Origin of the sequence: Rhodococcus sp. IEGM 1241, from assembly GCF_033142365.1 — a bacterium.
Lineage (GTDB): Bacteria > Actinomycetota > Actinomycetes > Mycobacteriales > Mycobacteriaceae > Rhodococcus_F > Rhodococcus_F erythropolis.
In genome coordinates, this window is record NZ_JAWLSE010000006.1 from 395,916 (window position 1) to 453,097 (window position 57,182).

The 57,182-nt window shown below is 62.9% G+C and carries 57 protein-coding genes (1 of these 57 only partly in view); 31 read left to right on the forward strand and 26 right to left on the reverse strand.

Features of this window, described 5'->3' with window-relative positions:
* Together R4P70_RS25965 and R4P70_RS25970 are read left to right on the forward strand one after the other, a co-directional pair.
* Window positions 1–85: the end of a TetR/AcrR family transcriptional regulator gene (locus R4P70_RS25965; RefSeq protein ID WP_020905717.1), read on the forward strand. 599 nt of this gene lie to the left of the window's left edge; only the last 85 of its 684 coding nucleotides appear in the window; its start codon lies off the left edge, out of view; its stop codon occupies window positions 83–85.
* Window positions 82–633: a GNAT family N-acetyltransferase gene (locus tag R4P70_RS25970; RefSeq protein WP_317832484.1), complete on the forward strand. Its 552-nt coding sequence runs from the start codon at window positions 82–84 to the stop codon at window positions 631–633. The genes R4P70_RS25965 and R4P70_RS25970 overlap by 4 nt, the downstream gene beginning before the upstream one ends.
* Here the strand turns inward: R4P70_RS25970 and R4P70_RS25975 are convergent.
* From R4P70_RS25975 to R4P70_RS25985, 3 genes are read right to left on the reverse strand one after another with little or no spacing between them, the layout of a single operon-like run.
* Window positions 611–2,068, reverse strand: a complete 1,458-nt coding sequence (locus R4P70_RS25975) for an HNH endonuclease signature motif containing protein (RefSeq protein WP_317832486.1) — start codon at window positions 2,066–2,068, stop codon at window positions 611–613. The two genes, R4P70_RS25970 and R4P70_RS25975, sit on opposite strands and share 23 nt — an antisense overlap.
* Before the next feature lie 35 nt (window positions 2,069–2,103).
* Window positions 2,104–2,754, reverse strand: a complete 651-nt coding sequence (locus tag R4P70_RS25980; RefSeq protein WP_084325541.1) for a DUF6308 family protein — start codon at window positions 2,752–2,754, stop codon at window positions 2,104–2,106.
* Complete coding sequence (locus R4P70_RS25985; RefSeq protein ID WP_029254163.1) at window positions 2,747–3,337, reverse strand: hypothetical protein; 591 nt, start codon at window positions 3,335–3,337, stop codon at window positions 2,747–2,749. The genes R4P70_RS25980 and R4P70_RS25985 overlap by 8 nt, the downstream gene beginning before the upstream one ends.
* 158 nt (window positions 3,338–3,495) lie before the next feature.
* Here R4P70_RS25985 and R4P70_RS25990 point away from each other — a divergent pair, with 158 nt between their 5' ends.
* Window positions 3,496–4,263 carry an SDR family NAD(P)-dependent oxidoreductase gene (locus tag R4P70_RS25990; RefSeq protein ID WP_003944195.1) on the forward strand — a complete coding sequence of 256 codons (768 nt, stop codon included), beginning with the start codon at window positions 3,496–3,498 and terminating at the stop codon, window positions 4,261–4,263.
* Window positions 4,264–4,318: 55 nt separating this feature from the next.
* Here the strand turns inward: R4P70_RS25990 and R4P70_RS25995 are convergent, their stop codons facing one another.
* The gene (locus R4P70_RS25995; RefSeq protein ID WP_317832488.1) at window positions 4,319–6,646 is read right to left on the reverse strand and encodes a bifunctional diguanylate cyclase/phosphodiesterase; all 2,328 of its coding nucleotides are present in this window, start codon (window positions 6,644–6,646) and stop codon (window positions 4,319–4,321) included.
* 138 nt (window positions 6,647–6,784) lie between these two features.
* Complete coding sequence (locus R4P70_RS26000; RefSeq protein ID WP_317832652.1) at window positions 6,785–8,341, reverse strand: TM0106 family RecB-like putative nuclease; 1,557 nt, start codon at window positions 8,339–8,341, stop codon at window positions 6,785–6,787.
* Window positions 8,342–8,465: 124 nt separating this feature from the next.
* On the opposite strand from R4P70_RS26000, the gene R4P70_RS26005 reads away from it, so the two are divergent.
* The 8 genes from R4P70_RS26005 to cysC all read left to right on the forward strand — a co-directional run bounded on the left by R4P70_RS26005 (window position 8,466) and on the right by cysC (window position 15,557).
* The gene (locus R4P70_RS26005; RefSeq protein ID WP_003944178.1) at window positions 8,466–9,119 is read left to right on the forward strand and encodes a DUF6474 family protein; all 654 of its coding nucleotides are present in this window, start codon (window positions 8,466–8,468) and stop codon (window positions 9,117–9,119) included.
* 14 nt (window positions 9,120–9,133) lie between these two features.
* Window positions 9,134–9,649 (forward strand): hypothetical protein, encoded by a 516-nt coding sequence (locus R4P70_RS26010; protein WP_019746333.1) that lies wholly within the window; start codon window positions 9,134–9,136, stop codon window positions 9,647–9,649.
* A 52-nt stretch (window positions 9,650–9,701) separates the two neighbouring features.
* Window positions 9,702–10,370 (forward strand): YcnI family protein, encoded by a 669-nt coding sequence (locus R4P70_RS26015; RefSeq protein WP_153213353.1) that lies wholly within the window; start codon window positions 9,702–9,704, stop codon window positions 10,368–10,370.
* A complete protein-coding gene (locus tag R4P70_RS26020) occupies window positions 10,370–10,888 on the forward strand; it encodes a copper resistance protein CopC (RefSeq protein WP_020905707.1) in 519 nt (172 codons plus the stop codon). The genes R4P70_RS26015 and R4P70_RS26020 overlap by 1 nt, the downstream gene beginning before the upstream one ends.
* A 4-nt stretch (window positions 10,889–10,892) precedes the next feature.
* Entirely contained in the window at window positions 10,893–11,834 is a 942-nt protein-coding gene (locus R4P70_RS26025; RefSeq protein WP_019746330.1) for a copper resistance D family protein, read from the forward strand.
* Window positions 11,835–11,956: 122 nt separating this feature from the next.
* Entirely contained in the window at window positions 11,957–12,766 is an 810-nt protein-coding gene (gene stf0, locus R4P70_RS26030) for a trehalose 2-sulfotransferase (RefSeq protein WP_317832491.1), read from the forward strand.
* Window positions 12,763–13,677 carry a sulfate adenylyltransferase subunit CysD gene (gene cysD, locus R4P70_RS26035; protein ID WP_019746328.1) on the forward strand — a complete coding sequence of 305 codons (915 nt, stop codon included), beginning with the start codon at window positions 12,763–12,765 and terminating at the stop codon, window positions 13,675–13,677. The genes stf0 and cysD overlap by 4 nt, the downstream gene beginning before the upstream one ends.
* A complete protein-coding gene (cysC, locus tag R4P70_RS26040; protein WP_020968064.1) occupies window positions 13,677–15,557 on the forward strand; it encodes an adenylyl-sulfate kinase in 1,881 nt (626 codons plus the stop codon). The genes cysD and cysC overlap by 1 nt, the downstream gene beginning before the upstream one ends.
* On the opposite strand, the gene R4P70_RS26045 is transcribed toward cysC, so the two are convergent.
* The 4 genes from R4P70_RS26045 to R4P70_RS26060 are packed head-to-tail and all read right to left on the reverse strand — an operon-like array spanning window position 15,554 to window position 22,533.
* Complete coding sequence (locus R4P70_RS26045; RefSeq protein ID WP_020905704.1) at window positions 15,554–16,924, reverse strand: sulfatase; 1,371 nt, start codon at window positions 16,922–16,924, stop codon at window positions 15,554–15,556. The two genes, cysC and R4P70_RS26045, sit on opposite strands and share 4 nt — an antisense overlap.
* 56 nt (window positions 16,925–16,980) lie before the next feature.
* Window positions 16,981–20,178: a carboxyl transferase domain-containing protein gene (locus R4P70_RS26050; RefSeq protein ID WP_317832494.1), complete on the reverse strand. Its 3,198-nt coding sequence runs from the start codon at window positions 20,176–20,178 to the stop codon at window positions 16,981–16,983.
* Window positions 20,175–21,872 (reverse strand): AMP-binding protein, encoded by a 1,698-nt coding sequence (locus R4P70_RS26055; protein ID WP_317832496.1) that lies wholly within the window; start codon window positions 21,870–21,872, stop codon window positions 20,175–20,177. The genes R4P70_RS26050 and R4P70_RS26055 overlap by 4 nt, the downstream gene beginning before the upstream one ends.
* Before the next feature lie 25 nt (window positions 21,873–21,897).
* Window positions 21,898–22,533: a TetR/AcrR family transcriptional regulator gene (locus R4P70_RS26060; RefSeq protein ID WP_019746323.1), complete on the reverse strand. Its 636-nt coding sequence runs from the start codon at window positions 22,531–22,533 to the stop codon at window positions 21,898–21,900.
* A gap of 1 nt (window position 22,534) precedes the next feature.
* Here R4P70_RS26060 and R4P70_RS26065 point away from each other — a divergent pair, with 1 nt between their 5' ends.
* Window positions 22,535–22,714 (forward strand): hypothetical protein, encoded by a 180-nt coding sequence (locus R4P70_RS26065; protein ID WP_024488058.1) that lies wholly within the window; start codon window positions 22,535–22,537, stop codon window positions 22,712–22,714.
* A gap of 1 nt (window position 22,715) precedes the next feature.
* On the opposite strand, the gene R4P70_RS26070 is transcribed toward R4P70_RS26065, so the two are convergent.
* Window positions 22,716–23,303 carry a DinB family protein gene (locus tag R4P70_RS26070; protein WP_019746321.1) on the reverse strand — a complete coding sequence of 196 codons (588 nt, stop codon included), beginning with the start codon at window positions 23,301–23,303 and terminating at the stop codon, window positions 22,716–22,718.
* A gap of 18 nt (window positions 23,304–23,321) precedes the next feature.
* On the opposite strand from R4P70_RS26070, the gene R4P70_RS26075 reads away from it, so the two are divergent.
* The 4 genes from R4P70_RS26075 to R4P70_RS26090 all read left to right on the forward strand — a co-directional run bounded on the left by R4P70_RS26075 (window position 23,322) and on the right by R4P70_RS26090 (window position 27,030).
* Window positions 23,322–24,569 (forward strand): hypothetical protein, encoded by a 1,248-nt coding sequence (locus R4P70_RS26075; RefSeq protein WP_020968060.1) that lies wholly within the window; start codon window positions 23,322–23,324, stop codon window positions 24,567–24,569.
* Between the two features lie 65 nt (window positions 24,570–24,634).
* Entirely contained in the window at window positions 24,635–26,284 is a 1,650-nt protein-coding gene (locus R4P70_RS26080) for an MFS transporter (RefSeq protein ID WP_021332682.1), read from the forward strand.
* Between the two features lie 3 nt (window positions 26,285–26,287).
* Window positions 26,288–26,740, forward strand: coding sequence for a DUF6325 family protein (locus tag R4P70_RS26085; RefSeq protein WP_021342374.1), 453 nt, complete (start codon window positions 26,288–26,290; stop codon window positions 26,738–26,740).
* Window positions 26,737–27,030 carry an SHOCT domain-containing protein gene (locus tag R4P70_RS26090; RefSeq protein ID WP_019746316.1) on the forward strand — a complete coding sequence of 98 codons (294 nt, stop codon included), beginning with the start codon at window positions 26,737–26,739 and terminating at the stop codon, window positions 27,028–27,030. The genes R4P70_RS26085 and R4P70_RS26090 overlap by 4 nt, the downstream gene beginning before the upstream one ends.
* A gap of 1 nt (window position 27,031) precedes the next feature.
* Here R4P70_RS26090 and R4P70_RS26095 read toward each other — a convergent pair whose 3' ends face one another.
* The 5 genes from R4P70_RS26095 to R4P70_RS26115 all read right to left on the reverse strand — a co-directional run bounded on the left by R4P70_RS26095 (window position 27,032) and on the right by R4P70_RS26115 (window position 31,902).
* The gene (locus tag R4P70_RS26095; RefSeq protein ID WP_256065335.1) at window positions 27,032–27,718 is read right to left on the reverse strand and encodes a SagB family peptide dehydrogenase; all 687 of its coding nucleotides are present in this window, start codon (window positions 27,716–27,718) and stop codon (window positions 27,032–27,034) included.
* A 4-nt stretch (window positions 27,719–27,722) separates the two neighbouring features.
* Window positions 27,723–28,703 (reverse strand): ABC transporter substrate-binding protein, encoded by a 981-nt coding sequence (locus R4P70_RS26100; RefSeq protein WP_317832504.1) that lies wholly within the window; start codon window positions 28,701–28,703, stop codon window positions 27,723–27,725.
* Entirely contained in the window at window positions 28,700–29,494 is a 795-nt protein-coding gene (locus R4P70_RS26105; RefSeq protein WP_020905693.1) for an ABC transporter ATP-binding protein, read from the reverse strand. Before R4P70_RS26105 ends, R4P70_RS26100 begins: the two co-directional genes overlap by 4 nt.
* Window positions 29,491–30,558 (reverse strand): FecCD family ABC transporter permease, encoded by a 1,068-nt coding sequence (locus R4P70_RS26110; protein ID WP_047889378.1) that lies wholly within the window; start codon window positions 30,556–30,558, stop codon window positions 29,491–29,493. The genes R4P70_RS26105 and R4P70_RS26110 overlap by 4 nt, the downstream gene beginning before the upstream one ends.
* Before the next feature lie 84 nt (window positions 30,559–30,642).
* On the reverse strand, window positions 30,643–31,902 hold the full coding sequence (locus R4P70_RS26115) for an MFS transporter (RefSeq protein ID WP_317832507.1): 1,260 nt from the start codon (window positions 31,900–31,902) through the stop codon (window positions 30,643–30,645).
* A gap of 92 nt (window positions 31,903–31,994) precedes the next feature.
* On the opposite strand from R4P70_RS26115, the gene R4P70_RS26120 reads away from it, so the two are divergent.
* The 5 genes from R4P70_RS26120 (at window position 31,995) to R4P70_RS26140 (ending at window position 37,136) form a co-directional block, all read left to right on the forward strand.
* Window positions 31,995–32,183, forward strand: coding sequence for a streptamidine-related RiPP repeat protein (locus R4P70_RS26120; RefSeq protein ID WP_003943543.1), 189 nt, complete (start codon window positions 31,995–31,997; stop codon window positions 32,181–32,183).
* 94 nt (window positions 32,184–32,277) lie between these two features.
* Entirely contained in the window at window positions 32,278–33,090 is an 813-nt protein-coding gene (locus R4P70_RS26125) for a hypothetical protein (RefSeq protein WP_317832509.1), read from the forward strand.
* Window positions 33,091–33,101: 11 nt separating this feature from the next.
* Window positions 33,102–34,514 carry a CocE/NonD family hydrolase gene (locus R4P70_RS26130; protein ID WP_317832654.1) on the forward strand — a complete coding sequence of 471 codons (1,413 nt, stop codon included), beginning with the start codon at window positions 33,102–33,104 and terminating at the stop codon, window positions 34,512–34,514.
* Complete coding sequence (locus R4P70_RS26135; RefSeq protein ID WP_113683416.1) at window positions 34,507–35,847, forward strand: YcaO-like family protein; 1,341 nt, start codon at window positions 34,507–34,509, stop codon at window positions 35,845–35,847. Before R4P70_RS26130 ends, R4P70_RS26135 begins: the two co-directional genes overlap by 8 nt.
* Window positions 35,844–37,136, forward strand: coding sequence for a YcaO-like family protein (locus R4P70_RS26140; RefSeq protein WP_317832513.1), 1,293 nt, complete (start codon window positions 35,844–35,846; stop codon window positions 37,134–37,136). The genes R4P70_RS26135 and R4P70_RS26140 overlap by 4 nt, the downstream gene beginning before the upstream one ends.
* Here R4P70_RS26140 and R4P70_RS26145 read toward each other — a convergent pair.
* The gene (locus R4P70_RS26145) at window positions 37,083–38,054 is read right to left on the reverse strand and encodes a hypothetical protein (protein WP_317832515.1); all 972 of its coding nucleotides are present in this window, start codon (window positions 38,052–38,054) and stop codon (window positions 37,083–37,085) included. The two genes, R4P70_RS26140 and R4P70_RS26145, sit on opposite strands and share 54 nt — an antisense overlap.
* A gap of 51 nt (window positions 38,055–38,105) precedes the next feature.
* Here R4P70_RS26145 and R4P70_RS26150 point away from each other — a divergent pair, with 51 nt between their 5' ends.
* Window positions 38,106–38,732, forward strand: a complete 627-nt coding sequence (locus R4P70_RS26150) for a TetR/AcrR family transcriptional regulator (protein WP_019746303.1) — start codon at window positions 38,106–38,108, stop codon at window positions 38,730–38,732.
* A 6-nt stretch (window positions 38,733–38,738) separates the two neighbouring features.
* Here R4P70_RS26150 and R4P70_RS26155 read toward each other — a convergent pair whose 3' ends face one another.
* The 3 genes from R4P70_RS26155 to R4P70_RS26165 all read right to left on the reverse strand — a co-directional run bounded on the left by R4P70_RS26155 (window position 38,739) and on the right by R4P70_RS26165 (window position 41,074).
* Window positions 38,739–39,179 (reverse strand): PAS domain S-box protein, encoded by a 441-nt coding sequence (locus tag R4P70_RS26155; RefSeq protein ID WP_003943598.1) that lies wholly within the window; start codon window positions 39,177–39,179, stop codon window positions 38,739–38,741.
* A 111-nt stretch (window positions 39,180–39,290) separates the two neighbouring features.
* Window positions 39,291–40,031, reverse strand: coding sequence for an ABC transporter ATP-binding protein (locus R4P70_RS26160; RefSeq protein WP_020968047.1), 741 nt, complete (start codon window positions 40,029–40,031; stop codon window positions 39,291–39,293).
* On the reverse strand, window positions 40,028–41,074 hold the full coding sequence (locus tag R4P70_RS26165) for an ABC transporter permease (RefSeq protein ID WP_060938783.1): 1,047 nt from the start codon (window positions 41,072–41,074) through the stop codon (window positions 40,028–40,030). The genes R4P70_RS26160 and R4P70_RS26165 overlap by 4 nt, the downstream gene beginning before the upstream one ends.
* A gap of 114 nt (window positions 41,075–41,188) precedes the next feature.
* Here R4P70_RS26165 and R4P70_RS26170 point away from each other — a divergent pair, with 114 nt between their 5' ends.
* The 4 genes from R4P70_RS26170 (at window position 41,189) to R4P70_RS26185 (ending at window position 45,296) form a co-directional block, all read left to right on the forward strand.
* On the forward strand, window positions 41,189–42,391 hold the full coding sequence (locus R4P70_RS26170) for a sensor histidine kinase (RefSeq protein ID WP_019746300.1): 1,203 nt from the start codon (window positions 41,189–41,191) through the stop codon (window positions 42,389–42,391).
* Window positions 42,388–43,005 (forward strand): response regulator, encoded by a 618-nt coding sequence (locus R4P70_RS26175; RefSeq protein ID WP_019746299.1) that lies wholly within the window; start codon window positions 42,388–42,390, stop codon window positions 43,003–43,005. The genes R4P70_RS26170 and R4P70_RS26175 overlap by 4 nt, the downstream gene beginning before the upstream one ends.
* Window positions 43,006–43,097: 92 nt before the next feature.
* Window positions 43,098–44,336, forward strand: a complete 1,239-nt coding sequence (locus R4P70_RS26180; protein ID WP_317832518.1) for an HNH endonuclease signature motif containing protein — start codon at window positions 43,098–43,100, stop codon at window positions 44,334–44,336.
* A gap of 144 nt (window positions 44,337–44,480) precedes the next feature.
* A complete protein-coding gene (locus R4P70_RS26185; protein ID WP_020905680.1) occupies window positions 44,481–45,296 on the forward strand; it encodes a siderophore-interacting protein in 816 nt (271 codons plus the stop codon).
* A 9-nt stretch (window positions 45,297–45,305) separates the two neighbouring features.
* On the opposite strand, the gene R4P70_RS26190 is transcribed toward R4P70_RS26185, so the two are convergent.
* Both R4P70_RS26190 and R4P70_RS26195 read right to left on the reverse strand, forming a co-directional pair.
* On the reverse strand, window positions 45,306–45,485 hold the full coding sequence (locus R4P70_RS26190) for a hypothetical protein (RefSeq protein ID WP_019746296.1): 180 nt from the start codon (window positions 45,483–45,485) through the stop codon (window positions 45,306–45,308).
* Window positions 45,452–45,664, reverse strand: coding sequence for a hypothetical protein (locus tag R4P70_RS26195; RefSeq protein ID WP_046377684.1), 213 nt, complete (start codon window positions 45,662–45,664; stop codon window positions 45,452–45,454). Before R4P70_RS26195 ends, R4P70_RS26190 begins: the two co-directional genes overlap by 34 nt.
* A gap of 161 nt (window positions 45,665–45,825) precedes the next feature.
* On the opposite strand from R4P70_RS26195, the gene R4P70_RS26200 reads away from it, so the two are divergent.
* The gene (locus R4P70_RS26200; RefSeq protein ID WP_021342361.1) at window positions 45,826–46,782 is read left to right on the forward strand and encodes a proline dehydrogenase family protein; all 957 of its coding nucleotides are present in this window, start codon (window positions 45,826–45,828) and stop codon (window positions 46,780–46,782) included.
* Window positions 46,783–46,842: 60 nt separating this feature from the next.
* On the opposite strand, the gene R4P70_RS26205 is transcribed toward R4P70_RS26200, so the two are convergent.
* The 3 genes from R4P70_RS26205 to R4P70_RS26215 all read right to left on the reverse strand — a co-directional run bounded on the left by R4P70_RS26205 (window position 46,843) and on the right by R4P70_RS26215 (window position 50,238).
* On the reverse strand, window positions 46,843–47,286 hold the full coding sequence (locus tag R4P70_RS26205) for an SRPBCC family protein (RefSeq protein WP_019746286.1): 444 nt from the start codon (window positions 47,284–47,286) through the stop codon (window positions 46,843–46,845).
* 3 nt (window positions 47,287–47,289) lie between these two features.
* Window positions 47,290–48,843 (reverse strand): succinic semialdehyde dehydrogenase, encoded by a 1,554-nt coding sequence (locus tag R4P70_RS26210; RefSeq protein WP_003943578.1) that lies wholly within the window; start codon window positions 48,841–48,843, stop codon window positions 47,290–47,292.
* A gap of 78 nt (window positions 48,844–48,921) precedes the next feature.
* Window positions 48,922–50,238, reverse strand: a complete 1,317-nt coding sequence (locus R4P70_RS26215; RefSeq protein WP_021332663.1) for an MFS transporter — start codon at window positions 50,236–50,238, stop codon at window positions 48,922–48,924.
* A gap of 71 nt (window positions 50,239–50,309) precedes the next feature.
* On the opposite strand from R4P70_RS26215, the gene R4P70_RS26220 reads away from it, so the two are divergent.
* Together R4P70_RS26220 and R4P70_RS26225 are read left to right on the forward strand one after the other, a co-directional pair.
* Complete coding sequence (locus tag R4P70_RS26220; protein WP_020905675.1) at window positions 50,310–51,281, forward strand: GlxA family transcriptional regulator; 972 nt, start codon at window positions 50,310–50,312, stop codon at window positions 51,279–51,281.
* Window positions 51,282–51,311: 30 nt separating this feature from the next.
* Window positions 51,312–51,689, forward strand: a complete 378-nt coding sequence (locus R4P70_RS26225) for a DUF5313 family protein (protein ID WP_317832525.1) — start codon at window positions 51,312–51,314, stop codon at window positions 51,687–51,689.
* A gap of 7 nt (window positions 51,690–51,696) precedes the next feature.
* On the opposite strand, the gene R4P70_RS26230 is transcribed toward R4P70_RS26225, so the two are convergent.
* Window positions 51,697–53,448 (reverse strand): oleate hydratase, encoded by a 1,752-nt coding sequence (locus tag R4P70_RS26230; protein ID WP_317832656.1) that lies wholly within the window; start codon window positions 53,446–53,448, stop codon window positions 51,697–51,699.
* Between the two features lie 22 nt (window positions 53,449–53,470).
* Entirely contained in the window at window positions 53,471–54,397 is a 927-nt protein-coding gene (locus R4P70_RS26235; RefSeq protein WP_081329047.1) for a TetR family transcriptional regulator, read from the reverse strand.
* A gap of 115 nt (window positions 54,398–54,512) precedes the next feature.
* Here R4P70_RS26235 and R4P70_RS26240 point away from each other — a divergent pair, with 115 nt between their 5' ends.
* Both R4P70_RS26240 and R4P70_RS26245 read left to right on the forward strand, forming a co-directional pair.
* Complete coding sequence (locus tag R4P70_RS26240) at window positions 54,513–55,466, forward strand: cyclase family protein (RefSeq protein ID WP_003943547.1); 954 nt, start codon at window positions 54,513–54,515, stop codon at window positions 55,464–55,466.
* A complete protein-coding gene (locus tag R4P70_RS26245; protein ID WP_317832529.1) occupies window positions 55,463–57,112 on the forward strand; it encodes a long-chain fatty acid--CoA ligase in 1,650 nt (549 codons plus the stop codon). Before R4P70_RS26240 ends, R4P70_RS26245 begins: the two co-directional genes overlap by 4 nt.
* Window positions 57,113–57,182: the final 70 nt, after the last annotated feature.

Below are 57,182 nucleotides of genomic sequence, written 5' to 3' on the forward strand. Positions count from 1 at the left end.
GCGCTCCATCTGGCAGGTTCTGGACGGCAATCTTCGGAGCATCGGCGTCGACATAACTCTGTCGACTCCGATCGCCGACCTGTGACAGTTACCGAACTACCCTGGGCACTCGACGGACGTGGACTTCAACTGATCCGGGTTCCATCACTCGCCCTACATGCACTGGGTGAAGACAACGCTACTCTCGCAATGGAACTCGAACCCAACCTCCTGACCCCGTATCTCCTCGGCGAAGAATGCCAGGGCTTGTGGCGCTACCGGAGCACGCAGATAACCGGGAACCCACTCGACAGCGCGTGGATCACCCGCATCGCCGTCGATGCCCGCACCTCGACGCCGGTGGGGTTGGCCGGATTCCACGGTCGCCCCGATGCGCGCGGGATGGTGGAGATCGGATATCGCATCGACCCGGCATTCCGGCGACTGGGCTACGCACGAACTGCCCTCGAGATACTTCTCGACGTCGCGAGTCGCCAATCCGAAGTGCATATCGTTCGAGCGACCATCAGCCCGGACAACATCGCATCGCGAAATCTGATCAGCCAGTACGGTTTCAACGAAGTCGGTGAGCAGTGGGACGAAGAAGACGGTCTGGAGACCATCTTCGAAGTCAGCGCCTCTCCGGAACCGTGACAGCCGTCAACCCGCTGGTTTTATCGGTCCAGTGAATGGCACGATCCTCCAGCATTACCGGCGTCCACAACCTGTAGGTCTTCACCTGATGGTGATGACGACACAGGCATTGGAGGTTGCTCGCAATGGTCCACCCACCGCGTCTCGGATCGGAAGGATCGAACTCGGTGATGTGGTCGAGTTGGCACCTGCTCGCGGGCACCGAACAGCCAGGAAATCGGCAGTGACCGTCGACGGCCCGCACCAATGCGGCCAGAGCCGCTCCCGGAGCATAGGTCAGCGCGCCGGGAGGTGGATCGGGCTGGGCGCCATGCCCATCCGATCTTCGAACTATGTCCGGGGCTCGCGCGACCAACCGTTGCATCGCCCGAATCCGATCTCCGCAGCCTTTCGGTTCGCGACTCAGGCGATCACGTCGGGTGACAAGCGGCAGGACAGTCGGAGCATGTTGCCGACGCGGTCGATTCCCGGCGGCCTGAGAGCGAAAGTCGACAAACAGTGCCTGCCAAGTGGAATCGGCGGCAAGCTCGCGAGCAAAGTCGGGATCGATTGGCCCGTACCCGTCGATACTCGCGGGATCTGACGTCAACCCGAGGAGCGTCGCCAGATCGCACACGATGTGCAGCAACGGCTTCCGACGTGAGGGCGCAGTTGATCGACCTGATGGGGATGCTGCCTCGCACGTTTCGCTGCCACACTGGCAAGTCAGCCCGTTCTCACCGTGCAGGAGAGCAACCAGCGCGTCGGCCCGGCGCGTCGAGGCATTTCGTGGATCGTGGTTGCAGACGCTTCCGGCGGCCTCGTTGATCAGGCCAAGCGCTTCGACAGCCTCGTTCGCGCTGAGTGTTGCCTGCAACTGGGCGAGTCCGTGACGGTCTGCACGCGTGCGAACATCGCGGTGTTCCAGCATTTTCCGGCGACGTTCGGCGGCAGCGTCCGGATCGTAGGCAAAGAGCTGACGTTCAATGTCGCGCTCCAGTTGCCCGGGCGGAAGACGGTGCGCCGAGGCAAGTACCCGGCGCTCGAGTGCTGCGATCGCCTCGGGGTCGACCCCGGTGAGTCCGTCGACAATCTTGCGCACGCGCGCATAGTCCAGCTCGCCGGCAGCAAATGCGGCCTTGGTGAGCGGAAGGAACTCGCGCAAGGCGTCACCGATCTCGATGTGAACTTCGGCTGTGCGCCGCGAACACGTGAGCATGACCGCGATCTCGTTGCACGCGATCCGCCACGCCTTGTCGACATCACCGGACACGTCGAGTTCCGCATTGAATCTCGACTCCGACAACATGGATGCACCGAGCACCTTCTGTGCGGCCAGCATGTTCTCGCTCTGCGCCGTTGCAAAGAGCATGTCCGGCAGCACGAGTGGATCGACGACAGGACGGCCGTCATCTACGACTGCCCCCACACCGCCCGTCGATCCATTATCGAACATACATTCGACACTAGACCTGCCCACCGACAAGAAAGCTAGAGTGCCGGTTTGTATCCCTTACCCTGCATCCAGGCGAGCACATCCAGCACCCGGATCGCCGGAATGGCATCGTCCAGTCCGGCCCGAACTCGCAAGTCGAGCAATCGCACGTGTAATTCTCCGTCGTGCAAGGCCTCTCGTACCGGTTCCACATGGGCAGCCTTCGTTCCCAACTCCCGCCCGATGACGTCGTCGTAGATCGGGTAGAGCCGCGGACGCTTGCGTGCGATCAGTTTGGACGCCATGGTTCGCCCGACGCCGTGAATCTCTCGAAGCGCCGTCTCCAACCGCCACACCGGAGATTCCGGAGTGAAGGGATCGGGTTCGTTCGACAGATCGCGATCGGGGCCCACGTCGGCCAGGAGTCGGTTCAGTTCGGCATTGTTCTCCCCGAGTAGGAAGAAGGCCCCTTGCGCCGGAACCTGAACCGACAGAAGCGTCACCGCAACAAGATCTTCCGCGGTAAAGATGTTCGCATCACGATCGCGGTTGCCACTGGGATCCCAGGAATCCCACAGCGCACCGGTACGGAGATAGCCCGTCTTTCGGAGCGGCCTCGTGAAGTATTCCTGCAGCACGTCGACCGCGCCGGCATCGTCCCCGTCTCGCAGCACACGCGGGAGGCGGATGGGCAACTGATCAACCATGGTCGAGCGACCTTTCCAGTACATATTTGGCGAACCCGGAGTTGTGATATTGCCGAAATGGACCCTTGCCCTTGGCAACAAGATGCTCCGCGAGTGGACGAACCGTCGTCATGTCGACGGGCAGTTGAGCAAACTGCTCCAACGCATCCGAGTCCTCGAGGCTGCAGTCGATCACGGTCCCGTCGCCGTCGGCCGACGCCAACTCCGTGCGTCTGATGGCGACCAGATCGTGCTTGGCATCGAGTTCTTCGATGCTGCAGCCGGTTCGCGACTCCAATGCCGAACTGGATACGTACACGGACATGACGTGCTCGATCGGCTTACCGCCGACCAGATGGCACTCGACGCTCAGAATCTCCATCGGACCGATGTTGAGAGTGAACAAGCGATGGCGTTCCGCCGATCGATTTGTCGAAGGCAGGCAACTGATCGTCCACTGTTCGATCTCGACGGCGGCGGGCGCGTCGAACGCGTAGGAGAGAACCTCGGCAATCAGCTCGGCAAGATCTTCGAAGAGCGGGTCGCGCTGCAACCGCTCGAAATTCTCGACAGAAGCGGCGGGACGCACAGGCGCCTTGCTCACGCAGGTCCCCTCTCGTCCGGTGCTTTGCTCTCAGACCTCGCGTCCAAGGTACCCAGCCCGGCGCGGGTCTTGCGCGTTCGCCCTCACATACACCCTCGCGTTATGGTTCTCGACACGCACTACCGCCTTACCGATCGCTAACTCGAGGAGCACACGAATTGGAAATCAAGGGAACCGCAGCACTGGTCACCGGAGCGGCATCAGGCCTGGGCGCCGCAACAGCCAAGCGCCTCGCCGACGCCGGCGCTACCGTCTTCGGCCTGGATCTGCCCGCGTCGATCGAGCGCGCAGGTGACAACGTCCCCGCCGGCGTCACCCTCATCCCCACCGACGTGACCAGCGGCGAAGAGGTCGAAGCAGCGATCAACCAGATCGTCGAATCGGGCTCCCCGCTGCGCATCGTCGTCAACTGTGCCGGTGTCGGCTGGGCCGGACGCATCCTGTCCAAGAAGGGCCCGCACGACCTCGAGCTGTTCCGCACGGTCATCACCGTCAACCTGCTCGGTACCTTCAACGTCATGCGCCTGGCCGCCGACGCCATCGCCAAGACCGAGGCCGTCGACGAGTCGGGCCAGCGCGGCGTTGTCATCAACACCGCTTCCGTTGCCGCCTTCGAAGGACAGATCGGCCAGATCGCGTACTCCGCTTCCAAGGGTGGCGTGCACGGCATGACTGTTCCGGCTGCCCGCGACCTCGCGCAGTTCGGCATCCGCGTCAACACCATCGCTCCCGGCATCATCGACACCCCGATGCTCGCAGGTGTCACCGACGAGTACCGCAAGGGCCTCGAAGCCGGCGTCCCGTTCCCGTCGCGTCTGGGCCAGCCGTCCGAGTACGCACAGCTCGCGCAGATGATCGTCGAACACGACTACCTCAACGGCGAGACCATCCGCATGGACGGCGCCCTGCGCATGGCGCCGCGCTAACCTCCCTGCTGTGCGCTTTTATTAACCGCCCGCGGTTAATAAAGGCGCACGGTTGTCAGAACGAATGAAAATACCCACCGCTGGATTGGGCAGTTGCGCTGAGGTACTCGGCCACTTCCGTCGCCGGCATCGGTCGGCTGATGTAGTAACCCTGAACCAATTCGCAACCCGCGGTGAGCAAGAGCCTCAGCTGGTCGGCCGTCTCCACGCCTTCCGCCAATGACTGCATACCGAGCGCCTTCGCCACCTCGACCACCGAAGTGACAACTGCCGAATCACCCTCGCTCAGTTCGGTGATGAACGACCGGTCGATCTTCAGAATGTCCAACGGCAGTTTCTTCAAACTCTCGAAAGACGAATAGCCGGTTCCGAAGTCGTCCAGGGCAATCGCAATTCCGGTGGCACGCAGACGATCCAGCTCGGTGACGGCAAGCTCCTCTACCGCTCCCGTCTCTGTGATTTCCAGCTGAAGCCGTTTGCTGGACAGACCGGATGCCTCCAGCGCAGCGTTGACTGCTGATCCGAAGCCGGACGACATCAGTTGCACCGGAGAGACGTTCACTGTCACGTAGGTGTCATCGGGCCACGTCATCGCCTCGGCGCACGCCATGTGCAGAACCTGCAGCCCCAGCGGGACTATCAACCCTGTCTCCTCCGCGACATCGATGAAAATGCGCGGCGCAAGCACTCCCCGCACCGGATGGTTCCAGCGAAGCAGTGCCTCGAAACCCTCGACGCGGCCGGTGTCCGCACAAACCTGCGGTTGGTAGTACAGCTCGAACTGCCGAGACTCGATCGCGAGCCCAAGCTCTTGCAGGGCCGATGCTCGTTCCCTGGCCCGCGCCCGCAGCGCCGGTGAGTATTTTCCGACCCGGTTCTTGCCGGCGGATTTTGCGGCATACAGCGCCAGGTCCGCGGACATGACAAGCGTGTCCGCGTCTTCGGAATCTGCCGGCGAGCTGGCATAACCGATCGATGCACGAACCTCGATGCGATTCCCCCGCACGAAAAACGGCTCACGCAGTGCGCCCAGATAGCGAGCAAACACCTCGCCGCCGTCCCCTGTTCCCCGCAAGACGACGCCGAATTCGTCGCCACCGATTCGGGCGCACATTGCACCGTCGACCACCCGATTGAGCCGTGCAGCAACGGAAATCAGCAATTTGTCGCCGACGGGGTGTCCTAACGTGTCGTTCACCGACTTGAAATTGTCCAGGTCGAGGATGCCGACAAGAACCTGCTCGCCAGTCCGGACAGCGCCGAGCGCGTCGGACAGCTCCGTGCCGAACGTCCGGCGATTCGGGAGCCCGGTCAGTCCGTCGGTTGCAGCAAGCCAAAGAATTCGCCGCTCGTAGTTGTACTTCTCGGTGACGTCCGAGCCCACGCCTCGCCAACCAACGAACTCCATGGCCTCGGAAAGCCTGGGATGACCCGACAGAGACCACCATCGGTCGACGCCGCCGACACGAACGGGAATGACGACCTCTCGAAACGGCATGAGGCGGTCGAGGTGATCTCCGATGACGTGGACCGCGGCTCGTCCACTCTTCGTCGAACCGACGTCGAGCCGATCCAACAATCCGCGCAGCGACAGGGTTCGCAGGTCGGAGACAGAGACTCCCGAGATCTGCGACAGCCGAGCGGAGGTGTGCGACAACGTCCCGGTGGTGTCGACTTCCCACAGCCAATCGCGTGACCCGCCCTCGAAATCGTCGAGAAGCAAACTGACCGTCTGGCGCTCGGCAGCAGCCTCGAACTCGGCAAGACAACGACTTCGGAACGACGCCCAGAGGTACACGACGCCGACGCACAGAATACTGATGTAGACAACGAGTTGAAACGAAAGGACGAAGTACTCGGCCGTCGCCCCGGCAAGCATGACGAATAACAATCCCAGGCCGTGCACCAGAATCCAGGCCAAACCCAGCGACCGAACAGTCGACAGCGCAACTGCACCGGCACCCACCACACCGGCGATGGTCGCGATCAGAACCAGCTTTCGTGAACCGTCTATCACCGGAAGCATCTCGGCCGCGAGGATCGTGTACAAAACACCCAGCAGTACCACTTCGAGCATGAGTGCCCAGTAGTCGTACCGGGTCGTGTGCTTGGGCGAATACCTCTCTCCCTGAATGGCCCTCGGCAGCCACACACGCACCGAATTGAGGATGACTGCGAGCGCTGCCGCTCCCCAGATCAGGCGGAACTCTTCGTGTGCCGGCGGCACGACATAGGCCAACAAAGCGCACGCACTGAAGAAATTCGCGACGTTGGCCAGCGGAGCTACCGTTGTCACTTGACGGACCTGGCGAGAGAAGAGGTCGCGCCGCTCGACGTCAGACAGATCGGCGTCGCTCGCACTCGAAGTCAGCCTGCTCAGCATGCAACACCCTCCATCGTGGAGCCGACCAGATGAAGGTAGCGCGGATGCGGGCTCGGGACACACGATGACGAGAAACTACGAATTGAAACACACTGTTAAATAGGATGTTTCAGACAATAGCGACAGAACGGATCGGCGCTACAACTCGGAAGCCAGCGGAATTTCCTTCTCCGCGCGGTCCGTCATCCACTCACGTAGAACCTTGGTGGCAATGACGTCGTCCTCGTTGTATTGCAGGATGCGTGTCCGCTGCGTCTCGTCCGGCTCACCGTCGTAGCCGACCGCCTCGCGGTACCACGCCATCGACGCTTCACCACCGGCTTCGGCGTCACGCCAGTTGAACCCGGCGACGGGGGCAATCTTCTTGAGTCCCTTGCCGTTCGGGCAGATGAACTGATCACTCACCGCTTGATAGATGTCGACCCACTGCGGACTGTCGATGAACTCACGAATCTCGTCCTTGCTCGGAATCCCGGGCTCACCGGCAAACCTGCGCGCCGAGTCCAACAACCACTTGTCCTCGGCCGAACGCGAATAGCAGTATGCAGCAAAGGTTTTACCCGAAGCAGCGGCTGCGGCACGTTCCGCCATCAGCCAGCCCCAGAACTCCGCGAAAGACCGCGCCTCGTCACGCGTCGGCAGCGGATCCCACGTCGCAAATCCTCGATACATCGAGAAGCCACCGACATTGAGCAGCGTTCCCCACAGGTAGGCGCCGTGCTCCTGATAGCTCTCCATGTCGACGTCGATCTCGATGTCCGCCCGAGTCACCGAGATCTTCTCGAACCGCCGCACCAACGGAGCATCTGCCAACCACGCCTTGGCGATCACTACTGCGTCGTCGAAATTTCCGTGCGGCCAATCCTCGAGCGGCTCACCGTCCCAGGCGGCCAGCTGATCGATCGTGTTGCAGCCGACGTCGCGCAGAAGCTCCGCTCGCGATCCGACAGCCACCAGGCTGACATCGCGGTTGCGAACCAACTCCTGCTTGCATTCGGTCCACCACGGGCACGACTTGCACTCGCTCACCTGTGACGGAGACGTCAGCACCTCACCGCGGGCAACAGCGATGCGGTCGGCGAAACGCTCGTCGTAGTCGTCGAGAATCGCGCTGAGATCGTGGACGAGGACGCAGTCTCCGTTGTATCCGATCGCGCCTGCCGTGAGCGACGGGCTCGCCAGCCCACGACGCTCGAGCATCCGATAGACCTGCGCGACGCGCATCTGATCGCGGACCTGACTGCGGACCTTGCGCTTGGGATCGACCGCGGGCTCCCATTCGAAGAGCCCCGAGGTGATCGCGCCCTGGCCGGGATCGGTCACCTTGTGATTGACGACAATGACGGGGATGTACCCGCCGCCCTCGTCGTCACGGATGAGCATTTCGCAGCGGCCCTTGCGTCCGGTGTCGCGCTCGACGGGCAAGACCGCGCCCCAGATCCGGTCCGCGCCGGCCTCACAGGCAGCAAGCGTGTCACGAGCCTGAGCCGACGCCGATTGATCGGGGTTGATCTTCACCCAACGCTCGGGAGCATCGCCGATCACGAGTTCGGCGATCTCCGCGCGCTTCGCGATCGCGGCATCCTGGCGCTGCTTGACGCCGGTGTCGACGGGTTCCGAAGCCGATTTCCCGGGAAACAACCCGTCCAGACGCACCCGATGACGGCATCGGGTCAACGCCCCCGAATCGATGATCGGGGGCTGGGGCGCGGGGTTGTTAACGGAACACACGATGACGAAGATTATGTGCTCCCCTAGGCTGAAGCCGAAGCGCAGGTACCTGGCAACACACAAACACCTGGAAACGGGGTCCTTTTCGATGGGGTTGTTCAAGAAGCGAAAGTCTCGTGCCACCCGCAAGGCGGAGGCAAAGGCTCTCAAGCACAAGGCTGAGGTCGAGGCGAAGCTCAACGCCAAGAGCCAGCGTAAGCGCGACAAGGTCGAGACCAAGTCGCTCAAGAAGCTGGAGAAAGCCGAGATCGAGTCACAGCACAAGATCGAAAAGGCGCAGATCGCGACCCTGAAGGCGCAGGAGAAAGCCGCTGCGAATCAGGGCCTGACTGTCGCCAAGGTGCGTAAGTACCTGGGTGTGGCACGTCTGCTTGCCCCCGTTCTCCTGCCGATCGCCTACCGCGCTGCCACGGCTGTGCGCGCCCAGCTCGACACCACGCGCGCGCAGAAGATGGGCATCGCCGTCGACCAGCTCGGTGACTACACCGGTCACGGCGCGAAGTTGAGCGCTCGTATCGCCGGCGCCGAGAGCTCGGTCACCGAGATCCTCAGCCGCAAGCCCGACGATGCGGAGACGCAGCGTTTTGCCGCCGCCATCCGTGAGCGCCTCGGCGATCTCAGCACGGCAGTTCGCGCGGCCGAGCAGATGCCGCAGGCTCGCCGTAAGGCAGCTCACCAGGCAATTTCTTCCGAACTCGACGGCGTCGAAGCAGATCTGCTCGCACGTCTCGGCGTGCGCTAGACCTGAGAACGCCAGTGAGAGCAGCCGAGCAGACCGCGACCCTCCGGGGGATATCTGTCGGTTCCGCTTCGGCTGCTCTCGCTGTCGCTGCGCACGGGATCGGCGGAGGCGAGCTGCCACAGTCGTCGTCGCTGACCCTGCTGCTCGCCGTCTGCGCAACCGTCGGCGCCGTGACGGCCACCCTTCCCGCCCTCTCCCGGGGGCCCGCTGCCCTGATCGTGGCGCTTGGCCTGGGTCAGCTTGCCGCCCACACCACCATGACGCTCTCCGAGCACGCTCATTCGCCCGCTCCGGGATTGGTGATGCTCGGTGCTCACGCCGGTGCCACCGTCGCCTGTGCGGTGGCGGTCCTGGCCGCCGAGCGCCTCTACCGCGTTGTCACCCACGCTCTTCACGTCGTCCTGGCGTCCCTGGCTCCCGCCGCCGTCACTTCCCGCGGCCACACCGTCTCGACCGGAATCCATCACGGACCCGTCGACGCCCTTCTTCGCGCCAGCATCTCGCGGCGCGGTCCTCCTGCCCTGGTCTGAAGATTCGTAGAACTCCCCACCCCTTCACCAGACCAAGAGGACACTTCCCGACATGAAGAACACCCTGATTTCGCGTGCGGTTGTCACGACCGTCGCTACCGGCAGCGCTGTGCTGCTGGCCGCCGGAATTGCTTCAGCACACGTCAGCGTCGTCGCACCAGGAGCTACGCAGGGCGGATACTCCGTTCTCACGTTCCGCGTGCCCACCGAATCCGACACCGCTTCGACCACCAAGCTGACGGTGGCCCTCCCCGACCTCAAGTCGGCACGCACCGAACCGATGCCCGGTTGGACCGCCGTCGTCGAGAAGGACCCCACCTCGCTGGTCGCGAAGTCCGTGACCTGGACGGCCGACCCCGGCGTCGGAATCGCCCCCGGCCAGTTCCAGCAGTTCGTCCTTTCCGCCGGCCCGCTGCCGGAGCAGGAAGAGGTCGAGTTCAAGGCCGTCCAGACGTACAGCGACGGCAACGTCGTCAACTGGGATCAGGAAGAACTTGCCGACGGCAGCGAGCCGGACAAGCCCGCGCCGACGCTGACTCTCGCCGCATCCACCGGCGATGCTCACGGAGCGCCTGCTGCCGATAACACTGCCGAGACGTCCGATGCTTCCGAATCTTCTTCGTCAGACAACACCGCGCGCTGGCTCGGCGGCGTCGGCCTGGTGCTCGGCGCCTTGGGCGCTGCACTCGGCCTCGGCGCACTGGTCAGGAGCAAGCGCTGATGAGTACCCGGATCAAGGTCATCGCCGTCGGCATGCTCGCGATGCTGGCCACGATGCTCGGAATGGGCACGGCCAGTGCGCACTCCGCGGTTGTCGGCTCCAACCCGGAAAACGGCGCTTCCATTCAGGTTGCGCCTGACAAGGTTTCGGTCACGTTCAACGAGGCTCTGCAGGCGCAGTTCGCGGCGCTGACGGTCACCGGCCCGGACGGCAACCTCTGGACCAAGAGCGATCCGTCCGTCGAAGGACCCACTGTCAGTGCAGACCTCGGCGATCTCGGGCCGACCGGCGTCTACACCATCGCGTACCGAGTCACTTCCGCCGACGGTCACCCCGTCAACGGAACTCTGACCTTCACCCTCACCGAGGCGGGGTCGGGCACTCCCGGCGCTGCCGCTGCGTCGAGTACGGGTGAGTCGGAGTCCGGCAGCATGCCGGTGTGGATCTTCATCGTCGCCGGCGTCGTCGTGTTCGGCGGTGCGCTGTTCTTCGTGCTGCGTAAGCCGAAGTCGAGCTGATCGCGTGACGGGTACGGCAAACAGGTGGTGGTTGCTGTTTGCCGTACCCACAGCTCTGCTGGGAGTCCTCATCGCCTGGGGCCTCGCGAGTCCGTCGGGACCCGAATCGTCGAGCACTGTCCGCGTTCTCGCGATCGGATGCGGCTCGTTGACGCTCGGCATCGCGACGCTTGCCTGGATGGGCCGCAGTGAACGCCGTCCGGCAACTACCCCTGCGATCATGTGGACTCAGCTCACCGCGGCGGCAGCGGTTTGGCTCGTCGCCGAGATCACGCTCCTCGTGCTCAATGCCGCAGCGGCAGACGGTGCCCCGGTCACCTCACTGACCATCGGGCACTTCGGCGCATTCGTCTCCGAGGTCAACGTCGGCCGCGTCGGTGTCGCGATCATCGCGTGCGCTTTTGCCGTGGTCTGTTACGGCATCTACGGGTTCACCAATCCCGAGACGGTGCCCGTCGCACCGGCATTGGTCGTCTCCGCGTTGGCGCTCGCTGCCCGCCCGATCACCGGGCATATGGCGCAGCAGAGCTTCGGATCGATCCTCGACGCCGTTCACGTCCTCGCTGCGGCCTTGTGGTTCGGCGTGCTCGCCGCACTCGCGCTTGCCGTACCGTCGCGCGGTGCCTGGGCGATCTGGTTGCCCAGGTACTCCGCCCTCGCCTGGCGATGTGTCCTCGCGTTGGTCGTCACCGGTATCGTCAACGCCGTCGTGCGACTCGACTCGCTCTCCGCCTTCTACGACACCGCTTACGGCCGGGTGATCCTCGCCAAGATCGTGGCGATCGCAATGCTCGTCGCACTGGGATGGTGGTGGCGCCGGACATGGGTGGTCGCAAGTGCTGCACACCGCATGAGTTCGGACGGATCCCTGCGCCGCGCCATCGGTGAAGTTGTCTTCATGGCCATCGCATTCGGGCTCGCCGCGGCCCTTGCGACAACTGCGTAAGACGTGCCTCAGCACAAGATTTCGTGACCCGCACATTTAACGTTTCACGTCGAGATTTAACCTCTACGTGAGTTTATTTTCCCAGCTTGCGGCGGTTTCCGGCCACCCTTAGCGTTGCTCGCATGACGGAGGCCCAACGCTCGTTTCTCGTCTGCGCTTCGCAGCGCAGTGGCAGTACTTTGCTGGTCGAATCCCTGCGAGCAACAGGGGTCGCGGGTGAGCCGGAAGAGTTCTTCCAGTACCTCCCCGAGACCTCGCGTTCGCCGCAACCGAGGCAGTGGTTCGAAGACGTCACGGACGAGTCCGTCTTGGGTCTGCTCGCCCCGTTCCACCCGGGTACGCCGGACACCCGCACCTCCGAGCAGTGGCGCACACAACTTCTCGAACTCGGCCGAACACCCAACGGAGTCTGGGGCGGCAAGCTGATGTGGAATCAGACACCGCTCCTGCTCGATCGCGCAGCCGGATTGCCGTGGCGCAGTGGGACAGATCTACGTTCCGCACTCCACGACACTCTCGATCACGACCTGCAGTTCATCCACGTCTATCGAGAAGATGTTGTCGCTCAGGCTGTATCGATGTGGCGAGCCGTGCAGACGCAGGTCTGGCGCGACGACGCGACCCCACCGAATCTCTCGGACGGTGCGCAGTACAACGCGCTCGGAATCGCACACCTGGTGACGATTCTCGATGAGCAGGAACGACAGTGGAAGCGCTGGTTCGAGGAAGAGGACATCTCCCCCATCGAGATCGGGTTCCGCGATCTCACCGAAGACCCGCAGTCCGTGGTCGCAAAAACCCTCATTTCCCTCGGCCTCGACGGACAACTGGCCCCACCACCGCCGCTGCGTCGTCAGAGCGACGGACGCTCCCGCGAATGGGTGCAGCGTTATCGCATCGACGCCGAACAGAACGGATACCCCGTCACATGAGCACCGTCACCGATGTTGTCGACGAACTCCGAGTTCTCGAATCCGAAGCGGTTCACATCATTCGAGAGGTGGTGGCAGAACTCGAAAGACCGGTACTGCTCTTCTCAGCCGGCAAGGACTCGATAGTCCTGCTTCGACTCGCCGAGAAGGCGTTTCGACCCTCCCCACTCCCTTTCCCCGTCCTACACGTCGACACCGGTCACAATTTCGAGGAAGTCATCGAATTTCGCGACCGCCGAATCAAGGAGGGCGGGCACACACTTCTGGTTGCTTCCGTTCAGGATTCGATCGACCAGGGTCGAGTACAGGAGTCGACCGAGACCAGCGGATCGCGAAACCGCCTGCAGACCAGAACTCTGCTCGACGCTCTCGAAGGCGGGCGATTCGACGCCGCATTCGGCGGCGCCCGCCGGGACGAGGAACGTGCGCGAGCCAAGGAGCGAGTCCTGAGCTTCCGTGACGAGTTCGGCCAGTGGGACCCTCGGGCGCAACGGGCCGAACCGTGGTCGCTCTACAACGGTCGGATCAGACGCGGAGAGTCCGTTCGTGTCTTCCCGCTGAGCAACTGGACAGAACTCGACATCTGGCGCTACATAGCCCAGGAGGAACTGGAGTTGCCGCCCATCTATTTCGCGCACGAACGGCGGGTATTCGAGCGCGACGGAATGCTCCTCGCTGCTTCGGAATTCAGCACCGACGCCGAGAACGCCGCGGCAACGACCGAGTGGGTGCGATATCGAACCGTCGGCGATCTGACCATCACCGGCGCCGTTCGATCGCACGCCACCACCATCGACGACGTCGTCACCGAGATCTCGGCCGCGACGGTTTCCGAACGAGGCGAGACTCGCGCAGACGACCGAACCTCGGTCGCCGCGATGGAAGACCGAAAGCGTGAGGGCTACTTCTGATGACCACCACCATCACTCGCCAACTCCTTCGGCTGGCCACGGCGGGTAGCGTCGACGACGGCAAGAGCACGCTGATCGGCCGACTGTTGCACGACACCGACAGTCTGCCTACCGATCACCTCGATTCCGTGACCGACGAGCACGGAGTCGCCGACCTGGCTGCACTCTCCGACGGATTGCGCGCCGAGCGTGAACAGGGCATCACGATCGACGTCGCGTACCGATTCTTCTCCACTCCGACCAGAAGTTACGTACTCGCCGACACCCCGGGACACGAGCGCTACACGCGCAACATGTTCACCGGAGCATCCAACGCCCACGTAGCGGTCCTGCTGGTCGACGCGAGGACCGGCGTGCTGCGTCAGACGCGTCGACACGCCAGAATCGCAGCGCTACTGGGTGTTCCGAACCTTGTGGCCGTGGTGAACAAGATCGATCTGGTGGGCTTCGACGAAGCGAGATTCGCGCAGGTACAGGAAGAATTGCGGGTATTGGCACGCCAGCTCGGGCGAGGCGACGTACTTGCCATACCCGTCTCCGCGAAAGCCGGCGACAATGTCGTGACCCGCTCGGAGAACACCGAGTGGTACAACGGGCCGACACTTCTCGAATACCTCGAAGGCGTCGAACTCCATGCGCCCGCAACGCACATCGAGGAACTTCGGCTTCCCGTGCAGTGGGTTTCGCGCCCCGATCCGCAGAATCGGCGCCGGTACACCGGCCGAATTTCGGCGGGCACACTGAGCGTCGGAGACGAGGTAGTGGTACTGCCGTCCGGATCGAAGAGCACCGTGATCAGCCTGGACACCCTCGACGACAACCGCAGTACTGCCGTTGCACCACTGTCAGTTTCGGTGGAACTGGCCGACGACATCGACGTCGGACGTGGCGACGTTCTGGTCAGCGGCGGTGCGCAGGCCCATTTGCCGGTTCTGGCCCGAGAACTCGAAGCCACGATCTGCTGGTTGTCGAACACTCCACTGCGAGCCGGCGATCGGATAGCGCTCAAACATACTTCCCGGACCGTGCGCGCGACCGTTCAAGAACTGCACACCCGACTCGACCCCGAGACGCTCGACGAGCAGGACAGCCCAGTCGAACTGGGGCTCAACGACATCGGAACGGTCACGCTCCGAACCAGTTCCGTGGTGGTCGCCGATACCTACGACCACAATCGGGACTCCGGCGCTTTCATTCTGATCGACGAGCAGAGCAACGACACCGTCGGCGCCGGCACCATTCTCGAACCACGCGTCGTCGTTCCCGGTGAGCAGACCCGCAACGACATCAAGTGGCATCCGTCTTCACTCGAACGTCAGCGGCGGTGGGCGTCGACGACCCAGAAGGGCGCGACGATCTGGTTGACCGGCCTGCCTGCCTCCGGAAAATCCACCGTCGCTGTGGCTGTCGAACGTGCGCTGGTCGACGCGGGACGCACCGCGTATCTCCTGGACGGTGACAACGTCCGCCACGGTATCTCCGACGATCTCGGGTTCTCGCCGGGAGACCGGGCCGAGAACATCCGGCGCGTCGGGCATCTCACTCGGCTGTTCGCCGATGCCGGCGTCGTGGCCATCGCGTCGATGGTCTCACCGCTGCGTTCGGATCGAGCAATTGCGCGTGCTCTCAACGAAGCTGCCGGGCTCACCTTCCTCGAAGTTGCCGTCACCACTCCCGTCGAAGAATGCGAACGCCGAGATCCCAAGGGCCTGTACGCGCGTGCGCGGGCCGGTGAACTGAAGGGGCTCACCGGAATCGACGCACCGTACGAGACTCCGGAGGACCCGGACCTGGCTTTCGACACGACAGGCGCTGACATCAACGAACTGGTCGGGCGGGTCATCGCATTGTTGGAGGAGCGCGAAACCGCTAGGCCCTAGGGGTTTTCGGTGTCCGACTCGAGGTAACCGCGGTCCGCACTGTAGGCGGACCGCACGTTGGGTCGGACACCGATCTTCTCGAGGTACGCCGCCATGCGATGCACCGCCATCGCGCTTCCCAATGCCTCGTCCGGGAGACGATCATCCGTTTCGGCGCGCCACGTGTGAAGCTGCGAGGACAATTCCGCCTGTATTGCCGAGACTTCCGGTCGATCGATCAGATTGATCTTCTCGTCGGGGTCGGCACGAAGGTCGTACAGCTCCCGGGGTGCGCGTACCGCCAGATGCTCGGTGCCGAGCGCCTTTCCGGAAAGACTGTCCTCGATGTCGAGCGGAAGATCCAGAGCGGGGCGGACAGCGTAGTTCTCGATGTAGCTGTAGTCCTTGGTGCGCACCGCGCGAATGGGATCGAAACTGTCGTGAAAGGTCTTCTCCGTGAACAAGGAGGTTCGGACAGGTTCGGACGGCTCGGTTCCACGATCGACGAGGGCATCGGCGTGCGAGCGCCCTTCCACCTCGGTGGGGACATCGATACCGAGGAGATCGAGAATGGTCGGAACAAGATCCACACCGCTGAACAGTGTCTCGTATTCCTTTCCGCCACTGCGATACCGAGCCGGAGGCCGAGCGATCAACGCAATGCCGGTGCCGGGGGCGTAGAGCGTCGACTTGGCACGTGGGAACGCGGCGCCGTGATCGGTGAGGAAGAAGACCCACGTGTTCTCGTCGAGTCCCTCTTCCTCGAGCGTCCCGAGCAGATCACCCACCGCGGCGTCCGCTACCTCTACGCTGCCGTGGAATTCGGCCAGGTCCTCGCGTACCTGCGGCACGTCGGGAAGGTATCCGGGAACCTCCAGCGCTGCGGTGTCCGCCGGGGTATAGCGATCGGCCGGGTACGGCCGATGCGTTTCGAAGAAACCCGTGGTGAGAAGGAAAGGCTCGGGCGGGAAGCGTCGTAGCCAGTTCTGGGCACGCGGAACCACGTAGTCGCAGAACGAGTTCGTGACGTCGTACTCGTGATAGCCAAGTCGCTTCGGGTACGCAGTCTCGTGCTGCATGCCGAAGAGCGAGGTGTACCAACCGTTGTCGGAGAGGATCTGCGGAAGCGTCTGCACCTCAGCGTGGTACTCCCAGCCGTGGTGCGCCAACCCGATCAGACCGTTGTTGTGCGGATACCTGCCCGAGAAGAGAGAACCGCGCGAAGGTGAGCACAGCGGCGCCGTCGCGTGTGCGTCGGTGAACCGGATGCCCTCTGCCGCCAGCCGGTCCAGGTTGGGGCTGTTGACCCCGGCGACACCGTAACTCGCGAGGTGTCGGCCCAGGTCGTGCCAATGAATGATCAGGACGTTATCTCGCGCAGCCGACACGTGGGCAAGGCTAGTTGCCCTGCCCACGTGCGGCAACAGCTCGAATCAGCAGGATCTCAACTGTTTCTGCCGAGCTGCCTGATCCAGGCGCGGGTGTCGGCGGGATCGATGACATCGTCCAGTTCGAACGTGGTCGCCGCCATCAGCGCCTTGCCCTGTGCGTAGGCCAGTTCCACGAACTGACCGAACAGAGTTTCCCGAGCCTCCGGGTCTTCGACGGATTCGAGTTCCTTACGGAAACCGAGGCGCACGGCACCTTCCAGACCCATCGGCCCGATCTCGCCGGTCGGCCACGCCACCGTGAACTCGGGTGCGTGGAAGGAACCACCGGCCATCGCCATGGCGCCCAACCCGTACCCCTTGCGCAGGATGATCGTTCCGAACGGCACCGTGAGGCGAGCACCGGCAACGAAGAATCTGCCGAACCTTCGGACCGTCGCCTCCTCTTCCGAGTCCGGGCCCACCATGAATCCCGGTGTGTCGCAAAGGGTCACCAGAGGAATGCGGTGCGCTTCCAGCAGTTCCAGGAAATCCGAAGCCTTGTCGGAGGCTTCCGCGTCGATCGCTCCGCCGAGATGCTCGCTGCTGTTCGCCAGCACACCGTACGGAACTCCTTCGACACGAACGAGTGCCGTCACTACACCGCGACCGTAATCTCGACGCAGTTCCAGGACGCTGTCGACGTCCGCGATCGCCTCGATCGCTCCACGAACGTCGTACGAGCGCAGGCGATTCTCCGGCACCACATGCCGCGAAAGCCGCGGATCCGGAGCCGTCCACTCTCCGCTCGCCCCCTGGAAGTAGCCGAGGTACTGCTTGGCCAGCGCCACCGCATGAGCGTCGTCGTCAGCCACCAGGTGTACGACGCCGTTACGGCGCTGCACGTCGATGGGGCCGATGTCCTCGGGGCGGAAGTTTCCGAGCCCGCCGCCCTCGACCATGGCAGGGCCTCCCATGCCGATGTTGGCGTCGGGCGTCGCGATCAGTACATCGCAGGCACCGGCCAGGGCCGCGTTGCCCGCGAAGCAGCGGCCGGACACGACAGCGACCATGGGTACGCGGCCGCTCAGCGCCGCCATGGCACGGAAGGTTCCCAGTTCCAGGCCCGCTCCCGCCCCTGCATCGGTGTCACCGGGGCGACCACCGCCGCCTTCCGCGAACAGCACTACCGGAACTCGCTTGCGATCGGCGATCTCGAGCAGGCGGTCGGTCTTGGCGTGATTGCGCATGCCCTGGGTACCGGCCAGCACCGAGTAGTCGTACGAGATCACGACGCTCTCGCCGCCGCTGATGGTCGCCACTCCGCCGATCAGTCCGTCAGCAGGAGTGTTGGCGATCAAGTCTTCCTCGCTTCGCCGACTGCGCTGCGCAGCCAGTGCGAGAGCGCCGTACTCGACCAGGCTGTCGTCGTCGACCAGGTCGTAGACGTTCTCGCGAGCAGTCCGCCGCCCCAGCTTGTGGCGCTTCGCCACTGCCGCGGGCCGCGCCGCGTCCAGGGTCACCTCGTGGCGAGCAATGATTTCGGCGAGGTCCGGACGTACGTCGTCGAGGTCCACCTCGTCGACCTCGGCGAGCTTCGATCCCGCGCTCGCGCTACGGACGACGAGCAACGGTTCGCCCGCACTCACCGATCTCCCCGGCGACGACAGGACCCGGACAACTTCGAGGTCACCGGGCGCCGAGAGAACATGCTGCATTTTCATCGCTTCGAGGACGGCAACCTGGCCACCCGCATGGACGCCGTCACCGACTGCGGCAAGTTCGACGACGATTCCCGCCATCTGTGCACGGACCACGTCCTCGTCCGGCGCGATGTCCACACTCGCGGAGGGTGTTTGTGGGCCCGCTTCGGGAACGAGGTCCGCCAATCGAGAACCCAACCAGTCGACGTCGACCAGGCCGTCGCGGAAGTCCTTGTCCGACAGTATTGCCTGCAGGAATTCGAGGTTGGTCGCCACGCCGTCGATGGTGAACTCACTCAGAGCAGCAATCGACTTGCGCACAGCGGCAAGAAAATCCGATCGACGCGTGTGGGTGACGACCTTCGCCAGCAGCGAATCGTAACGCGCACTCGGCGAGAGTCCGACCGTACCGAAGGTGTCCACTCGCACGCCGGGTCCGCCCGGAGGAGTGAAGTTGTCGAGCGTGCCGGAGGACGGCAGCGCATTGCCGTCCGGCGTCATGGTTTCCATGTTGACGCGGGCCTGTATCGCAATCCCCGAAGCGTTTGCCACGGATCCGACTGTCTCCGATACCTTCTCGACAGCAGTGATTCCGGTTGGCAGGTCCAGGTCCTCGAACGGAACCCCGTCCGCGATCGCGAGTTGCACGGCGACGAGGTCGATTCCGGTGACCTCTTCGGTCACCGTGTGCTCCACCTGAATTCGTGGATTGACTTCGAGGAAGACGAATCCGCGTTCCTCGACCAGGAACTCGACCGTCGCGATGCCTCGATAGCCGACCTCGGCGCACAGCCTTGCGGCCGCAGCGTGAAGACGCTCGCGCAGGGCCCCCGACAGCCCCTGCGCGGGCGCAACCTCGATCAACTTCTGATGCCGACGTTGGACGCTGCAATCACGGTCACCCAGAGCGAGCGCGTGGGTTCCGCCTTGCCCCGGCGCCGCCACGATCTGCACTTCGATGTGCCGAGCGTGCTCACTGAGTACCTCGGCGAACAGTGCCGAACTGCCGAATCCCGACTGGGCTTCGGCCGCACACACACGGTACGCGTCGTCGAGCGCTTTCGGGTCGCGCACCGCGCGCATGCCGCGGCCACCGCCGCCGCTGAGCGCCTTGATCATGATGCCGCGGGAGTTGCGCTCGAAGAATTCACGCACCTCGTCGAGGTCGGCGTTCGCCGATGTCGACGGCAGGACCGGTACGCCGGAGTCGACCGCCGCAGTGCGGGCGCTGGCCTTGTCGCCGAAAGTCCGGAGAACCTGGGCGTCCGGGCCGACGAAGACGATGCCCGCCTCGGTACACGCCTGCGCGAATTCGGCATTCTCACTGAGGAATCCGTAGCCCGGGTGCACGTGCGTGGCGCCCGTTTCGGCCGCGATCTTCAGCAGTGCGCTCTGATCGAGATACGCGGATGCGCCCGAAGCTCCGAGCGGCACCGACTCCGTGGCCGCCGCGACGTGCGGACTGGACGCGTCGTCCTCGGCGTAAACCGACACCGTTTCGATCCCGAGTTCACGGGCAGTTCGAATGATCCGCAGCGCAATTTCGCCGCGGTTCGCAATCAGCAGTCTCACTTTTCCCCCTGAGTGCGCTCGAACAGATCGCCCTTGCGCACCTTTCCTGTTGCAGTCATCGGAAGCGCCTCGAGCACTTCCACTTCGGGCACCTTGTACGTAGCCATGTTCTCCTTGGCCCACGAGACGATCTCGTCGGCCGCGGTGTCGGAACCCTCGACCAGCTGGACAAACGCAAAAGCCACCTGCCCCTTGTCCTGGTCCGGTTTCGGTACCACCGCAGCCTTTTCGATCGCGGGATGCAGCATCAGCAGCGCTTCCACCTCGGAGGGGAAGACACTCATGCCGTTGGTCTTGATCATTTCCTTGTTTCGCGCCAGGTAGTGCAAACCACCACGCTCACTGAACTTTCCGACATCGCCGGTCTGCAACCAGCCGTCACGGATGGCGTCGGCGGTGGCAGCCTCGTTGCGGTAGTACGCGGAAAGGATCGACGGACTGCGCACGATGATCTGTCCGTGCTCACCGACGGGAACCGGCCTGCCGTCGTGATCGACGATCAGAACGTCGGTACCAGGCACCGGAATTCCGCAGAACACCGGCTCGCTTTTCAGGTCGTAGTCGCCGTCCTGGAAACCGAGGGTGATCGTGTCCGCGGTGTGGGTTTCGGTCATGCCGTAGCTCGCTTCGCGCAGAACACCGCCGGTAGCCTCGCGCCACCGCTGGCGCGTGGCCGGATCGAGTTTGAGAACAAACGAGACTGCCATGGCGTTCTGGAGTGTCGAGAGATTTCGCTCCGAGAACCCTGATGTGTCCATCAGTTCGACGTAATTGTCGACGGTTCCGACCAGCGAGGTCACACCGTAGGTCTCGACCGCGTCGAGCGTGGTCTCCGCATCCCAACGATTCAGCAGGACAACGGTTCCGCCGTTGACGAGCGGAACCAGAATGCCGAAGTCCTCACCCGCGATCCAGAAGATCGGCAGAAACACCAGAGATACCGGCGGATTGGCACCCACCTGGTCACCACCGGCAAGCGTCGCGGTGGCCGCGGTGTAAACCATGTGACGCTGAGTGTGCTCACAACCCTTGGGCATTCCCGTCGTTCCGCCCGTGTAGTTCAGGGCGGCGAGGGAATCGAGTTCGGTGGCAACGGGAGTCGCCCGCTCACTGGTGATGATCGACTGCCAGTCGCTCAGGCGCGGATCGTCGACCTCGAAGGGCAGTTCGACGGTGGGGATCGCAGTCAGCATGTCCGATACTGCGGTCTTCGCGACGTGTTCGAGTGGAGTCTGCGAACGAACCTTCTTCACCAGCTTCGAGAAAGTGTTCTGTGTGAGAAGGACCGTCACGCCCGCATCGTTGAGTTCGTGAATCAATTCGTGTTCACGGAAGAGCGGATTGATGGGCACGTGAACCGCACCGACCTTGAGAATGCCGAGCATCGCGATATGGAACTGCGGGCAATTGACCAGGTGAACGCCGACGCGATCGCCGCGTTTGACGCCCAGCGAAAGCAGCCATCCGGCAAAACGATCCGAAAGCTCGTCGTACTCGGCGTACGTGATGACGCGGCCGTAGAAGACGATTGCGGGAGTATCCGGCCGCTCGAGCGCCCAATGCCGCAAGTAGTCGACAAGTCCCCCGCCTTCGAGCGGATACTCGACGGCGCGGGGAATCCCGGCGGGCCAATGCGCTTGTTGCAGCGCAGAGATTTCCGCCAGAGCCGCTTCGAGCACGTCTTGTTCTGCCACCGATCACTCCATTCGTAAAAGAAATCTATTTCGACTCTTCGAACCCGATCAACCGTTCGGACATCGTCGTCATATCTGCAATGAACTGGTTCTGCTCTTCGACACTCGCCTTACTCAGTCGTGCTCCACCGGCCATCTGTGCGTCCGAGATCATCTGAACGAGCACCGGGGGCGAAACACAGGGATCTACGTCGTGAACCTGTCGAATACGTTCGACGAAGCGTACGTAGCGGCTCACGAGCTTTTCGCGAACTGCTGACCAACTGCGCTCGACCTCGGAATCCACCCGCGCCCGGTGCTCGATCACCGCGAGCAGGTCCCCGTAGGTGTACACGGCCGTGATGAACGCCGACGTGGTCGTTCTGAGAACTTCGCGTAGATCCTCGGCCGCTGGCCCCTCCATGTGCTGGGCGTCGAGAAACCGTCGGCACATCATTTCGGCGACGGCACGAAAGACCTCGTCCTTCGACGAGAAGTACGCGTAGAAGGTCGCTCGGGACACATCGGCCCTGGTGGTGATGGTCTCGACGGTCACGGCGTCGTATCCGAGTTCGCCGAAACAGAGAGCAGCGGTGTCGAGCAGGCCGGCCCGACGTGGACCGTCCCCGAGCTTGCGGGCTGTCCGCGCTCGCTCCTGCGTTTCGCTGGTGGTCACCGTCACAGTGTGTGTTGACGTTGACGTCAATGTCAAGAATTGCGGCATCCTCGCCGCCGTTCTCGTCGGCTCAGTCGCGAAGATGGGCGAGAAGAAAATCGTCTCCCGGATCACCCGTGTGGCCGGCGACATGGTCGGCCCCGTGATCGTTGTCGTGGTGATCGGCGCGGCAGCGGTATTCGAGTAGTTCAGGCGTGGTGGGCCTCGCGTGCCGCCGTCTCCAGTCGGTCGTTGTACTCGGCCCACCACGCCTCATCACCGGGAGCCAGATTGTTGTCGCCCGCCTTCATCCCAGCAGCGCCGTCGATCAGCTCCCGCACGATGTCCGCGTGGCCGGCGTGCCGATGGATCTCGGTGACAACGTGAACGAGTATTCGGTGCAATGTGACGTCGCGACGATCCTCCGGCCAGTGCTTCACGAAGCCGGGGGCGTCCAGATCGTGCTGCTCGATCGTGGCGTCGGCGAAAGCCCAGGTGCGGCGATAGGTTTCGACGATGTCGGCACTGGACTCATCGGCGCGGGCCCACATGTCGACGTTGAGTTCCTCCGAACGCAACCACGCCGGTAGATCGGGAACCCGACGGCCGAACGTCGGACCGAAATACCCGAGCTCGACGCCGATCATGTGTTTGACCAGTCCCAACAAGTTGGTCCCTGTCCGGGTCATCGGACGCCGAATGTCATACTCCGACAGCCCGTCGAGCTTCCAGACGAGCGCGTCACGTGCTGCCTGCAGGTACCGCTGAAGATCTTCCTTTTCCGAGTTGGTGGTCATGAAACCAACCTAAACCGAGTGGAGCAGACATTGACAGCGGTGGAGGATCTGACCGAGGTTGCCTCCCGGGCCGTCGCCGCCGAGCGTGACGCCCGGTCGGTGCGCTGGCACAACCCGGCAGCCGTCCGCAAGGCCGCCGCGTCCGTGCGTGATTCGCTCGACGACGAACGATCAGCGCTGAGCCGACCGTCGTACAGCGGTTTGTCGCCGTCGCCGCACATGGCTCGCCAACTCGAACTGATCACGACGTTGCAGCCGCCGCTGCCCGCCGACGCCGGCATCAGCACCGCCGCGCAGGCCGAGGCCGACGCCGTCGCCGCGGTGACCACCGCGCGGATAGCCTTGCGCGCCGCCCACCTTGCGGTTCTCGAAGCACGCGTCGCCGCGCTCGATGCCGGAGATACCGATACCGTCGCCGCCGCGATCCGCGGTTACGTCCCGCTGAACTCGGGCAACCCCGTCGTCCGGCACGTGCAGGGTCTCGGCTCCCGGATCCGTGAGGAAGCACGGCACGTCGTGAGTGGCAAGCCTCGGTCGATCGCTTTTCGACTGGGGCTGAGCCTCGGAATGGGCTTGGCGTACCTGGCATTCATTCGCCTCTTCCAGTGGGACGCCAAGGAAGATCGACTGCCTTACCTTGCGCTGTACGCACTCTCGGGTGTGGTCGGAAGCGTCGTGTGCACCAATGCGCTCAGCTTCGACGCCGGCCGCGTCCGTGCTGCTTTGTCCGGCGGAACCAGGCTCTGGCACGTCCTCGTCGCGAAGAATGCGATGATGCTGCTTCTCGTCGGCAGCGCCGGGTTCCTGCTCAGTGCCATCCTCGCGTGGCGCTCCGGAAGCAGTGCTGATCTGGTGAAGGCGTGCGGTCAGGTACTGACCATGATCCTGCTGTGGCTCGGTGTCGCCAACGTGATGTCCGTGGCCTTGCCGCTGCGGGCCGAACCGATGACGGCGAGGCGCCACGACGGCACGTGGAAGCAGTTCCTGCTGTCTTTCGTCATCTCGTACGGTGTCGGACTGATCGTCAATCTGATGCTCTACTGGCGAGTCTGGGCCAAGACGACGCTGCTCGAACAAATGGGCGGGCCGTGGATTCCGGTCCTGCTGCTCCTCGCGAGCGCGGCCGCGACGTGGCTGTTGCTGACCGTCCTGGCCGTACTCCTGGCCGAGCAACCACGCTTCCGGCGAGCCTTGCAACGGGAGATGGTGGTCTACCGCGAAGAAACCAACCACTTGCAGGCGACCATTCAGCACAATTCCGGCTAATGTAACCGTGCGTGACTGATCCGGGCACGCCGCGAGTACACGCAGTGTCGAGGAAGGCGTGACCCATGATGTCCGTAAAGCCTGGCGCAGCCGATACGTCGGCCGCTGTAACCACCGCCTCCTGGCTACCACTGATCGTGGTCGTCCTCACGCAGATTCAGGCGTCGTTCGCCGTCAATGCGCTGACCGTCTCGATGGCCGGCATCACCACCGATCTCGACACTCCTGCAACAAGTGTCGGCACCGCGATCACCGCAGGCACCTTTGCCATGGCTGCCTTCATTCTGCTGGGCGCCAAGATCGGCGCCCGCTACGGGACGCGTTTGGTCTTCCAGATTGCCGTCGCGATTCACGGTCTCGCGATGGCTGCGGTCGCTCTGAGCCAGAGCCCGGCAATGCTGTTCGTGGCGCAAGCCGCGTCCGGCGCCGTGATCGCCCTCATCGCCCCCGCGTTGACGGTTTTCATCGCCACGAACTTCAATGGCGATCAGCAGGCAAAGGCCATCGGTTACCTGGCAGCAGCAATCCCCGCAGCCGGTGTGCTGGCACTACTCATCGCCGGTTCCTTCGCGACAACCATCGGGTGGCGCTACTCCTTCGCCCTCGTCGTGGCGCTCGCCGTGGTCAACCTGGTCCTGAGTTTCCGTGTCAAACCTGTTCCCCCACAGAAGGACATCACCATCGATTGGGCCGGCGCCGCACTGGCTGCCGTTGCCGTCATCCTGCTCAGCTTCGGTTTCAGCGGCCTGAACTCGTGGGGCGTCATCCTGGCCACCGACGCTGCGCCGTTCTCGGTCATCGGTGTTTCACCCGCGGCCATCCTGATCGTCCTCGGCACCATCTGCGCGCAGGGATTCTTCCAGTGGACGCGAAGCCGCAAGGCGCAGAACAAACCTCAGCTCTTCAACCTCGACGTCCTCAAGACCGGCGCCGAGCGCGCCACCACGATTTGCATGGCGACGATGATGTTCGTGGGAACCGCGGCCAACTTCCTCATTCCGCTGTACATGCAGATCATCCAGGGCCGCAGCAGCTTGCAGACGTCGTTCTCGATCATCCCGTACACACTCTCGATCTTCATCGCGAGCACCGTCGTCGCGCGCCTGTACAAGACGTACTCCCCGCGTCTGATCGCACGAGCCGGGTTCGTCGTTGTTGCCGCTGGACTCATACTGTTGGCCTTCACCATTCGTGGTGACTGGCATCAGATCTTTGTTGTCATCGGCCTTATCACCCTCGGCCTCGGGCAGGGCGCCATCGTTGCGCTGGTGTTCAACACCCTCCTCACCGCAGCTCCCAAGGAACTGGCCGGTGACGTCGGCGCCTGGCGAGGACTGGTACACAACATGTCCGGCAGCGTCGGCATCGCGGTGGCCAGCGTGTTCGCCGTCGGAATCCTGGGTACCCTCGTCAGCTCGCAGCTGATCGACAACCCCACCATCCCGGCATCGCTCAAGGTCGAGTCAGGGATCAATCTCGACCAGGTCAACTTCGTCCCCAACGATCAACTCGTCGTGACGCTCGAAAACACCTCCGCGACACAGGCACAGATCGACGAAGCCATCCGGATCAACACCGAAGCGCGCCTGCGCGCATTGCGAACCTCGCTCCTCGTACTCGCCGGGCTCTCTCTGCTCGCCATCATTCCGGCCGGGCGCATGCCCAACGAAGTACCTGCTCTGGAAGAACCGCAACCCACGAAGGGCAAGAAGTAACCGATGTCCAACCAAGACCAATTCGGTCCGATCGAGTACGTTGCCGTCGAGTTTCCCGGCGGTGCACCGACCTCCGCGGGATTCGAGCAGCTGCTCGCTCTCGTCGACTCCGGAGTGATCCGCATCCTCGACCTCGAGTTCGTCACCAAAGCCGCCGACGGATCGGTATCCGTCGTACCCGCGTCCACCTTCGAACTCGCAGATTTCGATTTGGCGCAGTTCGACGGCGCTGCCTCCGGACTGCTCGACGCCGGCGACATCGCTGCCGTTGGTGAAGAGTTGGCTGCCGGAAGTGTTGCCGCGGTACTCGTCTACGAGGAACTGGCAATACTGCCGGTCATCGAGGCCTGGACCCGCAGCGGCGCAAAGGTTGTCACCGAAGGTCACCTGAGCGTGGACGAACTGGCTGCTGCACTGGACAACACCGCACCGGATACCACGGAGAAGGACGCATGAGTTTCTTGAGGCGAGCCGGCCGGGTAGCCGTCGCAAGCTCCATTCACGGCAATGTTCAGCGCCGTCAGCGGACCCGTTGGGCCGCCGAAGATCAGGCCCGCGCAGCGCAGGTCCAGCCGGTGCCGCCGATTCCCGATCTACCGCCCCTCCCGCCGCAGGCAGCTCCGGCAGAATCGGAAATGTCGATGGACGCTAAGCTCGAACAGCTCACCAAGCTGGGCGAACTCAAGAATGCCGGCGTATTGACGGAGGCCGAGTTCGAGACCCAGAAGGCCCGCATCCTCGGCTGAACTAGCTGGGCCGCCCGAGTGCAAAAGCCATTACGGGAAGCTGCGTCGTCGCGAGATTCAACAGAGACGCCACTCGCGCATCCGTGAATCCTGCGATGGCGCAGCCCACAAGTCCCATCGCCTCGGTCACAAGGTACAGATTCTGAACCAGCACACCGGCATCCACGTGCATCGTGCGGTAGTGCCGCATCGCGTACTTCTCGAGCGGCGCTTCCACGTCGGCGACCACAAACAAAAGAACCGGGAACACGTCGACGAACTCGGGCTGGAGAAGGCTCGCTCGAAGGTTTCCTTGTACGCCACCCGGCCGAACGGCCTCAGCACGGCCTTCCTGGATGTACCGGTACACCCCGGCTCCAAGCGAGTGTCCGGGTTGGCTGACAACAAACGACAGCGTCAGTTCGCGCATCCCACCGGCCGTCGGGCTGCTGACCAGACTGTGGTGCAGCACATTTGAAAGTTCATCGATTCCCAAAGCATCTTGCGCTGGGTTGTAGTGGCTCCGTCGTGCCTGCAAGATATCCGGAAAGTCCTGGGCCGGCAGTGGCGTCGGCGCCGGTAACTCAACGAACTCAGACGTCACCGGGGGCAGTGCGCCCTCGTCGAACGGTAGCTCCGACGGAGCCACCGTCCGGTCAAGCGCAGCATGCAGCGATACGACGGCCTCGACCCGCTCGAGGGCGGTCAAGACCTCACGAACCCGGGTGCAGCAGGCGAGATACCTCGGCAGCTCCGTCGATCGACACCAACTCACCGGCGAACCACGCCTCCGGGACGGCAAAGATCACATTCGACGTCGCGGCAGGCGTCCCGGCAAATGCGGTGCGAGCACCCTCGAGTGTGGATTCCCGAGCCGACTCGGTTGAGTAAACGACAAGAATTGCCTGCGGCGACTTCGCGAGTATCGATTCGGTGGCTACCTGGCCGAAGTACTTCCCATCCGGAAGGTCGCTCTCGTAGAGGTTCTTTCCCCCGGCCGCCTCGAGCACGCTGCTGTAGAGGCCCCTCGCCAGAGCGTAGGACTGCCCCTCCGAAACCTGAACCATCACAGTGGCAACCGGCTCCTTCCCGGCCACGGATGCCTCGGTTGCTGCGAGCGACTTCTTGCCATCTGCCAGAAGTGTTGCTGCTTCGTCACTTGTTCCGGTCAGGGCACCGAGACCGTCGATGTCGGACCAGACGTCGTCGATCCGCCCCTCGGTGACCGCCTTGTGGCAGTAGCCGCTGTTCACGAAGATCGGGATGCCGAGGTCACGCAATTCGTCCATGCTCTGCAGTCGGTCACCGTCGAACCAGTATTCCCCGTCGGAGACGATCAGATCCGGACGGGCGTCGAGCAATGCTTCTTTCGCGGGAACTCCGGTGCTCAGTACCGGCACGGCCGCGAACTGATCCGCGAGTTCGGGGCTGGGAGGAGAGAGATCGGTATTCGATTGTCCGACAATGCGGTCGGCGGCACCAAGTTGAATCAGAAGCTCTGTCATCGACGGATACAGCGAGACAATCCGCTCCGCCGTCTTGGGCAACGTGACCTCGCGGTCACAATTGGTGACGGAAATCTTCTCGGACGACGACGTCGCCGAATCCGCCGTGGAGTTTCCGCATGCGGTCAGTACTGCAGTGGCGGTAACGGCCGAGCACAACAGCGCGGCAGTACGTATCGAGGATTTCAAGACACTGCTTCTTTCGTGTGTAGGAGCGGAGGGGCGAACGAGAGCAAGGGACGCCCGGTCAAGGGGTGAGTGCCGAGATGCACCTGAACCCCGAATACTTCGGACAGCAGGTCCTCGGTGAGGACCTCGGCCGTTGGTCCTGTCGCGACAACTACCCCGCCGGAGAGCAGACAGACGTAGTCGCAATACGCTGCGGCCAAAGCGAGTTCATGGATCGCGACAATCGTCGTAGTACCGAGTTCGGCGACCAATTCCATCAGTTCGAGTTGAGCTCGGATGTCGAGGTGGTTGGTGGGCTCGTCCAAGACCAGCACCGACGGTTGTTGAGCGATCGCCCGGGCCAACATCACACGCTGCTTTTCTCCGCCGGACAGTTCGGCGAAGAGTCGTGATCCGAAGCCGTGCATACCGGTTCGTGCCAGTGCGGCACTGACGATGTCCCGGTCGATTTCACCGAGTCGAGAGAATGCGCTGTGATGCGGCGTCCGGCCCGTCGCCACCACCTCGCGGACGCTGAACGAGAAGTCGGATGAATGCTCCTGCCCCACAACACCGATGATGCGTGCTGCTGATCGGGGCGAGAGATCGTCCCACACGTTCACTTCGTCGACCTTCACGATTCCGCTTCTCGGCTTCATCGAGCGGTACAACGCGCGCAGGAGGGAGGACTTTCCACTGCCGTTCGGCCCGACGAGTCCGACCACGCTCCCCTCGGGCGCTTCGAGATTTACGCCGGAAACCACCAGACGCCCACCTCGAACGACGTGAATCCCGCTGGCCGACAATCTCATGACTGCGCACCTCCGTCGCGTCGAAGTAACCAGAGGAAGAACGGGGCACCCAATCCGGCGGTGATGATTCCGAGTGGTAATTCGTTGGGCGCATCCAACATCCGGGCCGCAAGATCGACGATCACCAGGAAGGTTGCACCGACCAGCGCGGTTGCCGGCAGCAGCTTGCGGTGGTCGGATCCGACGAGGAGTCGTACGGCGTGCGGCACGAGCAGCCCCACGAAACCGATTCCGCCGGCAACGGATACAACAACCGCGGTCAGCAACGACGCGATCACCAGCAGTAGCAACCTGGTACGGCGCACGTCGACGCCCACCGATTGCGCGCTCTCGTCTCCCATAGCCAGCGCGTTGAGTTGGCGAGACTGCGTCAACAGCACTGCCGCACAGACGGTGATCACCGCGGCGGGCACACCGAGATCCGACCAACCTGCCCCGCTCACCGAACCGAGTAACCAGAAGAGCACTCCCGAAAGCTGACTCGGATCGGCGCGCAACTGCACAAAACTTGTTGCAGCCGAGAGCAGATAGCCGATGGCAACTCCGGCCAGGACCATGCGTAGCGGGACAAGCATTCCCTCGCGCCGACCCAGTACGAGAACCGCGATCAGGGAAACCATGGCCCCCAGGAACGCGGCCACCGGGACACCGATCGACAGACCGGTTCCGATGCCCGTCGTCATGATCAGCACTGCGCCGAAGGACGCTCCCGAACCGACACCCAAGATGTACGGATCGGCAATCGGATTGCGCACCAACGCTTGCAGCACTGCGCCGGCCAGTGACAACCCGGCACCCGCCAGTGCCGCGATCAGAATGCGCGGGACCCGCAGTCCCCACACGATCCGGTCGAGTAGCGGGTCGACCGGCGGCCCACCGGCGTGCGCGTACAACACCGCGAATACGTCGGCGAAGGACAGCGACGCAGCGCCCGACCACACCGCGACGGTGGAGACGGTGGCAAGGACCACGGCCGTGGCCAACAGAAACGGGACGTATCCGCGGTCGCCGACGGGATGCGCACGCGACGGGGCATCAGGTACTGCTTCGCTGGTCAGCGTCATCGCACTCCTGAATAGGTGGGGTTCACAGGGATGAACAGGTGGATCTAACCATAACGACAGTCGTTTTCATTAATAGTGACATGCTCATCTGTGCGGACAAGGATCGGTCCGCAGGGCGCTCACCCACGCGAAGAGTGCCCCGACCAGCGCAAAGCTGCACGCAACGAGGTAGGCGGTGCCGATATCCCAACGTCCTGCAATTGCCCCGGCAATCAAGGCACCCACCGGCGAACCACCCCAGGCGACCATCCTCGCCGTGGTGTTCACGCGCCCCTGTAGACGATCCGGAGTCAGACGCTGACGTGCACCGATGCCGTTGAGGATGGTGACAGTCGCACAGCCGGAGTAGACGGTCAGAGCGGTGATCGCTGCGGCGGTGTTGCTGGTTGTCGCAACGACGAACAGCACCACCGGGGCGATGGTCAACGCACCGACAGTGATCGCGCCGACCGGCCATTGCCCCGGTAGGCGTGGGAGCAAGACTGCGCCGACCACACCACCCACGGAGACTGCTGTCCACACGGCCCCGATCATCGGACTCGACGTCGAAATCCCCAGCCTCTCGGTCGCGTACACCACCAGGAGCGCCGTGACAGCACCCTGTGTCAGGGAATTGACGAAGCCGACGCCGGTCAAGGCTCGCAGGAGCGGAGACTGCCAGAGGAAGCTGAGGCCTTCGCGTATGTCACGCGCAATTCCGGGTTCCGACTTCTTCGGCGCCGCAGGAGTACTCGAGAACGAGGCTCCGATCGACGCCATGGCCAGCCCGGCCAATACGTAGGCCAGTGCATCAGCACCCAATGCGTAGGCCGGGCCGATCGACGCCACGAGCACTCCGGCAATAGCCGGAAAGGCAACATCGACGAGCGTGCTGGAAGTCCACAGCGCACTGTTGGCGGCCGGTATTCTGTGCCGACCGACCAGGGCAGGCAAGGCTCCGAAAGCCGCGGCATCGAACCACACGAAACACGTTCCGATGCACATCGATACGCCGACCGCGTGCCATGCCGTCAACACACCGAGCGCCTGCGCCGCCGGAATGCTCGCCAAGGCAAGAGCAGCGACGGCCTGCGCACACAGGATGACCGTCCGCCGGTTGACTCGGTCTGCCACGGCGCCGGCGAACAAGCCGAACACGAGGTACGGCAGAACCGTCCCCGCAGCCGCGAACGAGGTGAGAAACGGAGACCGGCTGATGTCGAACACCAGGATCGGCATTGCCACTCCGGTGACGGCCGCACCAGCCACGGCAATCGTGCGAGCCGTGAAGAAGAATCGAAACGATCTGTCCCGAAACACATGTGGTTGCGCTTCGGCGGATCCCGTCGTCGAGGCCTCGCTCATGTATGCACTCTCTTGTACCTGTTGCTCTCCGTGGCGATCTTTCGTACGGTGGCATCGTAATGGAAATGGTTTCCATTACGGAAGGGATGACAATGAGCAACATTTCGTTCGACAGCGTCTCCAACTCGGCTCCGGCCAATGCACTCCAGGGCGTCGGCACCAACGCCCTCGTCGACAACCCGTTCACCTTCGAGCCGGTTGCCGAGGCGACGTCCGCACACGCTCTGCAGGGTGTGGGCACCAACGCCCTCGTCGACAACCCGTTCAGCTTCCAGAGCTGAAACCTTCCCTGATCCAGACCGTTTCGACGGTCTGATCTGCCGATGACCCCGCCCGCATCCGACTCGTCGGGTGCGGGCACCGACAAGGAGATCCGTGTACGCCCTCGCCGACGGACACCACCTGTATCCGACACCGGACGGTGTTTGGCATTACCTGACACCGGACGAGAACGCAGTCACGATCGGTGCGCCGGCCGAAGCTCTCGCAGAACTCGACAACTTTCTCAGGCGGTCTGGTTCGGTGCTCGGCGCGGGAGCGATCGAGATCGCCGACGCTCTCGTCTCTCGCGGCGTGCTGGCTGTTCCAGGTCAAGTGCCAGAAATTCCGGGCCCACAGCGTGTGCTGATGGACGGGATCGGACCCGTTGCCGATGCCTGCATCGCTCTGCTCTCCAAGGCTCTTCCGGATCTCGAAGTCGTATCCACCACTGCGCCAATCGAAGACGGCGTTGCGTCTTCGGACCTCGTACTGTCGGTTGCCGACGCTCCTCCTCATGACGCGTGGTCGGAACTCGATACCTGGTGCCGCCACAGCCGAACTCCGTGGCAACGCGTCCACAAAGAGCTGGGTGAGATCTGCATCGGTCCCTTCTTCGACGGCATCGACAGCGCGAGCTACCGGGACGTCTGCGGTCGACGACTAGCCGCGTCACGTGTACCGGATCACCTGCTGGCTCTGTGGAACCACCTCGCCGACAGCGAACGTCGTCCGCTTGGACTTTCACCCACCGCAGCCGCAATGGTCAGTGCACTTGCATGTTCGGACGTCGTGGCTGGTGCCCATGGCGCACCGCAATCACACCTTCACCACCAGATCCGGATGAATCCACGAACCCTCATGATGACTCGCCATCCCGTGCTACCACTGCCTGGCGGCGTTCTCGAACCTTCGCCGACGCTCCGGTGATCTCACTCGGCGTGAAGATCCCGGCAGCAGACGGTTCTTCGTTGGCTACGGATGTGCTCCTCCCAGATTCTTCACCTCGAGGATTGATCGTGATCCGAACCCCGTACGGACGCGGGTGGCATCTGGCCGAGGGGCTCGAATGGCGATCACGAGGAATTGCCTTCATCTGTCAGGACGTACGTGGACGGCACGATTCCACCGGATCTTGGGAACCCTACGTCCACGAGCGCGAGGACGCCGCCGCCCTTGCCGAGTGGCTGCAGGATCAGCCGTGGACACCCGAGTGCGTCATCGCAAGCGGGGCTTCGTATGCGGCCGGAACTGCGTGGGCGTTTGCTGCCGAGACCAACAACGCCGATCGGGCATTTCGTGCTCGCGGCATCGTCTCCAAAGTCCCGACCATCGGAAGCGACCGCGTCAAACGTGATCCCTCGGGGATACTTCTCCTCGCCGAGCATCTGGCGTGGTGGGGCGAGCACGGAGATTCGTCTTCCTCTCGTGAGGGTTTCATCCCTGCCCTGATGCGCTCGGATTCGTCTTTGCTGGAACATCTCCCGGTGCAGTCGATGATCGAGGAGGTTGGCCTGACCTCCGATTCACCGGGCTGGTTGACGCCGATCCGTCGCGCTCGTGAGCGCGAAGACTTCGGTGGCGATGATCTGGTGTCCGCGGACGAACTCTCCGAACTCGACGTCGCCGGGCTGCACATCGGCGGTTGGGACGATGCGATGATTCGGGAGACACTGCGGCACTTCGCATCCGTGTGGCGCGGGCCGCAGAGTTTGATCGTGGGCCCCTGGGCGCACGACCTCCGCCCGGGAAGGGTCGGCGAGACAAGTTTCGGCCGCCTTCAGGTCGAGTGGATGGAATCGATATTCTCGGCGCGGCCCGTGACCATCAATCGGGTATTCGACCGGGGTGCAGGCGATTGGTCGACCGAACCGTACGTCACGGGTGCGAACCGGATTCGTCTCGAACCAGACCCGAGGACGGCGCCTTTCAACTTCACGCACCACGCAGACGAGGGCCGAAACGACTGTGTTGTCTGGACTTTCGACATGGAGGTCGAGTTTGTGCTGTCGGGAATGCCTTCGGTGGAGTTGACAGTGCATTCACCCCAGGGCGAAGCCGATTGGATCGCCGAACTGAGCGTCGTCGATCCCACTCGAGTCACGAGATCGATCGCTCGTGGCGCGGGCGTCAGCCTTTGCTCCGGCACGTTGACCATAGATCTCGATCCCGTGCTCCACACTGTGCGCGCGGGTGATGTCTTGACGCTGCGGATCGCCGGCTCGGACTTCCCACGGCTCGCACGCAATCTCGGAGACGGTGATCGCTATCGAGGAACACGCAGTACCGCACTGCACCAATCATTTTCCGGGTCGTTGACCCTGCCCATACTCGGAGGAACTGCCGGTGGATGACTTGCTGGTCGACGCCCGAAGCGGCGTGCTGACCTCACTGGAACCACACATTCGCTCGGACATGCCGACAGGCTGGGTCGGTTGGGCCGCGAGGGTGGCCGACACCAGAAACTTCGGCGGCAGCGGTTCACTGTTTCGCGCGGACCCTTACGGATTCGGGGCTTCGATACGCGACGACGCAGCAGCTCGCGGTGCTGCAACCGGTGAGGCTGTCGAAAGATATTGCGGCAACGTAGTCCCCGAAGATCTGATCCGCAGCAGTGCGTCAGCGCTGGAACTGGCAGGCTCACGGGTCGTCGATCCCGCGAAATTTGCGTTGTACAGCGAGGACCAGTACCGCCTTCCCGGATTCCCCTTTGTTCCCTTCACATCGGCTCTGGAAATCCGCTGGGCGCTGGGTCACACCATGGACGAAAAAGTGCCCACCTATGTGCCAGCCGCCCTGACCTATCTCGGGTACTACACCGGCACCCGTCGCGGCGAACCACCGATCGCGTCGTTGCAGTACGCCGGAATCGCCGCGGGACGCTCACGCGCCGAGGCCGAGATGTCAGCTCTGCTGGAACTTCTCGAACGCGATGCCACCGCACTGTGGTGGTGCGGGGACCGGTCACAGCCGGCAATCGAACTCGCCGACTGGGAGCGGTTACCTGTGCACCGCCAACTCGGGGATCTGGAGAGCGACACTCGGAGCGTTCGAGTGCTTCTGCTCCCCTCCCCCTTCGGCATTCCCGTCGCCGCAGTGTGGATCCGGGATGACCGACGTGGATTGGTCGCGCTGGGCACAGCTTGTCGACCAACGGTGGAGGCGGCAGTCTCGAAGGCCCTTGTCGAGGCGTACGCCGTACTTGCCATCACGATCGACCTCGCCGACCCCGACGGGCCGACCTGGCGCAGCGTGGCGGACGGAACGCTGCCGGCGCACCTGTACAAACCCTTTCGGGCCGACCGTCGTTACCGGGACGAGTTCGATGCGCAGTGGAAGGACGTCGTCGATCTGCCGACCGTCGCCCAGCTGTATCTCGACCCCGTGATGGCTGGGGCAGCGGAAGAGCATCTCTTCGATTACACCGAAACACGCTCGGTATCAGAGATTCCCGACGAAGATCCTGTGAATCTTGCTTCTCTGGTAGCCCTTCTGACGTCTCGAGGGTACCAACCGATTTCCGTCGATCTCACCACCCGCGACATCTCGATTGCCGGGTTGCACGTCGTCCGCGTCCTGTCTCCCGGCCTCTACAACAATGCGCCGGCAGCTTTTCCCCTTCTTGGAGGTAGCAGATTGACCAGCGCATCGACCACCCATCTGCATCTGCCGGTCCCTCTCGCATGAGGTCTTTGCTCGTCGACCGCCGAACTGGGATCATTCGAGAGTTGGTCGACGCCGTTGTTCCCCAGCACTTTCCGCCGGAGTTCAAGCTCATTCATTCGTATGTCTGCGATTCGGCACGCTTTTCGCCCTGGTCCAGCGACTCGGCGGGTGCCGGATACTGCTTCGATCTCGGTGACCGTGCGCGACCTACCGCTGCCGCAATAGGTGAAGCGGTGGAACGATATTGCGGGAACATCGTCGCCAAACCGATCGTCCGCGGATCAGCCGAGACGGTGATCGGCGCAAGCATCGACCTGTCACGACTCGCGCGTTTCGGCGCCACCCAGTACGCGCAGCCACGGTTCCCGTTCGTCGAACCAACCGACGATCTGGAGATGGACTGGACTCTCGGAGTCGACCTGATCACGGGTTCGGCTATCTGGGTGCCGGCCGAACTCGTCTGGGGTTCCTATCCTCATTTCGTCGCCCGGACGGGCCCGGCGATCTCACCGGTGGCTCAGGCGGGTCTCGCCGCCGGTCCCACGACGGGATTCGCGATACGGAATGCACTGCGCGAGATAGTCGAGCGCGACGCGATGACGCTCTCCTGGACCGGAAGGCGCGGCGTTCGGATTGTCACCGGGATGCCAGAGCAGCTCCTTCGACTGGGCAATCACGAAACCCTGTCGACGAGATGGCTGGCATTCGAGAGTGATTTCGGGATCCCGGTACTCGGCGCCCTCGTCCGCGACCACCGCACCGGATACTCGACCATGGGAACCGCCTGCCACGAGGACGCACAGACCGCTGCGTTCAAGTCGCTCGGGGAAGCGCTTCAGCTGCAACTTCTTTCCGCCGACTACGACAACCCGGAGAGCGGCATCGGTCGAGCCGCGGCCTCCCCGACCAGCCCGCTTGCGCCTTGGCGAGCTGACCGAAGCTATGCAGGCGCCTACCGATCGGACTTTGCCGACGTCATGGACTACGGATGCCACTTGCAGCTCCACCTGGACCCGGAGATCCAAGCACGATTCGAGAGTGAGCTGGCAGATACCGTCGTCGGCGAGGTGGACCTCGACTCTCTGACGTCACCCATCGACACCGAAAGCGCACTGACAGGCTCGGGTTTCAGGCCGGCATGGGTCGACCTCACCACTGCTGATGTTCTCCGCGCTGGCTTGCATGTCGTCCGCGTCGTCGTACCCGGTTGTCTCACCAATGCGGCCGCCGGATTGCCGTTTCTCGGCTCGCCCCGACTAGTCGACGGTCTTGCCGGACGTCCGCCTCGTACCATCCCATTGCCGCACTGACAGTTCAGGAACTGCCAGTTGTAACGACTCTGCGGTCTCCACCGCGTGAAACCACATCGGCTTCGAAATCGCGGCGCCCTTAAGCACCTGCACGGCACGCGCGGCGATTGCTGCCGTCGCGGCCGACTGGCTACGCCCCGAAACCCACAGCGCCGGACCGGTATCCGTTTGTGCCATCGCAACCCAACGATCCGAGCCCCACAGCTTCTTCGGCACTACCTTCTGGAGAGCGGGTGCCCACGTCATGGCCGCAAGCCCGAGCGTCGCGGTGGACGTGTCCAATCGCAGGTACGTTCTGACCGGAACACCAAGGTCGCGCGTCAACGCATGTTGGTCCGAAAAGTCTGCCCGCACAGCAGGACCGGATCGGTACCCGGTCGCGTCCGCCGGCATCCGAAACGTCTTCATCCCGGCGTAGTTCCGGATCGATCGCCCGTCGGGATCGGGAAACCTCGTTCCCAACATCCCGTACGTCCACGCCGTCGCGGCCGGTCCGTGTAGTTCTCCGCCGCCGAGGCCGATCACGATGTCCACGGGTCCGTCGCCGAGTCGATGCGCTTCGGCGGCAAGGACACTGGTCAATCCCGGTGCCAATCCGACGCCCATCAGAACTGGGCCGTCGACCGCTTCCAGTTCTTCGCAGTAGCTCGAGGTTGCCGTGATGTCGACGAATGCCGCCCCACCGCGTACCGCTTCTTCTGCCAGGCGAACGTCCTCGAAACCCGACGCATTCACCACGACATCGAAGTCTCGAACCACAGCCGCGTACGCGCCTGGTTCTTTAAGATCAACGACGACGTCCGCGCGGGCACGATCGCGCCCGGCGGAGTACGCGGAGATTTCGGGGACCTTCGCGAGTTGTTTCATCAGGGGAATCCCGACGGCACCGTAGCCGCCGAGTACAAGAACCTTCGTCATTATTTCGCCTCCCGAGTCGCTAGAGTTCGACTCTAGAGTTAAACTCTAATCATGACTGAGGTTCTTCGGGAAGACACGTCGGCGCGGCGCAAGATCATCGAGGCAGCGCGGGAAGTTTTTGTCGATCCCGGCTACGCGGCCGCCACGATCAAACAGCTTGCCGCGGCGGCGGGCGTGTCGGTGCAGAGTGTCTATTTTGTGTTCGGCAACAAGCCGAGCGTGCTGTCAGCACTGCTCGACGTGGCCGTTGCGGGCGACGAGGAAAAGACGGCAACTCTCGACCGTCCGTGGGTGGCGGCGGCACTGGGCGCCCCACATCCACTCGGGCAACTCCGGATTCAGGTTCACCACGGACGGCTCATTCTGGAGCGCACCGCAGACATCTTGTTGGCACTGCGGGCCGCTGCTTCCGCTGACGAGGACGCCGCCCGTCTGTGGCAAATCAACCGCACTCAGCGACGCACGGTGCAGGAACATCTGATGGTCGGCATCGTCGAAAAAGCGCCAACCGTCGACCTCGAAACAGCCGTGAACGTCGCACTCACGCTGCTCAGCCCCGAGACGTACACAGACCTCGTGGTCGGCGCGGGTTGGACCGGCCAAAAGTACGAAGAATGGGTGGTCAACACCCTTGCCGCCACCCTGGGCCTGGACCGAACCGTCAAATCCCGGAAGTAGCTGGGACTACTTGGTGGGCTTGTCGTCGATGTGCCGTGGGTTGTTCCACAGGCGTTCCGTCAGATCGTGAAGGACGGCGAGGGTGATCGTGTCGTCGTCCCGTCGGAGCAGAGACTGACTGACCGTCGCGCGCACCAACGTGGAGTCGGAGTGCACGAACTCCTTGACCGAGCCCGGCTCGGAACTCAGTTCACGATGAGCCTGCTCGGCACTGACGTCGTCGGCATCCTTGTCGTAGAGAATGTCCTGCAAACGCAACGCCGAGACGGCCTTCTTGGGATATCCCAGCATGTCAGCGAAGGACGGGTTGGCAAAAACGATGCTGCCGTCGCGGTGAACGGCCATGACCGGCACCGGAAGCCTGTCGAGGAGAATCAGAGCAGGCATCTGCTCCAGATCCGCAATCGGCGATTGTGGCGGCTGCGCAACATTGCGGCGGCGTTCCATAACACGTCCTCTCAAGTTGCCCGAGTCGACAACAGTCTAACTGCCCAGCAAATCGCGGGTTGACTTCCCGCCCGGATGCAGTGACGAATGCCCGAATCGTGCCCGCCTGAGTTACGCCGCGAGCGCCTCCTGGTCCTCCGCCAAGGAACCGTCAACAACACGATAGACAGTATCCATCCGAGACAGGTGACTTCGGTCGTGTGTCACGAGAAGGGTTGCCGCCTCGTGTTCCCGCACCACCCCGATGATCAGATCCATGACAGCGGCACCGCGCTCCTGATCGAGCGCGCTGGTGGGCTCGTCGACCACCAGAAGCTGCGGATCGTTCATCAATGCTCGCGCGAGATTGACGCGCTGTCGCTGCCCACCCGACAGCTGAGACGGTCGTTTTCCGCTCTGATCCGCGAGCCCGACAGCGTCCAGCAAATCCATCGCTTTTGATTTCACGGCCTTGCGACGGGTCCGTGACGTGAAAACGGACTGCCCCAGATGCGCCATCACCTCGAGCTGCTCCAGAGCCGTCAACGACGACACGAGGTTGGACTGCTGGAAGACGATTCCGATCGACGAGCGTCGCAGCTCCGACGCCGCCCTCCGACTCAGCGCCGCTATGTCGGTGCTGCCTTCCGGCGTCCGGAGATAGACGTGCCCGGAATCCGGACGGATCAGGGTCGACGCCACCGCCAACAGGCTGGACTTGCCTGAACCCGAAGGTCCGGTGATCGCGGCGATCTCGCCGCGGTGCAGTCGCAGAGACACGTCGTCCAGCGCCGTCACCCGCGATTGCCCGTCGGGAAACGTCAGATCGACGTTCTGGATGTCGAGAACTGTGGTGCCGGTTGTCATGGTCATCGTGCGCTCCCCAATGCTGTGAGTGGATCAGTGGTCGAGAGGAATCGAAGTGCAAAGGCCGCGCCGAGCAGACCGAGCCCGATCAATGCCACGGCAGGTACGACGGTCGTGGATGCGTCCAGGACAAACGGCATGGCGTCTCCGATCAGCGAACCGGCCACGGCCGTCAGCCCGATTCCGACGGTGACGCCGGCAATCAGAACGATGAGCGCCTGGCCCAGAGCGTCGCGCACCAGAGAACCGGTGGTCGCGCCGAGCGCTTTCAACGTCGCGATATCCGGGGTTCGCTGGATCGTCCACACCGTGAAGAACGCACCGATCACCAGGGCCGAGATCGCGAACAACATGAGCGTCATCAGCGTCAACGACCCGTTTTCCGACTTGTACGAACCGATCGCGTCGAGCGAACCGCTGACCGTCGTCGACGTCGTCGCGGCTGACTTGTCCGTTGCGGAAGCGTCAGAGGCTCCGGTGACAGCCAGTACTGTCGCAACGCCGCCGCGTGGATTGGCCGCCTGCCAGTCACCGAGCGTCATCCAGACGACGGGCGAATGGCTGTACCAGTCGTCACCGCGAACGTCGCTGACGGTGAACTGCTGCGTACCGACGCTCACCTGATCGCCGGCGCCCGCCCCCAGATCGCGGGCGGCACCTTCGCTCAACACCACCGTGCCTGACGCCGACGGCGTCACGTCACCGAAACCGCCGTCAGCACCGAACAGGGCCACCGACTTCTGATTTCCGTCGGCCAATCCTGCCTTCCCGCGGCCGATTCCGATGGGATCGACATCCTTCGCGGCCCCGGCCCAGGCGTTGACCTGGTCCTGTGTGAGCGCCGACTCGTCGAACGACGCCCCAGCTCCGGTGTCTGCAAACACCACCGTGTCGGCATTCATGGCCTCGATGGCCGACACGTTCTGATGGCGAAGTCCTGCAGTCAACCCGCTGAGAAAACTGACCAGAAGTGCAACCAACAGAACCACGACGGAGATCAGCGCGAAACGACCTCGCGCTGCCCGTAAGTCCCTCATTGCGACAAACACTGTGAATTCCTTTCCTGTGCTTGCCTCTACGCTCTCGCGGATGCAGACTCTTTCCATCGCACCTCGGATCGACATTCCAGCGCTCGAAAGAACCATCCCGGTTTACAACTTTTGATGGATGAACCAGGCCCGAACCTCGCTAAGCTGGGCGAGATGCACCGATCTCCGCTCACGCCTGTCTTCGCCGGCCTACAACTGGGCCTGCATGTCCTTGTCATGGCGCTGGCCGGTGTGGTGTTTCTTCGAGCGCTGATCGACGAATCCGACCTGACCGCAACAATCATCGCGCTGGCCGTGATCTTTGTTGCCGTCTATCTTTTCGGCGTTGCCAAAAGGCTGCGCGGCAACGCTGCCCGCTGGTGGCTCGCCGTGCTGACCCTCGTCTGGATCGCGACGATGGCGGTATCCGCCGACGCCGCCTACCTCGCATTCGGACTCTTCTTCCTCTATCTCCATATTCTGCGGCGCCCCTGGAGCCTGCTGGCCGTCACCGCGGCAACGGCCGTCGCCGTGATCGGCACCGGATTGCATCGCGGGTGGACAGTGGCCGGCGCCGTCGGCCCGATCATCGGCGCCGCCGTAGCCGTTGCTATCGGTCTCGGATATCAGGCGCTGTACCGGGAGGCAGCCGAGCGCGGACGTCTCATCGACGAATTGATGAACACCCGTGAAGAATTGGCGTCGACGTCTCGCGATGCCGGAAAATTCGCCGAACGTGAAAGGCTCGCAGCCGAGATCCACGACACCGTGGCCCAAGGACTTTCGAGCATCCAGATGCTCCTCCACGCTGCCGAACGCGCCGATCCGGAAAGCCCGGCCATCCGGCAGATCAGCCTCGCACGGGAAACCGCAGCGGACAGTCTTGCCGAAACCCGCCAACTCATCGCCGAATTGACACCGGCGGCCCTGGACGGTCAGTCGCTCGCCGATGCGCTTCGTCGAATCTGTGAACGCGCGAGCAGTCCTGAACTGGAAGCGCGATCCCTGGTCGAAGGTGAGGCAATCCGGCTGCCTATGCCCCTCGAAGCAACACTGGTGCGCATCGCCCAGGGTGCGGTGTCCAATGTTCTCCGCCACGCGGATGCAACCAGAATGGCTGTGACACTGACGTATTCCGACAACACCGTCAGCCTCGACGTGGTCGACAACGGCCGCGGCTTCGACGTGGCAGTTCTCGAACGTGGACCGGCGGAATCTTTTGGCCTCAATGCAATTCGACGACGCGTCGAACTGCAGGGCGGAACGTTCTCAATCGAGTCGGAGCCGGGACACACGGCCGTCGCGGTGACGTTTCCCCTCGATGTCGGTGAACAGTGATCCGCCTGCTGCTCGCCGACGATCACGCGATCGTGCGCGCCGGGCTGCGAGCGCTGCTCGAAAGCGAATCCGACATCGAGGTGGTCGGCGAAGCAGGGACCGCCGAGGAAGCCATAGCCTTCTGCGCCACCACGCCGGTCGACCTCGTGCTCATGGACCTGCGGTTCGGGCCAGGCAAGACCGGGGTCGACGCCACCCGCGCGGTATGCGCGCTGCCGAATCCGCCGCACGTACTCGTTGTGACCAACTACGACACGGACGCGGATATCTTGAGCGCCGTCGAAGCCGGAGCCAGCGGCTATCTACTCAAGGACACACCCCCGGTCGAGTTGCTGTCGGCCGTCCGCGCCGCTGCGAGCGGGGACAGCGTTCTCTCACCTGCCATCGCGTCGAAGCTCATGACTCGCGTCCGTAAGCCCGAAACCAGCCTCAGCCCAAGGGAAATCGAGGTGCTGAAGCTGGTGGCGGCGGGTCGATCCAACCGCGAGATCGGTAAAGAACTGTTCCTGAGCGAGACCACGGTCAAATCGCATCTGGTCCACATCTTCGGCAAGTTGGGCGTGAAGTCGCGGACGTCGGCGGTAGCTCGTGCGCGGGAGCTGGGTTCGATCTGACGTTTGTCCGAATTGTCGAAAGTAGCTGGACAGCAGTAATTTTCGCTTGCAATTCTCTTGTGTTCGAAACTCTGTTCGAATATGATTGCTTCATGGACAGTCGGGAAGCGTGGCAGCTGGATGGTGAGGACCTCAAGGGTGAGGTTCTCGATCTGGTGCGCGCCCGGCACGAGTTGCAGTCGCGGATGGTGTTGCTGATCGTGGAGATGTTTTCCCGTGAGGTTCTCGGCGGGAAGGGTTTTCGGGCGATCGCGCAGTGGTTGCATGGTTCGACGAATCTGGAGATCGGTGAGTGCAGTCTGCTGGTCGGGTTGGCGCGGTTGTTGATGCTCGAACCCGTTGTGGGCGATGCGTTTCACCGTGGTGATGTTGATGCGTTGAAAGCCCGTCAGGTCGCGTCGTTCTGTCAGCATCCACCGAAGAACATGACCCCGGCCGATGTGGACAAGGCCCGCGGGATTCTGCTTGGTCTGGCGTCGAAGAACATCGCGGATTGTGATGCGGTGCGGGCAGCGATTCGGCGGATCGAGAGGCAGTACGGAAAACGCGAGGATGGCGTCCCGGTCGGCGAGGATTCCGAACGTAACGAGTTCTACGCCTCGAAAGGCTTGTACGGGCGGGTCACGGTGAAGGGCGATCTGGATGCTGTGAACGGGGCGCGCCTGATCACGTTGTTGTCGAGTTTGTCTGCTCCGACGCCGGAGAAGGACGGCGTCAAGGACACCCGCACGCCGGCATTACGACGGGCGGACGGGTTCTGCGAACTGTTGCGCCGGTATGAGCGGGCGGGGTTGGGTCCGATCGAAGGCGGCGTGAAACCGCACATCACGGTGACCGCGTCCGCGAAAGATATGACGGACCTGCAGGCGTTGAAAGACCTCCTGCCGTCCACGGAGGAACTCGGGTTCGCGTGGACGGATTGGGTGGGTCCGATCAGTATCGACGCTGCGCGGATGCTGGCGTGCGACTGCACCGTGACGCGGATCTTGTTGGATGAGAATGGTGTTCCGCTCGACTGCGGTAAGGAAGCGAGAACGGCAACGGTGCCGCAGCGGCGGGCGTTGGCAGTTCGTGATGGTGGGTGTGCGTTTCCGGGGTGTGGGACTCCGTCGGGGTGGTGCGATGCCCATCATATTGTTCACTGGAATGATGGTGGCCCAACAGATCTCGACAATCTGATCTTGTTGTGCGGTCATCATCATCGGACGATGCACCACACGGAATGGCGGGTGGAGATCGGTCCGGATCGGAAGACGGTGTTCTATCCGCCGATGTCGATCGATCCGTATCAACAGCCGATCGGCGGGAACAGCCCACCGACAGCCGCCTGAACGGGCATAACTGAAAATGCCAGCGTATGCACCGGGGAAGAACCATGCCTCGGGGCATACGCTGGCGTTTTCAGCTGCTTTCGATGTCCGTCTTGCGACAGCATCTGTCTCCACTTCGACACGCAGGACCAATAGGGTCGAGGCATGTCTTTCTGCGAACCCGCCCGCGTTGTCACCGTCACGTCCCTGACCCCGCACATGCGGCGAATCAGCATCGAGGCAGAAGGCGACTGGCACTGGCCGACCGGCGGACAAGGCGACGAGCGCATCGATATCGCGTTCCCGAAACCCGGTGAAACAGAAGCAGATTACGACTACTTCAACAATCCCGACTACGGCAAGGCCGATCTCGGAACCGAGCCACCGTGGCGGCACTACACCGTGCGCAAGGTGCACGACGGCGGCCGACGTCTGGACATCGACTTCGTCGTGCACCCTGGCGGTATTGCAGCGGATTGGGCCCTGCGGGCCGAACCAGGTCACCTACTAGGCGTCTTCTGGTCGGACAGTTCGCGGTCCCACTACCAAGCACCGGCGGGTCCTCGCTGGCAGCTGCTGGTCGCAGACGCCACGGGTCTCCCCGGACTGGGCAGGATTGTCGAAGAACTTCGAGAGGGCGATGTCGCACAGGCGATCATCGAGGTCGAAACCGAAGAGGATCGACAGGAATTTGTCACTCGCGGCGACGTCACGTACACGTGGCTCGTGGGGAGTGGTCTCGGAAAGGCGCCGAGCGCACTGTTCGAGGCTGTGGAGAGGGTCGAGTTTCCCGAATCCGAATCGGCCGACGTCTACGCGTGGGTGGCGTGCGAAAGCGCAACCAGCCGTCGTATTCGTAAGCATCTGAGGGAAGTTCGAGGAATTGCTCGCGACAAGCACAATGTTGTCGGGTACTGGCGAGAGGGCGCCGACGGCCACGTTTCCGGCATGAACAGCGAGGAAGTCACCGTCGGCGCCTGAGCGCCGTGATCACTCTGCCGGCAGTGTGTCGGTAGATTCTGCGTGAGCCTGCTGCACGTCAGCCGGCTTTTCCGCCAGCATCTCGAACAGTGCACGGCGTGCCTCGGCAAGAATTGCCTCTGCCTTGGCGACCTGCTCAGCAGTCCCACCTGCGGCTACCGCGACAGCGGCACCTCGGAGTAGACCCATCGCGGGACGGAGCGCTGCGCCGGCTTCACCGAAGTGAGGGCGGCCGTGTCCGCGCTGACCTTCGCGACCGCGTCGGCCTTCGGGGCGTCCTTCTGCTCGGTCTTCGAAGCGACCCTCGGGGCGCTCTCCATCGAATCCTCGACGGAAACCGTGTCCACGATGCGGGCCTCTGCGGCCATGCTCGCGACGTTCTTGCATTTCTGGGTTGTTGTGTGGGGCGTACATGTTGTCCTCCTGGACTGTCTGTGTTTGTTTGACGTATCGACGATATATCGACAATAGATCGAACGCAAGGGTCTGGAGAATAATTCCCGCACCCTCGTCCGGATACGCTGAAGCCGTGAACACGGATCTACAAGCCCAGGCCGCAGACGTCCTACGCCGCCTCGCACTCGACGAATCCCTGAAAGAACGCACCATGGCGGACGCTGCGACTGCAGCACTCGCACGGAAAGTCGCCGCTCGCTACATCGGCGGCGAAACCATCGACGACGCTTTCGACCGCCTCCCCTCGATCTTCGCGCGAGGACACAAGGCGAGCATCGAATACACCGGGGAAAGCGTCCGGGATCCCGAGCTCGCGAACGCCGAAACCGATGTTTTCGTGGAACTCGCGGAACGAATCGGCACGTCGGGTGTCGAGAGCACCGTGTCGTTCGACCTCTCGCACATCGGCTTGGTAATCGATCCGGAGCAGTGCTTTCGCAATGTCGTGCGCCTGGCCGAGGCCACGGAACGCGCAGGTGCCGAGCTGATCATCTCCGCCGAAGCGTCCGATCGCACCGACCTGGTCCTCGACATGCACGCGCGGCTGGCCGAGCGCTTCACTCACGTGGGGATCACTGTTCAGGCCCGACTGCACCGGACCGCAAAGGATCTCGCCGCTCTTCTGGACCGACCCGGCCGCATCCGTCTCGTGAAGGGCGCCTTCCTCGAAGCCGAATCCGTCGCCTACCCGCGCGGTAGTGCCGAACTGCGAAGCGCGTATCTCGACTACGCAGCCCGAATTGTCGAATCGGGTCACCAGGTTTCCATCGCGACGCATGACCGCGACATCCTCGAAGCATTACGCGCCGAGCATGATTCGAAGCTCAGAGCCGACCACGTCGAGTTCGAGATGCTGCTTGGTCTCGGTACCGAGCAACTGGACACACTCCGAGCCGCGGGCTTCACTACACGCGAATACGTCATCTTCGGAACACAGTGGTGGCTGTACGTACTCAATCGCATCGCCGAAGAGCCGGAGCGTGTCTACACCGCGCTCGTCGACGCCGCGCTTGTCACCACTGCAAACTGATCCGCAGCAACACAAGTGGGGCTGCACTCGAATCGAGTGCAGCCCCACTTGTGTATGTTTCTAGCTCTCCAGAAACGCCTTGATGCGCGCCAGAGTGGTTTCCATTCCGGTCTGCATCAGCTGATCTCGACCCCGACCGAGCAGGCCGCTACCCGACATCATGCGGACGTAAAGCGCAGGCGTCGCATAGATTTCACGAGTCTCGGTAAGCACAGTGCCCGTTCCCGAAGGTTCGAGCACGTACGTCCACCGAGCCTTCGGCTCGTCCGATTCGAAGGAGAACTTCCGGCAGTCGACCACGTCGACCACCGTGCAGTGCGTGCTCCACCGAATCAGGCCGTGCTTGTTGGTGCCCTTGAACTTTGCGCCCACGGTGCCCGGGGTTCCGGAAGTCCATGTTCCGCCCGTGTTTTCAGGGCTGAAGCGACCCATACCTTCGATGTCGCTGACAACCTTCCACACCGATACCGGAGTTGCCTCGATGTACGCGCTGGCGGTTTCCACCCGTTACCGGCCCGGAACCCAGGACATGATCTTGATGGCGTGAGGCATGAGCTTTGCCCACACCTTGGCCGGAAGTCCGCGCGGTCCACCGAGATTCATGACGCGGGTGGTGGCAACGGTCTGCGGCTCGGTGTACTTGATCAGCCCCTCGGCGCCGTGACGACGACCGACGCCAGAGACACCCATGCCACCCATCGGTGCTGCGGTGCTGCCCCAGGTGGGTGCGTAACCCTCGTCGACGTTGACGGTGCCGGCGTGGATGCGCGCTGCGATGGCTTCGCCGGCAGCCTTGCTTCCCGCCCACACACTGGCGTTGAGGCCGTACTCGGTGTCGTTGGCCGCAGCGATGGCCTCTTCGACGTCCTTGACGGGGTAGATCGAGACGAGCGGCCCGAAGGTCTCGTCGCGGTAGCACTCGGCGTCTTCGGGAACCCCGGTGAGCAGGGTGGGCTCGTAGAACAGCGGTCCGATGTCCGGGCGGGCCTTGCCGCCGGCAATGACGGTGGCGCCCTTGACCACTGCGTCGTCGACATGCGCGGAGATTGCCTTGACCTGGGCCTCGGAGACGAGGCTGCCCATCTCGATTCCGAATTCGTAACCGGCGGCGAGGTTCATCTTCTTGACGCGGTCACCGAACATACGGATGAACTCGGGTGCGATGGACTCTTCGACGTAGATGCGCTCGATGGAGATGCACAGCTGACCGGAGTTGGAGAAGCACGCACGCACAGCGGCGTCGGTGACCTCGCGCAGGTCTGCGCCGGCCGCGACGATCATCGGGTTCTTGCCACCGAGTTCGGCGGAGAAGCCGATCAGTCGACGGCCGGCCTGCTCGGCGAGGAGCTGACCGGTCGCGGTGGAACCGGTGAACATGAGGTAGTCGGTGTTCTCGACCAGCGCGGTGCCCACGACGGAGCCCGGTCCGGGAACCACGGCGAAGAGGTCGCGGGGCAGTCCCGCCTTGTAGAGCAGTTCGACGCAGGCGAGCGCGCAGTACGGCGTCTGGCTGTCCGGCTTGAGGACAACGGCGTTGCCCGCGAGCAGCGCGGCGATGGCGTCGGACACGGCCAGCGTCATCGGGTAGTTCCACGGCGAGATGACGCCGACGACACCCTTGGGCTGGTATCGAACGACGGTCTTCGTCAGACCCGGAAGCATGCCGGAGACGCGACGCGGGCGCAGCAGCTTCGGCGCCACACGTGCGTAGTGACGCGACGTCATCGAGATGTCGAGGACTTCTTCCTGAGCTGCGGTACGCGACTTTCCGGTCTCGGCCTGAGCCATGTCCATGAGGGCGTCGCGGTTCTCCAGGATGAGATCGCGGTAGCGGTGGAAGACGGCAGCGCGGTCGAGGACGGAGCGCTTGGCCCATTCCTTCTGGGCGACGCGGGCACGGGCGATGGCCGCAAGTGCGTCGTCGGCGGTGCCAACGGGGATGGTCGCCAGCTCCTTGCCGGTGAACACCTCGGTGATGGACTTCGTCGGGCGATCGGCAACATTGTCGATGGCGATCAGATCGGCGAGCCGCGAGAAGGTCGCAGCGGACGGAGCAGGCATTTCAGTACCCCTACTGGTGAGTAGTTCTTGGAGTTACACACAACTTACCCCGTCGGTGGTACCGATCACAGTGCCGAATCAGACAGAGTCAACCAATACTGCCTCTTTCGGACGTTTTGCGATCAACAACGACATGACTGCAGCGATCGCGCAGAGCGCGCCGGCCACCAAGAATGCAGCGTCGTACGAGCCGATCTGATCACGAACGAGGCCGGCCAAGAATGCCACCAGACCCGCGCCGATCTGATGAGATGCCAGCACCCAACCGAACACGATGGGAGCGTCGGCGCCGAAGTGCTGACGGCACAGCGCGACGGTCGGCGGAACCGTCGCCACCCAATCGAGCCCGTAGAAGATGACAAACGCGATCATCGGCGGATTCACGGTGTTGGCGAGCAGCAGCGGCAGGAAGAGCAGCGAGATTCCGCGGAAGAGGTAGTAGATGCCGAGAAGTTTTCGCGAGTCCATCCGGTCGGTGAACCAACCCGAAGCAATGGTGCCGACCATGTCGAGGATTCCGATCAACGCCAACAGGGACGCGGCCGTCGTGATCGGCATTCCGTGATCGTGCGACGCCGGGACGAAGTGCGTTCCGATCAGGCCGTTGGTGCTCGCGCCGCAAATCGCGAAGGTACCGGCGAGAAGCCAGAACACCTTGGTCTTCGACGCCATCACCAGCACCGAGATCGCCCGGCCTCCGGCGCCGCCGCGCTGGTAGACAGGCTTGGCGGGTGGGGCGTAATCGGCGGGCGCGCCGTACGGCGTCGTTCCCACGTCTGACGGATAGTTACGCAGGAACAGCAGAACGAACGGCACGACGGCCAGTGCGGCAAACGAAACTGTGAAGGCGACGCTCTTCCAGTCGTACGTTTCCGCGAGCTTCGCCAGGACGGGCAGGAACACCAGCTGACCGGCAGCACCACCGGCCGTCAGGATGCCGGTCACGAGACCACGCTTTTCGACGAACCAGCGATCGACGACGGTGGCGACAAACGCCAGCGCCATCGAACCCGTACCGAGGCCGACGAACACACCCCACAGCAGAATGAGCTGCCAACTCGAGGTCATGAAGATCGTGAGACCACTGCCGAGCGAGATGAGCGCCAACGCCGAAGTGACGACCGCCCGGATACCGAACCTTTCCATCAGGGCAGCGGCGAACGGCGAGGTCAGCCCGTACAGGATCAGGTTGACCGAGACGGCGGCCGAGATGCTGGCGCGCGACCACCCGAAATCCTCGTGCAGCGGATCGATCAGCACCGATGGGGCAGCGCGGAAGCTCGCCGCACCGACCAATGCCAGGAATGCCACGATCGCGACGGACCACGCGCGGTGAAAGCGCGGGGGGCTCACCTGCTGCGGGCCCGATTCGGGGAGAGCGGTCTCAGAAGTCACAGAGAGAATTCTGCAGTTCGGATTCGATCGAGAACAGTGGCCAGATTGCCAATATATGAAAGAATCGAGCCATGTCTGGTCCGCATCGCGTCGTCGTACTGGCTCTGAACGGAGTCATTCCCTTCGAACTCGGGATCCCCGCGCGTATCTTCGGGCGTGCCCTCGACGTCGAGGATCGGCCGCTGTACGAGATCCTGACGTGCACAATCGACGGCAATCCCGTGCGGACCGACGCTGACTTCAGCATTTCGGTCGACCATGGGAGCGAGTTGCTCGCCACCGCCGACACCGTCGTCATCCCCGCGTCGTACGAATTGGGCCCGGCCTTCGACGAGGGTTATCTCTCCCCCGAATTGGCCGCAGCATTCGAACACATCCGCCCGGGGACCCGGCTGGTCTCGATCTGCACCGGTTCGTACATCCTCGCCGCGGCCGGTTTGCTCGACGGACTCCGCGCTACGACGCATTGGCGCAACACCGACCATTTCCAGCGTGTCTATCCCAAGGTGAACGTGGATCCCGACGTGCTGTTCGTCGACGAAGGCCACATCCTGACCTCGGCCGGCGTGGCGTCAGGCGTCGATCTCTGTCTGCACATCGTCAGGCGCGACCACGGCATGGAAGTGGCGAACACCGTCGCGAGGCGTTGCGTCGTACCGCCGTGGCGCGACGGTGGCCAAGCGCAGTACATCCGCCGCCCACTTGCCGACAAGCCTTCGGAATCAACTGCCGACGCTCGGCACTGGGCCCTCGAACATCTCGGCGATCCGATCACGCTGGCAGACCTGGCGACGCGTGCCAACATGAGCGTCCGCACCTTCAGCCGTCGATTCCGCGACGAAGTCGGAACCACACCGAACCGCTGGTTGACCAGCAGACGCGTCGATCGGGCACGTGAATTGCTGGAGGAATCCGATCTGTCGATCGATGCAATTGCAGCTCGAACCGGATTCGGGACCGCGACATCAATGCGTCAACACATGAACGAGGCGCTCGGCGTTTCACCGAGCGCCTACCGACGCACGTTCAAGGCACCGGCGTAAGCGGCAGTACCAGGCACTATCCTGGAGACCATGGCCGAACTGACTCGCCCGAACTTCCCCCAGTACTGCGGATACCTCCTGGGGAAGACGCTCCCCGACCGGTACCAGGACTGGGTGCGGAACGATCTGGTCGGACCGGGTGCACAGGCCCGCTACATCATCCGTTTCACCGTGCCGGCGACGCTGATTCTTCTGCTGTTCCTGTTGATTCCGGGACCGATCTGGATTCCCTTGGCCATGATGGCTTTGCTGCTCATCCCGCTCGCGTACTTCGTCGTGGCGCTCGGGACCATCTACCGCCGCCACCGCCTGCTGAGCCACGGACTCGATCCCGAATTGCTCGACGAGAAGGCCCAGCGCCGTGCCGATCGCACTCGCGAGGACTACGAGAAGCGGCACGGTCGCTGAGCACCCCTCAGCGGAACATCGTCACTGCGGCCTTGGCGAGGACCTTCGGATCCTTCTCGTAGTGATGCATCTTGGTGAGCTTGTCTTCCGGAATCCCCAGGAACTTGTAGACGGCTACCTGAGCGCAGCGCACCGAGTACTGCTCGGTGAACACCATGTCGAACGGCAGCTCCGCGAACTGACTGATGAACGCCAGGTTCTTGGAGTGCTTCGGCACCACCAGCGGCCGGTCGCCGACGGCTCGCCGATTGAACAGCGCACTGGCGTAAGGCATGTGGCTGGGAATCGAATTCACGACGCTGTCCATAATCTCTTGTCGGCGCGCGGCCAGCGTCCCGCTCTCGTCGAGCGCCTCGAGATGCCCGAGAGTCTCTTCCAGCATTTCCCGGCCGGTCATCTCGATGAACGGCTTCTTCACGTAATCGCCGTCCTTGCGCGGGAACAAACAGTAACCCCAGAAGACTCCTTCGTTCTCCTTCTGCGCGTGGTAGTGCGGCTGATGGTGAACCACGATCGACAGAAGCACGTTCGAGTCCACGAACGTGTTGAGTGCATTTCCGGGGAGCTGCTTGGTGATTCGGGAAATCTCGTTGATGAGCTCGTGTGACGAAGTGGTGACGGTGAAGCTGGTCCACTCACTCTGCGCCCGGTCCCCGAAGAACTTGTCGGGATTCCCGAGATCGTAGAAATGCTCGGTGGCCTGCTTCCACAGCAGCGCACTCGGCGCGTATCTCATGTCTTCGACGATCGGAGTATCCAGATCGCCGATCGACGAACTGTCGGTGATGCTGCCGTTGGTGTCGAAGACGAAATCGCCTTCCGCCACGTCGATTCGGCCCTTCTCCCCGGTGCGGACGTTCTCGTAATCGAGTCCCGTCACGATGATCTCGTCTCGAAGCGGGGTGTCCTTGAACACGAACTCCGTGATCTTCAGTTCGTTGACGAACTTCACGCCCTTACCTTCGAGGAAGGTCCGCATCGGCAAGATGATGCTCTCGTACTGGTTGTACGGGGACCTGGTGACACCCGCAAGAGTCTGAATGCGGCTGAACTCGAGAATCATTCGGTTCATGTACCGGCGAAGCTCCATCGCCGAACTCACCCGCTTGAAAGCGAAAGTGGTCTCCCACATGTACCAGAAGTTGGTGGTGAAGAAGTGCGGAGTGTCCTCGAACCACTGCTCGATGCTGATGTCGTCGAGTTTTGCCTCGTCCGACTCCGGCATCGTCATCAGCTTCGTCAACAAGTACCGGTCCTTGTTGTCGAATTGCATGTGCTTGTAATCGTTCTCGCCCTTGTTGCGAATACCGTCTCGGTCGATCAACCGTGCGACGTCATGCGTGGGGTGCGCGTGGTCGAAGTCGAGAATGTCATCCGTCACCGACTTTCCCGGGTTGTCCAGCGACGGAACCGCACTCAATATGTCCCAGAGGTTCTCGTAGGTTTCCTCGTTGAGCATGCGGCCGCCGCGGTTGATGAAACCCGCGTCGTTACCGAGTTCGCGATGGCCGTACTGGTGCTGAAACGTAGCGGCGGATTCGCCGTCGTTCGCTCCGTGCATGTCCAGGCCCATGATGGTGATGTCCTCACCGTTCCACTCACCGTCTCGAATCAGATAGACGGCAGCCGAGAGGTTTCCGATGCCGGCACCGATCATGTAGGCCTTGTGAGACAGATTGGAAGACATTGGGTTTCGTTCCTTACTCGAGTCGCGGTACGGATACCTTCCAAGCATGGACCCGTTTGCCCGCAGGCGCATCACCCGAACCGGATGACGTCCGTCACGGTCGCTGAAGGCGCACCAGATCCAGCGCAAAACGCGAGTAGTCACGTGCGATTTCCTCGGGCGTTTGCGGCCCACTCGGCCGATACCATTGCGCGACAGAGACACACATCACGACAATCGCACGCGCGGCCTGTCGCGGCCGATCCGTCTCGAACACACCCGCGGCGATTCCGTCGTCCACCTGCTTCGTCATCAACCATTGCTGGTAGTTGCGTGATTCCGTGATGCGCAACCTGTTCTCGGCTGTGAGACTGCGCATTTCGCTGGCACCGAGAAATCCTTGATCGCGCCGATAGATATGGAACAAGGTCACACATTCGACAAGGAAAGCCAGTCTTTCGCAGGGACTTTCGCCCTCGTCGATCGCCGCCAACGATCTCGTGTTGAGCTCTGCCATGGTGAGGTCGAGAATTTCGGCCAACATTTGTTGCTTACTGGAATAGTGGTGATAGAGACCCGGAACACTCATCTGCGCACGTTTGGCGATCTCACGCATCGCAGCGCCGTGATATCCGGTCTTCACCATCTCCGCGAGCGCGGCCGCCAACACCGGATCGAACGAACTCGGACCGAACCTTCGCCACTCGTTCGGGCGAAAATGTGCGTCCGGGTCGGCGTCGTCGCCTCCCCATCGCGGCTGTTCCGGCGGACGCACTATCGCAGCCGGGAGCAGAGCGTCGAAACGCACTCCGAGAATCCCGCCGATTGCCGCCAACCGGTCGACGCTGACTCTGGTCTTTCCGGTCTCGACAGCGCTGAGGGTGGCCGGGCTGACATCGAGACGCCTGGCCAATTCACGCAGCGAGAGCCCGCTGTGACGCCGCGCTTGCCGGATCGACGCCCCGATCAGGACAGCATTCTCAAATTCGGTCACAGTGTTCAGTATTGCCGAACATAGGATTTCCAACAATGCGATGACCACGGAAATCTATGAACGTGTTGACTACTAGTTATCGGCCTGAACATGATGTGGATCACAAAGACCCAGGTCCGCCCGAGCGATCGTTCGGTGTCGGTAGCGAGAGGATCGAATCACCATGACCGAGGCGCCATATCTTGGAGAACTCCTGCGCGACGCACCCAGCAACTGGGGCAAGTGGGGAGAGTCCGACGAGGTCGGTTCACTGAACTACCTCGACGCCGGACAGGTGCTTCGCGGCGTCGGAACCATCAAGCAGGGTTCCGTGTTCACACTCCAACGTCTTATCGGCGATCCCAAGGGTGATCCGGTCTGGCCGGGCCGGAGCCCCGCCGAGCGCACACAGATCTTCGACGAGAGCAGCTGGGACGGCGACGACGCCCCCAACTTCCCCGGCGGCCTGCATTACGCGGACGACAAGATCGACGCGTTCCTGCAGGGCTCGACGCAGTACGACGCACTCGGCCACGTCTGGTACGACGGCGCCCTGTGGAACGGATACTCGGCTGATACCACTGTCGGCGGCCTGGAGAAGGCCAGCGTCGAACCGATTGCCGACCGCGGCGTCGTCGGACGCGCAGTACTTCTCGACATGGCAAAGTTCCGCGGCAAGGAAAACCTCGACAAGGCCGAAACCTTCACGCACCATGATCTTTTGGCCTGTGCCGAAGCGCAGGGCGTCACCATCGAGAAGCGTGACATTCTCGTCATCCGCACCAACTTCCTCAAGCTGTTCTTCGACCAGGGCGAAGCCTTCTACGAGGGCTTCTGCGAGCCCGGCTTGATCTACAGCCCCGAACTCGTCCAGTGGTTCCAGGACATGGAGATTCCGAACCTCGTCACCGACACCATTGCAAACGAGGTCACCACCGACCCCGAAAACGGTGTGGCACTGGTTCTCCACAACGCATTGATGCGCAATCTCGGTGTGGTGTTCACCGAGATCTGCGATCTGGAGAAGCTGGCCGCGGACTGCGCGTCCGACGGCCAGTACACGTTCTTGTACGTCGCCGCACCGCTCAAGGTTGCCAAGGCCAGCGGCTCTCCCGTGAATCCGGTTGCCATCAAATGACATACGAAGATCGCCCTTGGTTGGCGTTGTACCGCAACGACGTTCCCCCCGACATCGACGTCGAACAGCCCACAATGCTCGAAATGTTGGCGGCGACGGTTTGCTCTGATCCGGACGCCACGGCTGTGAAGTACTTCGACGGTCAACTCAGTTTCGCTGAACTGGATCAGCAGAGTGACGCCCTGGCCCGCGCACTACGAGCAGGTGGTCTGGCGAAGGGAGACCGTGTCGCACTCTTCCTGCAGAACGTTCCGCAATTCGTGCTCGCCCTCGCCGGAATCTGGAAAGCCGGCGGCGTCGCAGTCTCGATCAATCCCATGAGCCGTGAACGAGAACTGGGATACCAACTCGAAGATTCCGGAGCAGCGGTTCTGATCGCTCTCGAGGGGCTCTACGAGTCCGTCGGCCGCAACGTCGTCTCCGACTCGCCGGTCAGGCGAGTCATCACCACCTCGGAACTCGAGTACCAAAGCCGCAACGATCCGAGGATTTTCGACGGAATCGTGAAGAAGGATCTCGGTACCGACGATCTCGCGACGCTGATCGACCAGCATCGTCTCGGCGATCCGATCACTACCGACGCTGCACCGGAAGACATTGCGGTACTGACCTATACGTCGGGAACCACAGGTCCGCCGAAGGGAGCGATGACCTCTCACGCGAACATGACCTTCAACGCCCAGGTCTACCGTGACTGGCTGGGGCTCACCCCGAAAGACACGGTTCTCGGCGTCGCACCGCTCTTCCACATCACGGGGTTGATCGGTCACATCGCGGTGTCCGTCCTGGCGAGAATGCCGCTGGTGCTGGCCTATCGCTTCCAGCCCGAGGTGATGCTCGACGCGATTCGTGAGCACCGCCCGACATTCACAGTCGGCGCCATCACTGCGTTCACCGCGCTGCTCAACACTCCGGGTTGCGCGCCCGAAGACTTCACCTCCATGCGGTTGCTGTATTCCGGCGGCGCACCCATCTCGCCGACAGCCGCCGAGGCAGTCCGCGCCATGACCGGTGCTGCGCTGCACAACATCTACGGGCTGACCGAGACCACGTCGCCCACTCACGCCGTTCCCGTCGGGGCAGATACCCCCGTCGACCCCACGTCCGGGGCACTGTCCGTCGGCGTTCCAGTACCCAACACCGTGGTCCGCATCGAAGACGAGGGCGGTGCGGTCCTGCCGATCGGAGAGATCGGCGAATTGGTCGTCCGTGGTCCACAGGTGGTGCGCGGTTACTGGAACAAGCCGGAGGAGAGTGCGTCGGCCATTCGCGACGGGTGGTTCCACACCGGCGACGTCGGCTTCATGGACGAAGCCGGCTGGTTCTACGTCGTAGACCGTAAGAAGGACATGATCATCGCGTCCGGCTACAAGGTGTGGCCACGCGAGGTCGAGGACGTTCTTGCCGAGCACCCCGCAGTCCGTGAGGCGGCAGTCGTCGGGATCGCCGACGAATACCGCGGTGAGACGGTGAAGGCGTTTGTCAGCCTCGTCGCGGGGGCGTCCGTCACCCCGGAAGATCTGATCGATCACTGCAAGCAGCGGATGGCGGCGTACAAGTACCCACGCTCCGTGGTGCTGGTGGAGGAACTGCCCAAGACCGTCACGGGCAAGATCTTGCGACGGGCGCTGCGCACGACCTCCTGATCACAGGGCAGCGGGCGGACGTCACGGTCCGCCTGCTGTCTGATCGCGCACAGTTTTAGGTCGACCACGC

Coding starts and splice junctions, on each gene's coding strand:
- R4P70_RS25975 (WP_317832486.1), bottom strand. CDS start 2,068: ATGTTCGATAATGGATCGACGGGCGGTGTGGGGGCAGTCGTAGATGAC.
- R4P70_RS25980 (WP_084325541.1), bottom strand. CDS start 2,754: ATGGTTGATCAGTTGCCCATCCGCCTCCCGCGTGTGCTGCGAGACGGG.
- R4P70_RS25995 (WP_317832488.1), bottom strand. CDS start 6,646: ATGCTGAGCAGGCTGACTTCGAGTGCGAGCGACGCCGATCTGTCTGAC.
- R4P70_RS26005 (WP_003944178.1), top strand. CDS start 8,466: ATGGGGTTGTTCAAGAAGCGAAAGTCTCGTGCCACCCGCAAGGCGGAG.
- R4P70_RS26015 (WP_153213353.1), top strand. CDS start 9,702: ATGAAGAACACCCTGATTTCGCGTGCGGTTGTCACGACCGTCGCTACC.
- R4P70_RS26020 (WP_020905707.1), top strand. CDS start 10,370: ATGAGTACCCGGATCAAGGTCATCGCCGTCGGCATGCTCGCGATGCTG.
- stf0 (WP_317832491.1), top strand. CDS start 11,957: ATGACGGAGGCCCAACGCTCGTTTCTCGTCTGCGCTTCGCAGCGCAGT.
- cysD (WP_019746328.1), top strand. CDS start 12,763: ATGAGCACCGTCACCGATGTTGTCGACGAACTCCGAGTTCTCGAATCC.
- cysC (WP_020968064.1), top strand. CDS start 13,677: ATGACCACCACCATCACTCGCCAACTCCTTCGGCTGGCCACGGCGGGT.
- R4P70_RS26070 (WP_019746321.1), bottom strand. CDS start 23,303: ATGACCACCAACTCGGAAAAGGAAGATCTTCAGCGGTACCTGCAGGCA.
- R4P70_RS26080 (WP_021332682.1), top strand. CDS start 24,635: ATGATGTCCGTAAAGCCTGGCGCAGCCGATACGTCGGCCGCTGTAACC.
- R4P70_RS26085 (WP_021342374.1), top strand. CDS start 26,288: ATGTCCAACCAAGACCAATTCGGTCCGATCGAGTACGTTGCCGTCGAG.
- R4P70_RS26090 (WP_019746316.1), top strand. CDS start 26,737: ATGAGTTTCTTGAGGCGAGCCGGCCGGGTAGCCGTCGCAAGCTCCATT.
- R4P70_RS26105 (WP_020905693.1), bottom strand. CDS start 29,494: ATGAGATTGTCGGCCAGCGGGATTCACGTCGTTCGAGGTGGGCGTCTG.
- R4P70_RS26110 (WP_047889378.1), bottom strand. CDS start 30,558: ATGACGCTGACCAGCGAAGCAGTACCTGATGCCCCGTCGCGTGCGCAT.
- R4P70_RS26115 (WP_317832507.1), bottom strand. CDS start 31,902: ATGAGCGAGGCCTCGACGACGGGATCCGCCGAAGCGCAACCACATGTG.
- R4P70_RS26120 (WP_003943543.1), top strand. CDS start 31,995: ATGAGCAACATTTCGTTCGACAGCGTCTCCAACTCGGCTCCGGCCAAT.
- R4P70_RS26140 (WP_317832513.1), top strand. CDS start 35,844: ATGAGGTCTTTGCTCGTCGACCGCCGAACTGGGATCATTCGAGAGTTG.
- R4P70_RS26145 (WP_317832515.1), bottom strand. CDS start 38,054: ATGACGAAGGTTCTTGTACTCGGCGGCTACGGTGCCGTCGGGATTCCC.
- R4P70_RS26150 (WP_019746303.1), top strand. CDS start 38,106: ATGACTGAGGTTCTTCGGGAAGACACGTCGGCGCGGCGCAAGATCATC.
- R4P70_RS26155 (WP_003943598.1), bottom strand. CDS start 39,179: ATGGAACGCCGCCGCAATGTTGCGCAGCCGCCACAATCGCCGATTGCG.
- R4P70_RS26160 (WP_020968047.1), bottom strand. CDS start 40,031: ATGACCATGACAACCGGCACCACAGTTCTCGACATCCAGAACGTCGAT.
- R4P70_RS26170 (WP_019746300.1), top strand. CDS start 41,189: ATGGATGAACCAGGCCCGAACCTCGCTAAGCTGGGCGAGATGCACCGA.
- R4P70_RS26180 (WP_317832518.1), top strand. CDS start 43,098: ATGGACAGTCGGGAAGCGTGGCAGCTGGATGGTGAGGACCTCAAGGGT.
- R4P70_RS26185 (WP_020905680.1), top strand. CDS start 44,481: ATGTCTTTCTGCGAACCCGCCCGCGTTGTCACCGTCACGTCCCTGACC.
- R4P70_RS26190 (WP_019746296.1), bottom strand. CDS start 45,485: ATGGGTCTACTCCGAGGTGCCGCTGTCGCGGTAGCCGCAGGTGGGACT.
- R4P70_RS26195 (WP_046377684.1), bottom strand. CDS start 45,664: ATGGCCGCAGAGGCCCGCATCGTGGACACGGTTTCCGTCGAGGATTCG.
- R4P70_RS26210 (WP_003943578.1), bottom strand. CDS start 48,843: ATGCCTGCTCCGTCCGCTGCGACCTTCTCGCGGCTCGCCGATCTGATC.
- R4P70_RS26220 (WP_020905675.1), top strand. CDS start 50,310: ATGTCTGGTCCGCATCGCGTCGTCGTACTGGCTCTGAACGGAGTCATT.
- R4P70_RS26225 (WP_317832525.1), top strand. CDS start 51,312: ATGGCCGAACTGACTCGCCCGAACTTCCCCCAGTACTGCGGATACCTC.
- R4P70_RS26230 (WP_317832656.1), bottom strand. CDS start 53,448: ATGCGCCTGCGGGCAAACGGGTCCATGCTTGGAAGGTATCCGTACCGC.
- R4P70_RS26240 (WP_003943547.1), top strand. CDS start 54,513: ATGACCGAGGCGCCATATCTTGGAGAACTCCTGCGCGACGCACCCAGC.
- R4P70_RS26245 (WP_317832529.1), top strand. CDS start 55,463: ATGACATACGAAGATCGCCCTTGGTTGGCGTTGTACCGCAACGACGTT.